Source organism: Carboxylicivirga litoralis (genome assembly GCF_025499605.1).
Taxonomy (GTDB): domain Bacteria; phylum Bacteroidota; class Bacteroidia; order Bacteroidales; family Marinilabiliaceae; genus Carboxylicivirga; species Carboxylicivirga litoralis.
In genome coordinates this window covers 1-57,671 of record NZ_JAFMVC010000016.1, presented here as the reverse complement: position 1 = coordinate 57,671, position 57,671 = coordinate 1, and the positions used below count along the sequence as shown (strand labels likewise).

General features: G+C 39.7%; 37 protein-coding genes (1 of these 37 running past the window's edge). 14 read left to right on the top strand and 23 right to left on the bottom strand.

Translation table 11 applies throughout. The features are described from left to right. Nucleotides 1–419, bottom strand: the 5' portion of a protein-coding gene (locus J1N10_RS14545) for a lipopolysaccharide kinase InaA family protein (protein WP_262327453.1). 346 nt of this gene lie to the left of the window's left edge; only the first 419 of its 765 coding nucleotides appear in the window; the start codon lies at nt 417–419; its stop codon lies beyond the left edge, outside the window. Nucleotides 420–790: 371 nt separating this feature from the next. On the opposite strand from J1N10_RS14545, the gene J1N10_RS14540 reads away from it, so the two are divergent. The 3 genes from J1N10_RS14540 to J1N10_RS14530 all read left to right on the top strand — a co-directional run bounded on the left by J1N10_RS14540 (nt 791) and on the right by J1N10_RS14530 (nt 3,239). Further along, nucleotides 791–2,365 (top strand): hypothetical protein, encoded by a 1,575-nt coding sequence (locus J1N10_RS14540; protein WP_262327452.1) that lies wholly within the window; start codon nt 791–793, stop codon nt 2,363–2,365. 112 nt (nt 2,366–2,477) lie between these two features. After that, nucleotides 2,478–2,804 carry an FtsB family cell division protein gene (locus J1N10_RS14535; RefSeq protein ID WP_262327451.1) on the top strand — a complete coding sequence of 109 codons (327 nt, stop codon included), beginning with the start codon at nt 2,478–2,480 and terminating at the stop codon, nt 2,802–2,804. A gap of 111 nt (nt 2,805–2,915) precedes the next feature. Next, nucleotides 2,916–3,239: a hypothetical protein gene (locus J1N10_RS14530; protein ID WP_262327450.1), complete on the top strand. Its 324-nt coding sequence runs from the start codon at nt 2,916–2,918 to the stop codon at nt 3,237–3,239. A gap of 9 nt (nt 3,240–3,248) precedes the next feature. Here J1N10_RS14530 and J1N10_RS14525 read toward each other — a convergent pair whose 3' ends face one another. The 7 genes from J1N10_RS14525 to J1N10_RS14495 all read right to left on the bottom strand — a co-directional run bounded on the left by J1N10_RS14525 (nt 3,249) and on the right by J1N10_RS14495 (nt 28,044). Next, nucleotides 3,249–4,496, bottom strand: a complete 1,248-nt coding sequence (locus tag J1N10_RS14525; protein WP_262327449.1) for a glycosyltransferase family 2 protein — start codon at nt 4,494–4,496, stop codon at nt 3,249–3,251. A gap of 61 nt (nt 4,497–4,557) precedes the next feature. Next, nucleotides 4,558–5,154, bottom strand: a complete 597-nt coding sequence (locus J1N10_RS14520; RefSeq protein WP_262327448.1) for an OmpH/Skp family outer membrane protein — start codon at nt 5,152–5,154, stop codon at nt 4,558–4,560. A gap of 171 nt (nt 5,155–5,325) precedes the next feature. After that, nucleotides 5,326–6,417, bottom strand: coding sequence for a PorP/SprF family type IX secretion system membrane protein (locus tag J1N10_RS14515; protein ID WP_262327447.1), 1,092 nt, complete (start codon nt 6,415–6,417; stop codon nt 5,326–5,328). Further along, entirely contained in the window at nt 6,417–25,169 is an 18,753-nt protein-coding gene (locus tag J1N10_RS14510) for a PKD domain-containing protein (RefSeq protein ID WP_262327446.1), read from the bottom strand. Before J1N10_RS14510 ends, J1N10_RS14515 begins: the two co-directional genes overlap by 1 nt. 136 nt (nt 25,170–25,305) lie before the next feature. Beyond that, nucleotides 25,306–26,415, bottom strand: coding sequence for a DNA-processing protein DprA (gene dprA, locus J1N10_RS14505; protein ID WP_262327445.1), 1,110 nt, complete (start codon nt 26,413–26,415; stop codon nt 25,306–25,308). Nucleotides 26,416–26,954: 539 nt separating this feature from the next. After that, complete coding sequence (locus J1N10_RS14500) at nt 26,955–27,566, bottom strand: hypothetical protein (RefSeq protein ID WP_262327444.1); 612 nt, start codon at nt 27,564–27,566, stop codon at nt 26,955–26,957. Between the two features lie 13 nt (nt 27,567–27,579). After that, complete coding sequence (locus tag J1N10_RS14495) at nt 27,580–28,044, bottom strand: hypothetical protein (RefSeq protein WP_262327443.1); 465 nt, start codon at nt 28,042–28,044, stop codon at nt 27,580–27,582. A 223-nt stretch (nt 28,045–28,267) separates the two neighbouring features. Here J1N10_RS14495 and aroB point away from each other — a divergent pair, with 223 nt between their 5' ends. Both aroB and J1N10_RS14485 read left to right on the top strand, forming a co-directional pair. After that, nucleotides 28,268–29,338, top strand: coding sequence for a 3-dehydroquinate synthase (gene aroB, locus J1N10_RS14490; RefSeq protein WP_262327442.1), 1,071 nt, complete (start codon nt 28,268–28,270; stop codon nt 29,336–29,338). Nucleotides 29,339–29,526: 188 nt separating this feature from the next. Further along, nucleotides 29,527–30,771: a 3-phosphoshikimate 1-carboxyvinyltransferase gene (locus J1N10_RS14485; RefSeq protein WP_262327441.1), complete on the top strand. Its 1,245-nt coding sequence runs from the start codon at nt 29,527–29,529 to the stop codon at nt 30,769–30,771. Here the strand turns inward: J1N10_RS14485 and J1N10_RS14480 are convergent. Together J1N10_RS14480 and J1N10_RS14475 are read right to left on the bottom strand one after the other, a co-directional pair. Continuing rightward, nucleotides 30,761–31,285, bottom strand: a complete 525-nt coding sequence (locus tag J1N10_RS14480; protein WP_262327440.1) for a hypothetical protein — start codon at nt 31,283–31,285, stop codon at nt 30,761–30,763. The two genes, J1N10_RS14485 and J1N10_RS14480, sit on opposite strands and share 11 nt — an antisense overlap. Nucleotides 31,286–31,371: 86 nt before the next feature. Continuing rightward, nucleotides 31,372–33,312, bottom strand: a complete 1,941-nt coding sequence (locus tag J1N10_RS14475) for a vWA domain-containing protein (RefSeq protein ID WP_262327439.1) — start codon at nt 33,310–33,312, stop codon at nt 31,372–31,374. Nucleotides 33,313–33,387: 75 nt separating this feature from the next. Here J1N10_RS14475 and J1N10_RS14470 point away from each other — a divergent pair, with 75 nt between their 5' ends. The 5 genes from J1N10_RS14470 to J1N10_RS14450 all read left to right on the top strand — a co-directional run bounded on the left by J1N10_RS14470 (nt 33,388) and on the right by J1N10_RS14450 (nt 37,306). Then, nucleotides 33,388–33,975 carry an RNA polymerase sigma factor gene (locus J1N10_RS14470; RefSeq protein WP_262327438.1) on the top strand — a complete coding sequence of 196 codons (588 nt, stop codon included), beginning with the start codon at nt 33,388–33,390 and terminating at the stop codon, nt 33,973–33,975. 58 nt (nt 33,976–34,033) lie between these two features. After that, nucleotides 34,034–35,248 carry a carboxypeptidase-like regulatory domain-containing protein gene (locus J1N10_RS14465; RefSeq protein WP_262327437.1) on the top strand — a complete coding sequence of 405 codons (1,215 nt, stop codon included), beginning with the start codon at nt 34,034–34,036 and terminating at the stop codon, nt 35,246–35,248. Between the two features lie 61 nt (nt 35,249–35,309). After that, the gene (locus J1N10_RS14460) at nt 35,310–35,756 is read left to right on the top strand and encodes a hypothetical protein (RefSeq protein WP_262327436.1); all 447 of its coding nucleotides are present in this window, start codon (nt 35,310–35,312) and stop codon (nt 35,754–35,756) included. A gap of 159 nt (nt 35,757–35,915) precedes the next feature. Beyond that, a complete protein-coding gene (locus tag J1N10_RS14455; protein WP_262327435.1) occupies nt 35,916–36,518 on the top strand; it encodes a porin family protein in 603 nt (200 codons plus the stop codon). A gap of 197 nt (nt 36,519–36,715) precedes the next feature. Next, nucleotides 36,716–37,306: a PorT family protein gene (locus tag J1N10_RS14450; protein WP_262327434.1), complete on the top strand. Its 591-nt coding sequence runs from the start codon at nt 36,716–36,718 to the stop codon at nt 37,304–37,306. 82 nt (nt 37,307–37,388) lie between these two features. On the opposite strand, the gene folE is transcribed toward J1N10_RS14450, so the two are convergent. The 5 genes from folE to J1N10_RS14425 form a co-directional block, all read right to left on the bottom strand. Continuing rightward, nucleotides 37,389–38,012, bottom strand: coding sequence for a GTP cyclohydrolase I FolE (gene folE, locus J1N10_RS14445; RefSeq protein WP_262327433.1), 624 nt, complete (start codon nt 38,010–38,012; stop codon nt 37,389–37,391). Between the two features lie 102 nt (nt 38,013–38,114). Further along, on the bottom strand, nt 38,115–38,837 hold the full coding sequence (locus J1N10_RS14440) for a peptidase associated/transthyretin-like domain-containing protein (RefSeq protein WP_262327432.1): 723 nt from the start codon (nt 38,835–38,837) through the stop codon (nt 38,115–38,117). Between the two features lie 137 nt (nt 38,838–38,974). Further along, nucleotides 38,975–39,538: a nitroreductase family protein gene (locus J1N10_RS14435; RefSeq protein WP_262327431.1), complete on the bottom strand. Its 564-nt coding sequence runs from the start codon at nt 39,536–39,538 to the stop codon at nt 38,975–38,977. A 100-nt stretch (nt 39,539–39,638) separates the two neighbouring features. Next, nucleotides 39,639–40,214 (bottom strand): superoxide dismutase, encoded by a 576-nt coding sequence (locus J1N10_RS14430; protein ID WP_262327430.1) that lies wholly within the window; start codon nt 40,212–40,214, stop codon nt 39,639–39,641. A gap of 163 nt (nt 40,215–40,377) precedes the next feature. Beyond that, entirely contained in the window at nt 40,378–40,980 is a 603-nt protein-coding gene (locus tag J1N10_RS14425) for a superoxide dismutase (RefSeq protein ID WP_262327429.1), read from the bottom strand. Nucleotides 40,981–41,184: 204 nt separating this feature from the next. On the opposite strand from J1N10_RS14425, the gene J1N10_RS14420 reads away from it, so the two are divergent. After that, the gene (locus J1N10_RS14420) at nt 41,185–42,480 is read left to right on the top strand and encodes an MATE family efflux transporter (RefSeq protein WP_262327428.1); all 1,296 of its coding nucleotides are present in this window, start codon (nt 41,185–41,187) and stop codon (nt 42,478–42,480) included. A 59-nt stretch (nt 42,481–42,539) separates the two neighbouring features. Here the strand turns inward: J1N10_RS14420 and J1N10_RS14415 are convergent, their stop codons facing one another. Further along, entirely contained in the window at nt 42,540–43,451 is a 912-nt protein-coding gene (locus tag J1N10_RS14415; protein ID WP_262327427.1) for a proline dehydrogenase family protein, read from the bottom strand. 311 nt (nt 43,452–43,762) lie between these two features. On the opposite strand from J1N10_RS14415, the gene J1N10_RS14410 reads away from it, so the two are divergent. Beyond that, nucleotides 43,763–48,148 (top strand): PKD domain-containing protein, encoded by a 4,386-nt coding sequence (locus J1N10_RS14410; RefSeq protein ID WP_262327426.1) that lies wholly within the window; start codon nt 43,763–43,765, stop codon nt 48,146–48,148. 101 nt (nt 48,149–48,249) lie between these two features. Then, on the top strand, nt 48,250–49,305 hold the full coding sequence (locus J1N10_RS14405) for a PorP/SprF family type IX secretion system membrane protein (RefSeq protein ID WP_262327425.1): 1,056 nt from the start codon (nt 48,250–48,252) through the stop codon (nt 49,303–49,305). A 205-nt stretch (nt 49,306–49,510) separates the two neighbouring features. On the opposite strand, the gene J1N10_RS14400 is transcribed toward J1N10_RS14405, so the two are convergent. From J1N10_RS14400 to J1N10_RS14385, 4 genes are all read right to left on the bottom strand, one after another. Further along, the gene (locus tag J1N10_RS14400; RefSeq protein ID WP_262327424.1) at nt 49,511–49,915 is read right to left on the bottom strand and encodes a hypothetical protein; all 405 of its coding nucleotides are present in this window, start codon (nt 49,913–49,915) and stop codon (nt 49,511–49,513) included. 129 nt (nt 49,916–50,044) lie between these two features. Continuing rightward, nucleotides 50,045–50,485, bottom strand: a complete 441-nt coding sequence (locus J1N10_RS14395) for an Hsp20/alpha crystallin family protein (protein WP_262327423.1) — start codon at nt 50,483–50,485, stop codon at nt 50,045–50,047. Between the two features lie 418 nt (nt 50,486–50,903). After that, nucleotides 50,904–51,503: an outer membrane beta-barrel protein gene (locus J1N10_RS14390; RefSeq protein WP_262327422.1), complete on the bottom strand. Its 600-nt coding sequence runs from the start codon at nt 51,501–51,503 to the stop codon at nt 50,904–50,906. A 29-nt stretch (nt 51,504–51,532) separates the two neighbouring features. Next, complete coding sequence (locus tag J1N10_RS14385) at nt 51,533–52,165, bottom strand: DUF4136 domain-containing protein (protein WP_262327421.1); 633 nt, start codon at nt 52,163–52,165, stop codon at nt 51,533–51,535. 172 nt (nt 52,166–52,337) lie between these two features. Between J1N10_RS14385 and J1N10_RS14380 the strand changes: the two genes are divergently transcribed. Continuing rightward, nucleotides 52,338–52,817 carry a hypothetical protein gene (locus J1N10_RS14380; RefSeq protein WP_262327420.1) on the top strand — a complete coding sequence of 160 codons (480 nt, stop codon included), beginning with the start codon at nt 52,338–52,340 and terminating at the stop codon, nt 52,815–52,817. Between the two features lie 40 nt (nt 52,818–52,857). On the opposite strand, the gene gdhA is transcribed toward J1N10_RS14380, so the two are convergent. Genes gdhA through J1N10_RS14365 form a run of 3 tightly spaced genes read right to left on the bottom strand, consistent with a single transcriptional unit; the run spans nt 52,858 to nt 57,558 of the window. Further along, a complete protein-coding gene (gdhA, locus tag J1N10_RS14375) occupies nt 52,858–54,195 on the bottom strand; it encodes an NADP-specific glutamate dehydrogenase (protein ID WP_262327419.1) in 1,338 nt (445 codons plus the stop codon). A 16-nt stretch (nt 54,196–54,211) separates the two neighbouring features. Beyond that, entirely contained in the window at nt 54,212–57,223 is a 3,012-nt protein-coding gene (locus J1N10_RS14370) for a PEP/pyruvate-binding domain-containing protein (RefSeq protein ID WP_262327418.1), read from the bottom strand. 32 nt (nt 57,224–57,255) lie between these two features. Further along, entirely contained in the window at nt 57,256–57,558 is a 303-nt protein-coding gene (locus tag J1N10_RS14365) for a hypothetical protein (protein ID WP_262327417.1), read from the bottom strand. Between the last annotated feature and the right edge of the window lie 113 nt (nt 57,559–57,671).

Genomic DNA, 57,671 nt, shown 5'->3' with positions numbered 1-57,671 from the left:
ACAAAACCACGCACGATTAGCTGTTTATCTTCCACATCGTTTTCCAACACCTCTGCCAAACGGAACTCCACATCTTCGAATTTGCTGATATAGTAAGCATGTGTAAGGACATGCCAGCGGTTATAAATTTCTACATATGCAATTGGTTCGGGTGTATTGATATTTTTTTCTAGCAAAGATTCCGCAATTTCAAAAGAACGCTGTGCCTTTGACTTGCGAATAAAAGAGTACATCAGTCGATTAAAAGGCGTTACTCGACGGAATGATTTAATACATAGGTCTGTTCCAGCATTCTCAATTCGTTTTATCTGATTGCGCGAATCACGAATCCACTCCCCATCCTTTTGAAAGCTCTCTTCCATATTTTCGATAAATGCCCGATGTTTCTCATGGCCTTTCGCTAAAATAATTCTCTTCATTGGTTAAGTTGTTAGTACCATACAAACATACTAGCATACAATCAAAACGAATAAGAATAGTGTATGAGTGATACATTTTCGGACATCAAGTATCAAAAAAGCAGTTCAAATCAAACTTAACCTTATAAACACAGTTCATCAAACATTCTCCCCTGAGGCCTTGTGAATATAAAAGTTATAAATACCAACCTTCTTTTGCGGTTGTTTTATAATAAAAAGTGATAGTTTTGCCGGCGCCTTATTATTATCATAAAAGAATGAAATTTACTGATTTCGATAAATAATTATCGATTACTCAATCGCATTTAGTTAATGCTTTCAAGCATTCATCACCACATATTCCGATTTTTCTCTAATACCAAAAATAAATTATGAATCTTAAACAAAACACATTAAAACTACTGACGTGCATGCTATTAGCGAGCAGCTGCGCTGTGCCTCTGCGGGCACAATCAGACACTAATAAGCTGTATGAGAACGTCTCAAAAGACAGCCTGATGTTCTTGACTTACTTTAACAAAGACAAGTTTTCGTCAGAATTATTCTCAGAAATATTAAGTGAATTTGCGTATAATATTAAAAATGAACTCATCCAATCCTCCAGGGAGATATGCCTCTACGGACATAAAAATGGGCCGTTCAACCATTATACAATGAAGTTCAAAGGCATTAAACAATTCCCACTAAATCAGGTCGATGAAATTTTAAAAAAGAACAATCTGACCATTGAAGAATTAAATCCGACTTATGCCATTATTAATGGTGGCAAATACCGCAAGGGCATCTTCTGGCTTAACAAGGAGCATTTTGAACTTAAGATATACGCCCAGGTTGAACCCATTGACGGTGAGCTAAAAAAAGAATACAATCGTCTGATAGAATTATTACATTCGGCCGACTATTATGAGAACAACATGGGTTATGACAATATGGCTTTTAAGCTGGATTCACTGGACAGACTGGATTCAGTTAACTCCGCCTTGAGTTTTAGAACACTTCTTGAAGCAGAAATAAATGGCAGCAACCGGCCCGTTAAACACGAAGTTGATTTTAGTAAAGTATTTAATGAAGATACGGATGATTGTGGGGCACTCCTTTATCTGAATCCTGTATATGCTGGTGCAATACCCTATCATGTTTATAATGTGCTTGGCAACGAAATCCCGGAGCTTTATGAGCATTCAACACTCAGTACGGGTATTATGCAGCATTATGAAGAAGTATGGGTTAAGCTAACGTCCGATGAGCATCACATTGCCGCAAGTAGCATAGCAGTTAATAAAACGTCGCAAGTGCCTATCAATCTGCCAATCGACAAGCATACGGCCCAATACCTGCCAGCCAACGCTAAAGCGCTATACATTTACAATGCTAACCTGGCTTCGTTCAAAAACAACCTGGTCAACTATCTTGATTATAAAGAATTTAACCGCGAAGAGCGCGCGATAGCCCGCCTAGCACTGCTGGCTTTTGATGATGAAGTGGCAAAGAATCTGGGAAATGGTTTTGTAGCCATAACCGACAGCTGCTTTAATGGGCAAGACATGCCCGACTTTAAAGCCGCCATTACAATGCCAAACAAGCAAAAAAGTGATGCATTGCTAAATATATTACAATACGATTTGGAACTTATTCGCAAAGTATCGGATCACGTCTATGCCTTTCAACCCAAGAAAATAGAGAGTAAAAAACCACTTTACCTTAATACGCGTCGCAACACATGGCTGCTTGGAACCGGCTCGCCAGAAGAGCTGGAGCAAACATTAAACTCAACAGAATTGAAACAATACTACCCGGAGCTTTTTACAGGGAAAACCTCCCAATTCCTCTTCTTTGATGCATCAACCTTAAGTTCATCAAAAATTGACTTTCAAAAGGTGCAGATAAAAACACAAATACTTAAAAAGAACCGCACTAAAACCAAGGTGTGGATTGATTTAAAATAAGCAACACTAGCCTGCTGGCACAATATTATAGGCTGACAGGCAGTTCTTTATTGCCCACTCTATTGAATAAATCACGATCAAGCTTTATTTGATGTTGCTTAAATCATTACATTTGCAGAAACAACAAGGTAAAATGAGTCTTACCAGCTTCAAAAAATACATTAAACCACTTATTAGCAATAAGTTCTTTTTGGCAACACTAGCTTTCATTGTGTGGATAACGGTTTTTGACCAAAACAGCCTTATCGATCGCTATCGTTTAGCAAAACGGATTTCACAGCTCGAAAAGCAAAAACAACATTACATTGACGAGATTGAGCAAAACAACCGCAAGATGGAGGAATTGCAAAGTAACCTCGATAATTTAGAAAAGTTTGCCCGCGAAGAATACCTGATGAAAAAGAAAGACGAAGTGATCTTTGTGGTCGAAGAAGAATAGGGGATGTGAGATGTTTAATGTACGATTGATAATGTGAGTAACTCTTAACAGAAAACTCAAAACAGGAAACCCCAAACTACTAACTACTTTCTACTGACTAATAACTAAGAAATGAATATATATAAAGTACTAAGTATTACTTATTACATTGGCATGGCGATGGTGTTTATTGGTGTTTTGATGCACATGAGCGAATTAGAATATGGTGCCTATGTTTTTGGGGGTGGTTCGCTTATTATGATTGGCATCCGACTTTACAACATGCTATTTGGAAAACCAATGAACAAGCGTGTGCACACTATCTTACTTTATAGTTCATTAATGCTGTTACCTGCAACCTGGGCTATGATTACCTATCGTAGATACTGGGTTATCTTCCTTGTGCTGACTGCCATTTTAGATACCTACGCCAGCTTTCGTCGTATTAAGAGATAAAAGATTCTATCAGGCTTTTTCAAGCTTACGGTAAATATCTAAGAGCTCTTTGGTTTCAAAAACATCAAGCGTCTCATTGTATTGTAATTCATACAAGTGAACAGATGCATCAAAAACGGGTGTTTTTTCAAGGAAATGAGCATGTACATAGTTGAGATACTTAACAACACGAAAAGCATTAAAAACTTCAAAAAAACGGCGTTTAAAGACCTCTAATGAGCTGCAATTATCTTTGATGGGTTTTAGCGCAATAAAAAAGTCAGAGTTCACCAGGTAACTTCTCATCCGTCCACTCAGTTGATGCGTAAAATCTTCTATTTCAGATTCAGTGACACAATACAGCTGGTCTTTAACTTCAAAAAAGGCTCTTAAATCGACAAATGCCTGCAGATTGTAGGTCTGGTATTCACCGCCGTCGCTAACCAAAGCATTTATCGACGGCCCTGTACCAAATGGTACTCTATCCGATGGCCGTGACGATGGCTTGACGGTCGTTTCATTAATTTCTACAAACTTTCCACCCGGAATCACCTTTTGGAGGAAATAAAAATCCTCACCGGCTTGTTTGCGAGGCATACCTCCTGCTTTTAAATACGCTTCAGCACTCACTGCAAAACACGAACCTACCGTGTGAAAAGCAAAGGGGAAATTAGCAAATCGCAAAGCCTGAGCATAATACCGTAAATGCAATTCATATTCTGCGATAGCTGTATAAATGGCATCTGAGAATTCACCTTCTAAGGGATGCTCAAAATAAATATTACAACCTTCAACATTATCGCGTTTAAAATAAGAAGTGATGGCCGAAAAATAGTTCTCTTCAACAACACAATCAGCATCTATCGATGTGATGATACCCTTTATATTATTCACTTTAGAAAATGAAAAGGCCGCATAGTCCATCCCAGCCTTACGCGCATGACCAACACCAGCATGTTTTCGGGCAACATTAAAGTCTTTAAGGAGCGTTATTTCAAAATTAGGGGTTTGCAGCACAGCAAGTCGTTGTTCTGTTAATTCCCAAAGGGCCATTTGCCTTTTAATGATGTCTTCAGTAGCCGTTTCGGCATAATTAAAAACCAAAATAACTTCTATCGTATCACTTGTTTGCCGACTGGCTTCTTTCAGGCTTTTTAGCATATCAAATAAGTCATCTTCTTCAAGATAAACAGGTACCACCACCTTTATGTCACTCTCTTTATATAAAGAATGATGCTGTGGATGCTTCTTAAAATATTTTGTAAATAACTTATCCATAGAAACTAAAAAAGGCAGAAGTCTGTTGACCTCTGCCCTCTTTTAATGCGTTTATTCTTTATTATTTTGAAGCTGCATGACGGGCATTTAACGCCTCTGTAACTTCAGCTGTAATATCTACTCCTTCAGCAGCATACAACACATTATCTCCAAGCGTGTTGCTTAAAATAATCTTATAAGGATGTGCTTTTGCATACTCATCCAAAAAGTTCATTAAAGTATCGCGCAACTGACGGTTTAACTTGTCTTGTTCTTGCATTAAAGCATTGGTCAACTGCTGGTTTAACTGTGCTAAATCCTGCTCTGCTTTAGCTAAACGTTGCTGCTCTTTTTGAGCACGCTCCATGCTTAAAAAACCATTGTTCTGAACTTTACGCTGAAACTCAACAGCATCCTGTTGGAAAACCTTCGCTTTTTCGTTGAAGTCAGCTCTTGAAGCTTCTTCCTGCCCCATCAACTGCTCATTAACTTCTTTAGCAAAAGTGTAATTTAATAATAGCGAATCGGTATTAATGTATGCAACAGGGAAAACCGCATCGGCCTGAGCATTGTTTGCTACACTGGCTTGTTGATTTCCTGTGTTAGTACAACTTGATAAAAATAATATATTAACAGCAACTAATAATACGCCATTCAACACTGTTGATAATTGTTTCATACTCTCCCTAGTGAAATTTAACCTTTTAATTTTACGGAGAACAAATATAAGTTATTACCACTCATATAAAAATATTTGCTCATTTTTTTTACCATTCTGTTAGCCCTTCAATTCAAGCAAAGCTTTACTTAATTCCCGTCATTAACCTTAAAGAGTTAATATCCATTAACATTAGAAAAACGAACGCGAACGACGACGGTATTTTGAACCAGAGCCACCATTTATACCCGGTGCACTGCATGGAATGGCTCCTCTGTTTTTCACCCGTTTAGTATTTTGATTGAAACGCCAGGTTAAAGTCAGCTCATTGGCTCCATTGCTATACCCCGAAAGCTCCGATAAAGTCCAGTCATAGCTATAGCCCAAACGTGCACTACCTATGTTTAGCCCGAGGATAAAGATAAGTCCGTCGTGGTTTTCAAGGCCTCCCGCCGAAGCAAATGGAATACCCCGATACCACAAGCCAATCTCCATCGGGTTAATATACCAATAGGTTCCAACATCGAGCTGGCTAAATTTAGCCTGCATTCGGTAATTAAAAGCCAGTGTCAAGCTCTGCTCATCATTTCTTCGCATCTTGTCTTTATAGCGGTATTTATATCCACCATATACCGAAGTTTTAAAAGCATTGAATGTTTCAATATCTGTTGTCGCTATATCGTTCTTAACCAAGTTATGAAATGCAAAACCAAACCAAAATTCATCGCTATAAATCATAGCTGATGCCGCTGCATCAAAATGCTTGTGATTATACTCTTCACCAGCATTCAAACCACTTGAAATGATGTCTCCATCAGCTCCCTGATCTGATGGGAATACCGCATCAATTAAGTTCAGATTACGTTCCTTGTAAGAAAATTCTATCCCCGGACGAACATAGATTTCACGGAATACCTCCAGCTCATATGAGTACAGTGCACTAATGTCCTGTCTTACCAACAAACCACCTCCATTATCATCACGTAATACCAACAAGCCTAAACCACTACTGTATTCATCGAAAAAATGGTCGACTGACAGCGCGTAAGATCGATAAGTGTTGGCAATTCCTGGCCATTGGTCTCGATAGGTTAAGCCCATTCGGGTACCCTGCGTTAAACCGGTAAACGACGGACTCAGGTACATGGGCGTGGCATACATCTGTGAAAAAGAAACATCTTGCGCTTGTGCTTGAAAGGATACCATACAATACGCTATCATCATGCTAACAAGCAGCAAATGTCCTTTTTCGTGTAGTTTATGGGTTATATCTATTTTCGTCATTATCTCACTAATAAAACACTTCCGGCTTTGTTAAATTCCCTTCCGTTTGTAAATCGAACAAAGGCTTTATAAACATATACCGCCTGAGGTACTAGTTGTCCTTTGTAGGTTCCATCCCATCCTTCAGTCACATCATTGGATTCATAAATAAGCTGTCCCCAACGGTTAAATATCTGAATATGGAATTCTTCAACATCTTTGTTTTTCGATTTGAAGATGGCATCCTTACGCTCTCCAATGGTACCTGAATTACCTGCACCTCCAGGTCGAGGTCTAAAGGCATTCGGGAATTCAATGTAACCACTGTTGATGGCTTCTATTGCATCTTCTTTGGTGAATGAATTCTCACAGCCATACTGGTTTGTTACGGTTAAGGTAATCGAATAGATTCCTTCTTTACTGTATGTGTACGATGGATTTTGTTCTTCCGATATTTGCCCATCGCCAAACTCCCAGAACCAACTCACCGCATCAACAGACATATCGTAACACCTGATTTCCTCTTGTGGCAGATAAACCGTCTCTGGTCCAACATTAAAATCAGCCACCGGATGATCATACACAGAAATGCGTTGTGTGAATACTGCGTCATTACCATCAGGACCAGCCACTGTTAATACGGCAGTGTATGTTCCTGGTGTTTGATAGGTATAGACAGGACTGCGTTCACCAGATGTGCCTCCATCACCAAAATCCCAGGCATAACCATCACCACCCACAGAGTAGTTCGTGAACTTGATTTCAAGTGGGAAACAGCCTGCTTCATCGCTTACTGTAAAGCCGGCATCTGGTACTTCCTTATATTCAATGGTTACTTCATCGTAGGCTTCACAACCATCAGTAGTAATCGTCCAGCGGAACGTACTCTTACCTGAAGGCAGATTACGCACAGTTGTATTGAAGAAGTTTGGATCATCAAATGTTCCTCCACCGGCTACAACTGTCCAAACACCGTTTAATGCTCCCGGATTTTGAGCTTGCATGGCATAATCAGGCTCATAGGTCACATCATCTTCACCTGCGTAAGGATTCGCCTTATTACTTACAACAATAACAACATCTTCAGTTGTACAATCACCGTAAGCAATGGTCCATTTATAAATATTCTCACCATATCCAACATCGGTTACCATGGTATTATGCTGATGCTGATTTTCAAATACTCCAGTACCGCTCACAACAGTCCAAGTTCCTGAACCATCAATCGGGTTATTGGCATTGAGAACAATATAATCTTCGCATGTTGTACGGTCATCACCCGCTGCCGACTGATCCGGTATTTTATTGAAAATAGTGACCTGGTCAGATGAGAAACATGAACCATTGGTAATTGTCCACATCAGTACGTTCTCACCAAACCCAAGATTACGAATCGTTGTTTTGGCACTTGTTAAGTCATCAAAATCACCTTTACCCGAAACAAGCGACCACTCACCTGTTCCTAATCCTGCTTGAGGAATATTAGCATCGAGCTGCGACCAGTCGTTACAGTCCTGAATATCTGGACCAGCCTGGGCCACATCGGCGGCGTTATTGGTAATAGTTATAGAATGGCTCAACTCACATTGCCCTTGTGTAATCGTCCACTTAAGCAGGTTATCGCCTGGATTCAAATTAGTAATTGTTGCCGTTGGACTTGTTGGATCATCAAAATTACCAGCTCCTTTTTCAATGGTCCATAACCCATTACCAAATAATGGTGCTTCAGCCTTCAGCTTAATAAAGGTATTACACGATTCCTCATCTATACCGGCATACGGAATAGACGGTTCGTTATTCACAATTCGTACTTCATCAGTCGATGTACAAATACCATTTGTCACTACCCAGCGGAAGACATTATCACCTTTCGACAAACTAGTCACTTCTGTTTTTGGATCGTTCGGATTGATAATCGAACCAGAACCCATCAATACTTCCCAGGAGCCAACACCAGGTGAAGGCATGGTAGCATCTAAGAAGGTATTATCGACACATAATTCCTGTAAGTTTCCAGCATAAGCTGCACTTGGTGAATTATTGGTCATCTTAACTTCCGACTTGGTTTCACAACCACGGTAATTAATGGTCCATCGAAGAACATTAACACCTTTGGCAAGGCTCGACACCTTCGAATTCGGATTATTAACATCTTCAAATATCGCCTGGCTGGTACCTCCTACAACGCTCCAGGTTCCTGTGCCCGGATTAGCAGTATTACCTTCCAGTTGAATTTCATCGGTACATAAGTCTTTATCGCTTCCTGCATTCGCATCAATTCGGTTAAAGCTGACCATGACATCGGAAACAGATTTACAAGCATTGTGCGTCACTGTCCAGCGGAAAATGTTATCGCCAAAGGCCAAGTCATTAACTACAGCATTATTATCGAGCATGCTGGATGCAAAAGAAGCAGAACCATTTTCGATTGTCCACTCACCAACACCACGAGCAGGATGGTTTGCTGTCAATATAGTTGAGTTGCTAACACAAAGTGATTGATTATCGCCGGCCCATGCCTCGCTTGGGCTATCATTGGTGATGGTCACCTCACTGGTGTGCGAACAACCGCCATAACTAATGGTCCAGGTTAGAATATTATCGCCCTCCTGAAGACCACGCACCTTGGTAAATGGATCGTTACGATCGTCAAACATTGCAGAACCTGAGCCTGCCACAATACCCCATCTTCCTGTTCCTGGATAAGCAGAGTTAGCTTTTAGCGTGGCTGTATCGGCACACAACACCTGGTCGTTACCCGCAGCGGCTTCAATATGGTTATTTGAAATATTGACTTCATCGGTTGAAATACATCCATTATTATCAACCACCCAACGGAATCGGTTTACACCTAATCCAAGACCTGTTACTTCCGACTTAGGATTAGCAGGTTCAGTAACCGAACCGGATCCTGCCACCAACTCCCATCGTCCAACACCTCTTCCGGACAGCACTGGCCCAGCATCAAGCAATGTGTGATCGACACATAAACCTTCGATAATATCTTCTCCGGCATTGGCTTGATCTGGTTGGTTATTGATGATTATTATTTCGTCGGATAAAGTACAATTATTATTATTGATGGTCCATAACAACTTGTTTTCTCCAGGTGCCAACTTCTTAGCCCAGTCGTTGTCTAAGGCATCAGGATCGGCATATCCACTTACCACACTCCATTCACCTGTTCCATAAGCTGGTGTGTTAGGTAATAACTGGATGGAATCAACACAAATGGTACGGTCTTCTCCGGCATCAGGTGTCGTTGGTGTATTGTTGGTGATCGTCACGTAAGCTTCACTCGTACAACCATCTAACGAAATAACGTATTTCAAGGTGTTTTCACCCTGACTTAGGCCTCTTATAAAGGTTGACGGCGCAGTATCGTCGTCGAATGATCCACTACCACTTACAACCGACCAATTTGCAGAACCACGACCAGCCACAGGAGCTATAGCACTCAATTCAAACTCATCTGTATTACATATTGATTTATTTAAACCAGCGTAAGCCTGAGCGACTACATTGTTGGTTATAATAACCGTATCTTTCGATTCAGTACTTCCATTGTACAAGGTCCAAACAAAGTGGTTTTCTCCTTCATCTAAGCCAGTAACATTTGTATTAAACTTGGTTTTATCTTCAAATGCGCCAGAACCTTCAATCACACTCCACTCTCCAAGTGCATTGATCGGTTCGTTTGCAGATAATTTTATTTCTGAATTACAGGTAGAGGCATCTCGTCCGGCATTGGCTTGCTCAATGGAACCATTGGTAATCGTCACATCTGAATAGTAACTACAAACACCATTGGTAACCGTCCATCGGAATACGCTCTCTCCCTTACGTAAATCAGTTATTAGCGTTCCGGCATTAGATGGATCAGTGATTACACCACCTCCAGAAACCAAGGTCCAGAAACCATCTCCTGCTAATGGGTCATCTGCCACCATTACAGCTGTTGAACCATTTACAAATATTGGGTCTCCGGCCGATACTTCACGTTTATCGCCAGCACTATCTTCGTAATAAGGATTATCGTTGGTCACAAATATTTCATCGGATGATGCACAACCATCGTGCATAATTGTCCAAACGAAACCATTTCTACCATAATCCAGTCCACCAATCAATATTTCAGGATTATTCTTATCTGTTGGTTTAAATGTGCCACCTCCAACACCGGAAATTAGTGTCCATTCGCCCACATCACCAGCATTTGGTGTATTAGCTGTTAAGGTCACTGTCTTACCACAAATAATCGTGTCTTTACCGGCATACACATCAACATGTCTGTTGTAAATTTCTAGATCAGCATGCGATGAACAGCCATTGTGAAGAATTGTCCATCTGAAGATGTTTAAGCCATGCGCTAAACCTGAAACTCTTGTGTCATGTTGTGTTTCATCATCAAAAGCACCTGAGCCCTGAATAACAGACCAAAAACCAGTTTCTCCAAAAGCGGCAGATGGAGCATTTCCTGTTAGTACGGTTTCATAAGCACATAATTCCTGACGAGTCCCTACAGCAGCAGCGCTTGACGCATTATTGGTAATAATAACATCATCAAAACTACTACAACCATTCTTCGTCATTGTCCAGCGTAAAGTATTCGCACCTCTGCTCAAATTACTTACTGTGGCAGTAGCTCTTGTACCATCGTTGAATACACCAGTTCCCAAACCTGCAGGTATCGACCATTGACCAGTAACACCTACACCAGGAACGCTGGCATCCAATGTATACGTATCTGAACATTGCGATACATCATCACCTGCATCTACATTAAGCTCGTTATTTCTTAGTACAACAGTAGCAACATCCGTACATGCGCCATTTTGTATGGTCCATGTTAATGTGGTTTCACCATGTGCAATATCATTAACTGTAATTGCTGTTGCATTAGGGTTAGCACCAAAATTGGCCGAACCTGAAACAATACGCCATGTACCTGTTTCGCCCGGTTGAACCGGAGCAGTCGCTGAAATATCAGTGAAGTCCTCATGACATACTAAATCAATCAAACTAGCAGCAATTCCATTTTTATCATAGATAACCGGCACTGTAGGTTGATTATTGACAACATCGATGGCGGCCTTGCTTTCACAACCGTTCTTCACAATCGTCCATTCAATGGTATTTAATCCATTGTTCAGATTGGTGATGCGGGTTGTAGCAGCTGATGGTGTTTCAACAAATCCACCTCCTGCTGTTATTGTCCAGTAACCATGGCTGGCATCAGCATAAATAGGTGTACCTGTAACTTCAACCTCTCCATTACAAACTGCATTATTATCAGCAGCAGCACTAATAACCACCTGATCGTTAAAGATGCTAACATCATCCGAACTTGTACACCCGGTCGCAGTGTTTGTAACCGTCCATACAAAGGTATTCTCTCCATGAGATATACCAGTAATATGTGCATTAAACAGATTCTCTTCACCAGCTACAATGCGCGCTGTTCCCTGAGTAACCGTCCATCTTCCCGTAAAGCCAACACCCGGGGCAGTCGCATTCAGTTGATGCGTTGAAGCACAAATTCCATATTCGTCAGTACCTGCATTAGCAACAGGTAGCGGAGAAACCGTTACTACGAGCGGATCAGACTCCTCTCCAGCTCCACATGCATTGTTAGCCGTTACTTTAATTTCTCCCACGAAATTATTGTACGCTGGTTTCACATTTAACTCTATTTCAGTACCGTTATTATCACCAACAAACTCTAATCCTTCAGGAATAGACCAGGTATAAGAGCTGGCATTTGCAACTGCAGTAATACTGTATCGTAATCCGGTTTCGCCTTCACAAATATTAATAGAACCACTTGGTGTAATTGGCTTCTCTGGTAATAAGCTGGCTGTAACACCTATTGATGAACTTCGTCCTGTAGAACAACCGTTGACACCACTTACTGTGATATTATCGCTTCCAGTAAATGACGTTAAGAAGTCAACAGTAATTGTTTTGGTTCCATTACCCGTCACAATGGTTCCCATGCTCGCCGGAACGTTCCACAGATATGAGGTGGCATCTGCAATATCAGCAATTGTATAACTTACCCCAGTTGCCCCCTGGCATACTATCATATCACCAGATATGGTACCAGCATCTGCCGGATTGTTCAATACAGTGATTGTAATAACAGAGGCCGATACAGCCACATCACATGCATTAGCATCTTTTACCGATACCAATTCATAATCAGTGGTTATAGATGGGGAAATAGTTAATGTATATTGATTACCAACCAATGGTGTTGCATTCACTGTTTTTACAACGCCACCTTCTTTATATGTCACTTCATAATCAGCCGTTCCTGTAGGGAAGGTAAATACTAACTCAGAATTATCACCTTCGCAAATACTCGTATTTGCAGGTAATACACTCATTGTTACAGAAGGTAATTCATTGACCGTAATATCTACCTGACCAGTTAATGTTGTTCCTGTGCAATTACCATCATTGACAGAAACCAAGTTATAGCTTGTATTTGAAACCGGTGTAACAGTAATTATAGTATCACGATTCATAATACTTAAGCTCGTACTTGTTGAACCGTCATTATAAACCACATTCCAAGGACGTGAACCTTCTAATAACTGTAAACGGAACTGTGTTGACTCGCCTAAACAAATCTCATCAGCACCTACTAATGAAATATGTGCGCTTGGCAATTCATTGACCACAACGGTCGCTGTACTACCATCACTTGAGCCTTTTGAGCAACCACCATCTTCAACAGCTGTAATACTATATGTGGTGGTAGCTACAGGCGTAACCGTTACATTAGTTGTGGCTGAAGTCATGGTATGAATTGTACCATCACTTAAGGTAATATCCAATGGATTAGCTGCACTAACCGGATAATCCACAACACTTATTTGTAATACAGCAGACTCACCTGCACAAATACTTGCATCATTAGCAATAGTTGCAACAGCTTCAGGCTGTGCTATTACTATACTGGTTTCGCTGTAACAGTTTTCACCAATATTATAGCTCTGTGTATCGCTTATATCATCAATTACAGTTAAATGATACTCACCTGCAGCTAACGCTGGAACAGGAACAGACACCCCTGCTGTAACCGTTGTGAATTCTTTATAATAAGAACCAGCACCAGTAACAATAACTTTGTAATAATTATTTGGAGCTTGAACAAGGCCACCTGAAACCTGGAAATCAAAACTACCCGTTGAAGCACCATTGCATGTTACATCTACTTTGCCAGATGTAGTAATCGTCAATACTGGTGGTTCATTTATGGTTACAGTTTGTGTTATAACCGTTGAATTATCATCTTCTATTTCTATCGTGTAAATGCCCTGTGTCAACGAACTTTCTATAAGCTGATCGGCATTAACCGAACTAACTACAACACCACCGGAAGTTTTTAAAGTAATCGTATAAGGTGCCATGCCTCCCAAGGCAGTGACTGATATTTCACCAAAGCCAGAACCATTACAAGGTTCGATGTCCTTCTTGGTAAACGACATGCTTAAGGCCATATTCGGCTCAGTCACTCTTATATCATCAAGTGTAACAGAACATCCATTGTCATCAGTTACGATAACCGTATATATACCAGCCACTAAATCCTGTGGATTTGTCGTATTCTGTTGAACTGGTGTTAAAGCTATTGGCGCTCCTCCAAAATCAAGACCTGACCAGGCAATCGTTTTACCACCTGTTCCGCCAAATACACTAATTTCAATTTCACCATCGTTACCACCATTAAGACTTACATTTGTAATGTTTTGCAAGCTGGCTGACAGTGCATTGACAGGTTCATTAATCGTAATATCAACAGTTGAACTACTACAGTTGTGTACATCGGTAACTGTAACTGTATAATCACCTGCCATCAAATTACTTTGAGTAGCCACATTCTGAACCAGGTTTGAAGCTGGTCCGGTCCATAAATAATTATAAGCTCCGGTTCCTCCTGTTGCAGAAATTGTGATACCTCCAGTTTGTGCACCTTTACACTCAACATCGACCACATTGTCAACACTGATAATAATTTCGGCAGGTTGCGTAATTGTATAGGTTTGTTCAACAGAACATCCTGTCGCTAAATCTTCTACAATCACTTTATAGTCTCCAGCAATTAATCCGTTTTGGCTGCGTTGTCCAGCCACCAGGTTACTACCAATCGGTCCAGACCATGTATAACCATAGGTACCATTACCACCAGTCACCTGAGAAAGAGTGATAACACCGTCATCTCCACCAAAGCAACTAATATTTGAAACATTGGCACTAATTGTGATATCGACATCAATACCAACAGTAATTGTTTCTGAAATTGAGCAGCTTCCTGTTCCTCTGGAGTCTGTAATTGTAACCTCGTATGTTCCAGCAGCTAATCCTGTTTGATTTTGATCAGTCGCCACCAATCCATTGCCATCAGTTGTGGTCCAGGCAAAACTATATGGTGCAACACCTCCCGAAACAGTCAGATTAATCTGTCCGTTTTCGGCACCTGCACAGCCTTGGTTGATAACCTGAATATCTGCAGTAATTGCTTTTGTTAAAACAATGTCTTTCTCGACAAAACATCCAGCGTTAGCTGCATCAGACACTTTAACAGTATATGTTCCACCCACTAAACCTGTTAAGTTTTGGTTATTCTTATCAGCAGTCGGTACATTTCCACCATCTGTAGCACTCCAATAATAATCATATGCACCACTACCTCCTGTCAGCAATGTAAGCGCGATTTCAGCATTTTCTCCACTACAGTCTGTATCAACTGGAACAGGGGTAAAATCAATCGCATCAAATTCATTAACTGTAAAATCCTGAGCTGCAGACACACATCCATTAGCATCTTCAACTACAATTGTATAGATTCCTCCAGATAATCCGATTTGGTTCTGATCCGTCGTCACCAGTCCACTACCATCTATTGTTGTCCAGTTATAGCTATAAGTTCCGGTTCCACCTGTTACATTGATGGCAATTTCACCATTATTATCACCATTACATAGCACATTGGTAACAGTACCTATAATCGTTAATGCATCTGGTGCAATAAGATCATAAGACCATGTATAAGTACAATTTGTACCATCACTCTCTATATTATCAGTTACTGTCAATTCGTATGTTCCAGGGGCTAAACCTGAAATACTAGGTACAGCACTATATGGCGCACCATCCTTAGTCCATTGATAACTAAAGTCTCCAGAACCACCAGCAACATTAATAGCGATGGCACCGTTGGTATCACTACTACAATCCAATGCAGTTATTGTTGGCGTAATAACAACTGGTTCAGGAACAACTATTGATTTTGTAACGCCACAATTATTATCAGCGACGGTAACAGTGTAGGTTCCTCCTTGTGTTAAACCACTTAAATTCTGAGTTGTGTAGACAACATTACCAGGACCTCGCCAGGTATAAGTATAATCAGTTGGTACTGTTGCATTACCTCCAGTTGGATTGACAACATTGATGCCTCTTGAGTATGGTTCACAATCTTCAATAACTAGTTGTAAATCAAAGGTTATCTCGGCAGGTTCATCAATTAACCATACTTCACTGGCACGACAACCATTATCTTTATCCTCAATTTCAAGTGTATATGTTCCTTGAATCAAATTCTCCTGAGCATCAATACGCGTATTATCGACAGCCCCGGCACCTGTCCAGTTGTAGGTATAGTTAGTTGTTCCTAAGATCGTTACTCCTGAAATCATACCGTCAGCAGCACCGAAACATGAAATTGGAACCGCAACACCTGTAATATCCAATACCTTAGATACGCCAACTGTGAAAGTTTTAGTAACAGTACAACCACGATCGGCATCAACAACTTCTAACACATAATCACCGGCTGGAAGATTTTCCTGATCCAGAGATGTATTATCTGTAACTAAATTACCTGCAACTTCATCCCAACGCCATGTGAAATTAGTTGATGTACCATTAATAGTTATATTACGAATAGCACCAACATTATTAACAGTATTGGCACAAGTATTATCAAACACCTGTGCTTCAATAGTTAACAACTCAAGTACAACCGTCGTTTCCGTTTGCGTACAAGCCGATTGTGTTGATGCTAATAAATCCTTAACTACAATCGTATATATTCCGCTATTAAGATTTGTATAAGCAACTGCACCTTCAGCACTTACATTTCGAGTTGCATGACCACTAACAGTTATTTCATAAGACGGATTACCTGAACTATCTTTATTACCTCCCGTTACGTTAAACTCAATCGTTCCTGTTCCTTCTGTTTCACAGTCCATTCGAGTGGCGGCATTATCAACTGCTACCATTAACGGTACAGGTTCATTAATGGTAACATCCTGAATTACAGGATTAGTTACACACCCATTTGAATCACTTAATCGTAATTGGTAAGTTGCTGCAGTTAAATTCTCAACCCTGAACAAACCATCGTTTGATACTAAATCTGTCACATTATCGCCCGTGTAATCCAAGTTATAAACACCTGAACCACCAGTTACTGCAATCTCAATAGAACCACTGGCATCTCCTGAACATGTACTTACGTCAACATTATTGATACTAACATAGCTGAGCTCAACCGGCTGATTAATAATAATATCACTTGATGTAACAGAACATGGGTAATTAACAGCATCTACCGCGCTTACAGTAACCCGATACGTACCTGAAGTTATACCAATTATAGAGGCGTCTGTAACTGGAGTGCCTGTAGCATTCCAAACACCTGCATTGTATACTTCCCAATTATAAACAAACTGTCTGTTGGCCGGACCGCCCAATATGCTTACTTCAATAGCGCCATCGCTTAAGCCGAAACAACTAACATCTTGTTGATTAGTAACAACAATCGTCATTACACCTTCAACAGATATTGACTTCGTTAAGCTACAAAGTCCTGCTTCATCAGTAACCGTTACGGTGTAAATACCTTCTTCACTAACATCAATATTATCAGCAACATCTGGTAATAAACTACCATCGGGTGCCATCCATTGGTATGAATAGTTTCCTGTATTTCCATTACCTCCCGTTAAGCCACTAACAGCAATGTTCTGACTAAATGGCCCACAGCTTAATGTACTTACCAAGTTATAATGCAGATTATCAGGCTGTTTTACCTCAAATATTTCACTGGCAGAACAACCAGTTCCTGGTTCAGTAATCGTTAACTGATAGAAACCAATCGATAAGTTGGTTTGCTCTGTTAAGTTTTCATTTCCAACTGCAACACCACTCCAGTTATAAGCCGGTGGCACTGCTGCATTATGAACGATATTTGTTATCGAACCATTGGACTCATTATAACAATCTACATCTTTAATATCCCAGTTTGTAATCTGAACTTCACGTTCATAATCAACGGTATAAGTAATTGGAGGTAAAGAACATCCTTTATCAACGTCAGTAACAACAAGCGTATAATCACCAGTTGCTAAATTGTATTGATTAATAACACCTGTATTCACAACAGATAAATCAGGATAAGTCCACTCCCATGAATAATTACCTGAACCAGAAACAACTACTTCGATGGAACCATTATCAGTTCCACCCGGACAAGTTTTGTTAACAATGGTTTCAACAACCTCCAGGTGCGATAAGGTTACTTGCGTTTCAAAAGCAGGCTCCGGACATCCACTTGTTGGATCTACTGTTGCCAGATTATCCCAGACCCGAATAGTATAAGTACCTGGCGCTAATGTATTAACAGAAGTAAATGTATAATCAGGTATCGCAACATCGTTTATTTGTGTTGCAAAATTATAACCATTATCTCCTGTTATAATTATGTCATAAATATTTTTCCAAGTACCGGCATCATTGTATTGAACACCTCCACTGATGTCAAATGAGATAACTCCATCATTGGCTCCGAAACATGAAATTGTACCGTCCACATTAGTTACCGAAACAACTTCTGGGGCCGTGACTATAAACGCTTTAGTAACAGGTGCACAAGCATTTGCATCTACGACTGTCGCAGTATAAGTATTTCCTTCTGGTAAATCAGTAAACGTAAACGCTGCAACAGTTTGTGTTTTTGTTTCTATGAATACTCCATTCGTAACCGTTACAGTATATGGAGCAGTTCCTCCGCTTACTGAAAGATCAACCTGTCCATTGTCGTGAGTGGAACACGTTGTAATATTTTTGACAACGGGATCGGTCATTGTTAGAATAGTCGGTTCGGTGATGAACATACCTCGTAAATCGAAAGTACAGTTATCACTTGAAACAACCGTAACCTGCCACTCACCAGCATCGACTGCATCAGTTGATCCGATGGACGGTGTGTTACCTGTATCGATTGGACCTGTTCCCGTATCTAAATTCTGCCAAACATAATTAAAGACGTGTCCAGACTCTCTTCCGGTTACCTCGACTGCCAGGTAACCATTATCGGCACCATTACAAAGTAAATCCTTATGTTGCGTAATATCCTCAACAACAGTTATTTTAGGTTCGCGTAAAGTGATTAACTCAGATTGTGTACAACCCGTTGTTTTATTTTCAACAGTAACAATATAATCACCAACAAAGGTTAATCCACTCGCAGTAAACGAATTACCAGCAGTAACATCAGGTGTAGTAATGGCGGGTGCTCCGGCAGGGACCACCCAACTTACTGAATAGTTATCAGCTACAGAAATTGTTACTTCAATTGTTGCTTCACAATTGTCGTAATCCGGCAGTGCAGAAAGGGTAAACGCATTGGGTTCATCAACGATTATTCCTGTTTTTGTAACGATGCCTCCATTTGCGTCCCGCACTGTAACCGAATAAGTTCCTGCTACAACAGCAATCGTATGCGAATTACTACCTGTTCCTGAAATGGTCTGTACAGGATCGGCATTGCGTTGGTAATCAATATCATAATTGGGTGTGCCTCCGGTAATTGACACTTGCAACGATCCTAATTCTCCATTACAAGGTGCATCTGATGGAAGAACATCAAATGTTAATGGCACCGTTGTATCACCAATAATAAAATCTTCACGGTGTGCACATGTTGCTGCACTACCAGTGACCACTACATAATAATTTCCTGGATCAAGGTTTGAAACAGAATTTGTTCCAACTGCAATCGAAGTGTTCGAACTGTCGAACCACTCGTAAGTATAAGTGGCAGGATCACTACCTCCACTTACAGGATTTAAAATAGCCGTTCCATCACCAATAATTAGAGGATCGCTAGCTGCGTTCGTAATTGTATTTGGTGTAGTTGTAACCGACACATTCCATGGTGAAGGTTCGGTAATAATTTGTTCAAATATAAATTGACAACCATTCGCATCTTCAACTACCACTTCGTATGTTCCACCATAGATTCGTTGACCAACTCCAATTGTTCCAGCATTCAGATCTTGATTGGTTCCAAAATTTTCGTTGGTATCTTTATTTCGCCACTGATAAGTATAAACTCCCCATCCACCATTTACGGTTATATCAATTTCACCAGTGTTATCGCCAATGCAAGATAAATCAGTTTTGCTAACCAAACTTACAGCCAATGGTGTTGGCGGGTTGGTGATAATGGCATAATCAGATTGGTAAACTTCACAAAGTGTACCTTTATTGCGAATCCAAATATCATAAGTACCTGCCGATAAACCAGTAAAAATTGGTGAATCCTGGTAAATTGGATTTCCTCCTACATCCGTTGCAATGGCATATTCGAAGGAACCACTTGGTTGACCTCCACTTGCAGAAGCTGTAAATGATCCATTGGCTTCGCCATCGCACACAACATGATTATTAATTGTAGATGCATTAATAACAATTGCCGGATTATCATCAACAATAACATTATTAAGAACTGCTGTACAACCCTTTACATTATCCTTAACCTCAAAGTTATATATATCTGCATCTAATAAATCAAATGTTGGTGACGATTGCCAGTTAGCACCGGCATCGATAGAGTAAACATAATTAACATTGGCAGGATTGGCTGTAAGTTCAACCTTACCATCGGCATTGCCATCACACGTTGCATTGGTGACTAAACCTGTTAGGTTGATGACAGGTGCTTTATCGATTGTAAACACCTCAGTAACAACACAATCATTCGCATCTAAAATTGTAATTGTATGAGCACCATCAGCAATCGGTGAAATAACCAATGTTCCAGGAACAGCTAAGATTGTTCCGCTTCCATCTAACTCATAGCGATACGGAGCAGTTCCTCCGGTGATATTCAATGCGATAGAACCATCGTCATCTCCGGCGCACGTTTCTCCGGTTGGAGTCACTGTAAGACCAAGTCCTGACGCCGGGCCAATAATAGTTACTGTAAAACCGGTTTCACAATGTACATGGTTAGCATCTCTCACTAGAATATCATGATTACCAGTTGATAACACACCGGTAGTATAGTTTGTGCTTGCCGTTGGCAATGTCCAGTTAACTCCTCCATCATATGAAAACTGGTATTGTCCCGAACCACCAGCGGCAGTTACCTGAGCTGTTGCAACATTAACACCGAAACATTCATTATCAGTCTGGCTGTTTAATACTAAGCTAATATCCGCTTCGCGATCAATCGTAACAATGATAGAGCTTGTACAACCATTGGCATCAGTAACATTAACAGTGTAAGTACCATCAGACAATTGTGTTGCAGTTAATTTATCAGCACTTAAGTTGGTCACTGTTGAAGGCCAATCTACCTGATAACCACTTGGATAAGTTGCTAAATCAGTAAACTTGGTTCCTCCGTTAATGGTTAAAATTGCAGAACCATCACAGTTAGCAGGCGTTGCCGCACAATCGCATCCGTTCTTAGTCAATTGAGTGAAATTAACTGATAAAGCTGCTGTTGGTGAATTGATCGTTACATTCACTTCACGACCAGCAGGTAATGCACATGCTGCACTCACATCTTGATCTGTAATTCTGAATTCATAATCACCAGGAACAAGATCTATAAAATGGTTTGGTGTTGTATTTGGATTAACTGTCCATGCACCACCATTTAAGCTATATTCAAAAGTATAATTTCCACTTCCTCCCGATGCCAGCAATTTAACTTCTCCATCGTTGGCTCCGAAACATGAAATATCTTTTACGGCATTGGCTCCATCGAGCTGAAGCAATAAGTCATACACCTCAACTGTCACATTGCCAGACATGGGCGCTTCGCAAGTTCCAAGTATAGCCCATACACTATAAGTACCTACTTCAGTAACCAGTGCGTCAAAATTCATTGGACCACCGGCAGCAGGACCAACTTTGGTTTGCTTAAGCGTTCCTCCTAATCGTAATTCATAGGTTACGCCAGCTGTGGAACCATCGATACCAATTGTAACCCCCTTAACAGCAGCATCTACACAGTAGGCTCCGCCACCAACAACCTGATAGACATCAACCGGACCTTCAACAATTGTAAATGTCTTTTCGCTGTAATTGGTACAGCCTGCAGCATTGGTATACTCATATAATAACGTATAATTACCCGGTGTTAGGAGGCGCGTATCAAAACTTGCTTCTCCATCTAATAAACCAGAATTGATAACACCTGTATTTTTATCAGGATCGGCTGTTGGATCCGGCGTTGGATCTGCAGGATTTTGCGTTGGGAAGCGTCCGGTACCACCGTTTGGTAATAAACCATAAAGATTTACAATACCTGTTCCCTGGCAAAGTACTGCTCCATTGTCAATACCATTGAAGTTGGCACCATCAGACTGGAATATTTCAATGTTCTCGGTATATTCGTATATACATCCATTACCCGGGTTAGTATATATATACGTAACATCGTAATTACCAGGGCCAACAGCTGGATCAAGCCAGCCTTTACCATCGTCATCAACAATGCTTTCAGGTGCATAAATATTTTGAACCAGAGGATTGCCAGATGGGTTCGTAGCACTTGTGAAATCTCCCGAAAGACTTGTTGAACCATCTACTAATCCCTCGATAACAACACCTCCATCATTATCGCAATAGGCCAATGATGGATCAAGCTGAATATCCAACACAGGTGAATTTACCACCTCAACATCCATTGTTTTAGTTGAACGACAACCAAGACTATCGGTTGTAAAGGTGATGGTGTGCGTACCAACACCTGCTAAATCAGGATTGAAATAGTAAGCATTACTCTCTTCGGTAACGCCCGTTCCTGTGAATACACCCGGATTTGATGTTACTTTAGTCAACTTTACTCGTGCCCCTTGCTCACAATACTTGCCTGTTCCATCAATTGAAAAATCAGGATATGGCGCTTTCTTAATCTCAACCGGATAGGTTTGTGAGGTTAAACAACCACCTCCATTATCGTAATTATAGGTAATGAGGTAAATACCGGGCATACGCGTCGATGGATCGAACCAAGTGGTATTACCATTGGCAATAGGCGCATGGATAGTACCATCTGGCGCTTCGATAGAGAATGAACCACCAGCTGGTGTTGCCGTTAGTGTCTGCAATGGATCACCCTGACAGAATGTTAGTCCATCTAAGTTAAAGACCAAAGTTGCACCAACAGTAGTGGAATACGTTCTTCGTCCAGTACATCCATTGGCATCGGTGTATTCGTATGTAATATCGTAATTACCTCCTCCAGCTCGGTTGGGGTAGAAGGTAGCAGTGCCATCTGTATTATCAACAAAAGCAGGTGTAGCTCCTGCTGCCGCCGATGCCGGGTTAATGGTAAAGGTGCCATTCCCAGGGGCATTACCTGTTAACGTAATTACTTGGGTAGGATCATCTCCGCAATAGAATGCCGCCAAACCAGTAAAGTTGACGGTGGCATTCATGTCAGGATTAACAGTTGTGGTATGCGTTGCCGTGGCATCACAACCTAATGAGTTGGCAACAGTATAAGAGAAAATATAGTTACCCGGTCCCTGATCAATTACAGCCGCAACTGTATTAAAGTTTGCTGTTCCATCCCCATTATCTGAAAAATAACCACCATTGGGGAAGCATGAGAAAGAACCAAAAGCCACTGCCCCACCACCGGAAGGATTACCTTGAATGGTGACAATGCCCTCATCTGCACAATAAGAATTACTAGCTCCTGTGATTGATACATTAGGCACTGGATTAACCGTAAATGTCTTTGTGTCGCTGTTTGTACAGCCTGTTGCTACATCAGTATAAGTATAGGTAACACTTTGTGAACCAACTGGCATAATGGATGGGTCAAACGTTGCTGAACCTATATTATAACTTCCACCTGCAGCTGGTACACTGGTTAGAACCTCAGGCGCATCATCCTGGCAAAAAGTATATTTAGGCGAAGAAAATGAGACAACTGGTAATGAGTTGACCGTTATATTTTTTGCTGCTGTTCCGGTACATCCTTTATCAGAAGTTACTGTCACATCATAAGTATGTATTGGCTGAATATTTGGAAGTACAGTTATATTATCAAGAGCCGGTCCTCTTACACCAGTACTCCAGTCGTAATCAACAATAGTAATACCTACCGGGGCAACAGTAGTAGCCAGGTTAATTGAATTTCCTAAACACACATTATCCGGACTAACCAAGGTAACAGCTGGCTTAGGATTAACAGTAATAAGAGCCGAACCATTATTAACCGTGTTTATACAACCATTTCTGTCTTCAATGGATTTAACTGTATAAGTTGTGGTAGCCTGCAAATCCGGAGTTCTCCACGTATCATCAAACGTATTAGCAACAAAAGCATAATCATTAACACCGTCAGTCATAACGACATTCCATGGGCCTTGATCTGTTGGACTGATGTTTAGCGTAATATCAAATTGCTCTGTACCACCAAAACACTTTTCGAAATTATTACCTGCTGGTATAGTGGCAGTAGGAGCATTTGACAAGTTAACAGTCATATTCCCCATTGTGGCATTACATCCCGATACATGAGTAGCTTCCACATAATAAGTAGTTGTTCCTATTGTATTAACAGTACCGAGAAATAATGGTGTTCCTGTTGTATTTCCAGGAACTGGACCAAGCACAACAGTAGCTCCAGAATAAACACGGTAACTAACCTGATCTTCACTATTCGACAGGTATAAATCGACACCAGAACTCGCACATCCAGTCACACTGGTATTCCCCACAGCATCCTGTAATACAAAAGGCTGCGGTGTTACGTTTGTAAATGTAATAGATGAAACATCTGTAATATCAGCTACACAACCGCCACCTCCAGTAACTGTTATAATCGAGTAGGTTTTATCTGTAGACTCACTTCCTAAATTAATAATTTGAAACGAATTTATAGGAAAAGCATTATTAGTATACTTTATAGCCCCCGTTTCATCCTCAATAGTGACATCATAATCTCCAGAACCTCCACTAATTTCTAGCCGAGCTTGTGGACTAAAAGGAATTCCGCAAGAAGAAGGATTAACTTCAGTAAAGTCAATGATAGTTGGTGCCGTAAAACCAACTCTGGTTTTTAAAAGTACATCATATTTTATAAAATTACCTGACCCAACTGGTCGTTCAACGGTCCAGTCTAGATGGTAATTATTGTTTCCACTTGTTGTTTTAGTAATAATTGCATTTTCGTCTAAAGTAGAAAAGGTGAGACCTCCTAAGTCTGTCCACGTACCTCCTGTTCTATCTGCAACTGGAATATTTAAACCTCCACCTCCAGTTGTTGTGGCATTTGCCAATAAATCTGAAGCTGATATTGCACCTCCTGCACAATCGGTATCATATTGATAAATAGCAGCTAGTGCTTCAGAATTGACTCCTACTAACAAACTAAGGATCAACATCCAAGATGCAATCCTCCCATTAATTTTAAAAAAATCTAACGCTCGGGTATTTACGCCCATATCCCCTAACTTATATTAAAAATTTACTTTCCTAGTGCTCTCAAGAAAATTGTACGCAAAATAGTCATTTTTGTTGTCTCATCTATTGACTTTTTAGATTAAATAATTCGAAATTCGATATAAACTCTGCTTTTTATTACCGTAATAATTTAAATGCATTACCCGGCAAGCACTTAACCAAACCCGCAAACTCCAACGACAACATACTTGCACTCACTTTACTAACTGGCAATCCGGTTTTAACACACAGCTCATTGGCTGTTAACTCCTTATTCTCTACAATCACATTGTAGAGTAATTCCTCCTCTGGGTTATTAAATGTTTGAAATAAGGATGGTTGCGTTGCTAACTGTGCTTCACTACTTTCCCACCCCAATGCATACTCCAAATCCTCAATATTTTCAATTAAGGCGGCTATATTTTTCTTAATTAAATAATTGCCTCCTTGCGATAATTCATCACCAACCCGGCCAGGAAACGCCATCACATCACGATTGTATGACTCTGCTATGCGCGAGGTAATAATGGCACCGCCTTTAATAGCTGACTCAACCATTACCAATGCATCTGCCAAACCAGCTACAATACGATTACGCCTTACAAAATTTGGCTTATCAGGCTTGGTGCCTGAAGTAAATTCGGTGATAACACCTCCATCAACAGTCATCTCTTTGGCGATATTTCGATGCAAAGAAGGGTAAATCCTATCCAAGCCATGTGCCAGGACGCCATATGTTGGCAAACCAAATTTTAAAGCTGCCTTATGCGCACAAACATCAATTCCATAGGCTAAGCCACTAACAATTATTGTGCCCGGATGCCTCTGCGCAATACCTTCAATTAGCTTTTCGCAATTAATGCGGGCATCATCAGAAGCTTTGCGTGTTCCAACAACCGCTAAAACCTTATTTACATCCAGGTTAAAATCACCTTTAGCATATAAAATGATTGGCGCATCATCGCAATACGACAGGCGCTTGGGATAATTATCATCGGTAAAATAAATAGCTTGAATATCGTGCTTCTGCACGAACTCCACCTCCTCTTCGGCACGGTTAAGTACATCAGCTGATTTAATAATGCTTGCCAATCCTTGTCCAATTCCGGGAATCGCAGATAGAGCTCTTAAACTTTGGGAGAAAACGGCCTGCTCATCGCCAACATAAGCAACAAGGTTACGCGCCAATTTAGGTCCAATACCTTTAATCAGGCTTATACCAATTTGATATTTTAAGCGGTCTAACAAATTAAGGTCTGATTATTAACTACTAAAGTAGAAAAAAATACGACTTAGACTGATGAATTCGGAGAATAGTTATTAACAATAAATAAAAAAGCTAAAGCAACTCCTTACGCTTGATTGATATCGCTCCTTAGGCTTACCTCCTGTCGTCTATTATGCGAACTTGTGCTATTCCTCATGCTTGACAAGTAATTTTCAACATAAGGAACACAGATAATAATTCGGCTCGGGTTATGCACGTACCTGACAGTTATCCGACTCGGAGCTAAGCCATTTTGTAATTAAATATTACTCATACAATAGTCAATGTTTATTCAATCATGATTGAACAAACATTGAAGAAACATTGAAGCAACTTTGAAGCAACTATGTGCTAAATGCGAGTCAGGCACCTGCATGGTACGAACCGGATACCTTGTTGAGCGTACATGACTGACTAATCCCCCTTGACCTTTAAAACACCTGTGGTAAAAACAATAGGAAACTTATCAATTTGGCAGTTCGACAAATCAATAATTGTGCAATTAGACAGTTAAATAAACCTAATAATCATCTCGAGGTATCCGGAAAGTAATACCAGTAGTCACCACTCCCATGTTGCCATTGCCTATTTCGAGTAGCATACAAAAATTGTCGCTTACAAAATACCGAACACCTATAGTGGGGCGCACTTTCATATCAAACGAACTGCGTTTGGAACTTTCAAAAACCGACAACTCCTCATTCCAAACATCATTATCTTCACGACTCTTCCATTTAAATAGCAGACTAAGTCCGGCATAAAAATCCCAATCGCCCAGAAAAACTTTATAGTTGGTCCACTCTTCAATCCAGCCTGCAAAATGCACATTGGCCAAACCGCCCATGACAAAATCAGAATAAATATGGGTATTAGAAGAAAGTGTATCGTTAACGTATCTGTCCCGATTATAGCCCATCATTGCTCCCACACTAACAAAATCCTCAAGGCCCTTTTCAACGGCTAATGATATAGGAGGCACTTTACGAATACTATAACCATCCCAATCGTGACGATCACTATAATCGGCAAACGAAATCTTAGGACTTATATAGATATCTCTGTTACTGAATTGGGCTTTCACTCCAAAACAAAAAACCAATAAAAAAACAACTAACAGGGTTTTGCGCATCATAGCGATATTTAGATTAAGCTTTAGTAACAACTGCCGCATATTTCCTGAGTTCTTCTACATTTATTTTATCAACTGCACTTAATCCAACCCTTGGAAATACGGCTAGCCTACCTTTAATTCTTCCACAAATTAATAAACCCACGCCTAGAATACCAATTCCTTTCCGCACTTTTACATATTTTATACGTTCAACTGGGATAACAATGCGTTTGTATTCGCGCCAAAAAGGGAACAAATTATAGTACTTCACATCTAATTTCAACTCATTTGCCTCTACTTCAACATAACAAAAACCACCGATGTAGTAGAGTACAATAATTACAATCAAAAATAGCCACAAAGCCATCTCAATCATTTTGTTATTTGTTTCAATCCATAGATAATTAACGGCAATTGGCACAATGGCCAGCATAACAATAATGCGCAAAAATGTACTTACTTTTTTAGCCTTATTCTTATTATCAAATTTAAGTGTCATTCTGTAATTTTTTAGAGAACAAACCAAATCTTTACTTTCAATATGACAATTATCAATTAAATAAACTGACAATTTGCAACTTTTTCACATTGACAAATAAAAACATCGTTACAATTGTTAAAAATAACTATTTTTGCTGGCATCAAAACAAAGCACAATACTGATTTGATACCCAACATCGTTATTTTTACAAATAGCTTGTTTTAATCAATAAATTTTAAGAATGTTTCCTTTACTATCCAAAGAGTCGAATGTTTTTATTGCGGAAGATTTAACGAAAGACATTGAGCATTTCATCAATAACTTTCCTCACGATAAAGTCTTTTTATTGTCTGATGAAACAGCTTTTGAAATGTGTTATCCGAAAATAAAAGATGTTGTAGGTTTATCGCCAGAACGTACTGTTATTATTCCATCGGGCGACAACAACAAAGGCATTGAGACTTTAGCTAAAGTATGGCACTTACTGAGTCATGGCGGCGCCGATCGTAAATCGCTCCTAATCACCCTCGGAGGTGGTATGCCTTGCGATTTAGGAGGCTTTGCGGCGTCAACTTTTAAACGGGGCATTCAGTTTATTAATATTCCAACCACCCTATTGGCGCAAGTGGATGCCTCTATTGGCGGAAAAACTGGCATTAACTTCGAAGGGTTTAAAAATGAAGTAGGTGTTTTCAACCAGGCCACAGCTGTTTTGATCGAAACCAGTTTTTTAGATACACTCGATCAGGAAAACATTATTTCGGGCTTTGCCGAGATGATTAAACATGCCTTCATCTATTCCAACGAACGCTGGGAACAACTGAAAGCTTTTGATATTATAAATCCGGATTATGCAGAACTAAAGGATTTGGTAGCCGACTCTATTCGTATCAAGGACTATTTTGTGCAAAACGATCCTTTAGAAAACCATATTCGCAAGGCGCTTAATTTTGGACATACTTTTGGGCATGCTTTTGAAAGTTTGGCCATGCACGAAAATCGCCCCATGCTGCACGGTTATGCCGTAGCCTTTGGAATGATTTGCGAACTATATTTATCGCATATTCGCTTAGGTTTCCCGATGCCTTTGGTGATGGAGATAGCTAACCAATTGGAAGCTGTTTTTGGGCATTTCGATTTCACCAAAGAGCATTTTGATGAATTGTACCAATTAATGACCCACGACAAAAAGAATGAATCGAACCAGATAAACTTTACTTTACTGGAAGAAATTGGTAAGATTCAGATTAATTGTCAGGCATCGAAAGAAGAAGTGTTTGACGCACTGCATTTCTATTGTAACATTAAGTAAAGACGGAAGACAGAGGACAGAAGATAGAAGATTAGAGATGAGAACAGAGAGGTGAGATGATAAGTATTACTTTTAATTCCTACACCCTCAAAAAGTGAACCTTCGTTGCCTGACAGAAGACATAAGCGCACCCAAACATATACTAATTACCACTAAATTATTTCATTATTCACAATCAGCACATAACCATGCAATATAAATTAGCTCACAATCCGGCAAAAGGGAACATAAAAATCCAGTTACCATCATCAAAAAGCATTAGTAACCGATTATTGCTTTTAAATGCTTTGAGTTACAGTCCGTATGAAATCAAAAACCTATCGGACAGCGATGATACTAAAGCAATGCTAGGTGTTTTAAACTCAAACAGCACCACCTTTGATGTAGGTGCAGCAGGTACTTCGATGCGCTTTTTAACTGCCTTTTTATCAAAGATTGTTGGCGAATGGGAGATTACCGGTTCTTCCCGTATGAAAGAGCGACCTATCAAAACATTGGTGGATGCCCTTAACCAGTTGGGAGGAAAGATAGAATACATGGAAAAAGAAGGCTATCCACCTTTGCGCATCTTTGGTAGTAATCTTGAAGGTGGCGAGCTTGAACTACCTGGCAATGTGAGCAGCCAGTATATTTCAGCATTATTAATGATTGCACCAACCATTGAAAAAGGCCTGAGATTAACCTTAACCGGAGAAATCATATCGAAGCCCTACCTGGAGATGACCTTAGCTTTAATGAAAGATTTTGGTGTTGAAAGCCATTGGAAAGGCCATGTCATTACCGTACCCGAAGGACGCTACCAACCAAAGGTTGTAACAGCCGAATCGGACTGGAGCGCTGCCAGCTACTGGTACGAAATAGCGGCTTTAAATCCTGAATTAAATATCAACCTGCAAGGATTGAAAAAAATTAGTCTGCAGGGAGATTCCAATGTTCAAAAGATGTTTGAGCACCTGGGTGTTAAAACCAAATTTTCGCAAAAGGGAACACAGCTTAGTCATATTGGCACGAAAACCAAGAAGTTTAAATACAACTTTATCAACGAACCTGATTTGGCACAAACACTGGCTGTTACTTGCTGTCTGATGAATATACCTTTTCACTTCACCGGTTTGCAAACACTTAAAATAAAAGAAACGGATCGTATTACGGCCTTAATGAATGAGCTTAATAAACTAGGCTTTGTCCTTGAGAGCAACAATGTAGACGATTTGAGCTGGGATGGTGAAACATGCGAATACTCAAGCTCTGAGCCTATTATCATTGACACATACAAAGATCACCGCATGGCCATGGCTTTTGCTCCGGCAGTGCTTAAATTTCCTAATATTGTGATTAACGACCCAATGGTGATTACCAAATCGTACCCTAATTATTGGCACGATGTGGCAATGGCTGGGATCGAATCAAAGGAGTATAAGTTTATAAGGTAACAGTAAAACCGGCTCGAAAATAGATGGTAAATAACCAGACAGCGACAATTAAATAGCTCATCCACACTTTACGCACAATTGCAACAACCAAAACAAGAGCTATACCAACAATGCGACTAATGATTGTATAACTACTTTCGCCAAAATCATAAAAGAAATGTGTGGCCATAAAAGCCGCTAACATAATCATAAAATTGCGCATCTGGCTTATGAAGTAGGCTTTGGTATCATCTCCCTTTTCTGGTGTAAATGCATTGACGGTAAGCATAAATAAGAATGGCGGCACCAGCTTAATCAAATAGTCGTAGTATTGCAAGCCCTTTAAATTACTGACCAGTTCAGCATAAGCGAACACATTATAAACGGCTGTTTCTGTCAATATTATTGTAAACAAAATATAAGGAACAAAAACACCTTTAGGTTCCAATAAGCGCTTCCATTCGCCAAACAAATCGGCCAGGGCAATACCATAAATTAACAAAGGCAAAAATGCCAGATATTCTGTTGCATCCATTTTATTTAGGAATGAGGTTGAAGTACAAAAATAACGAAGGCTTCTGTTTATGCAAACAGAAGCCTTCGTTTCAATTAAATATCTGATTAATCTTTACTTACAAACCTCGCATTTAACGACTCTGCAATCTCAATCAAACGTACCATTTCAGCCTTAAAGCCATCTGCATCATTTCCCCGTCCTTTCGTAGCCATCTCTTTCACTTCATCATAATCAACACTGCCTTTATACTCCGAATCACTCAACAACATACCAAAGGCGGCCACCGATGCTGCAAACTTAAAGTCATCATCAGCTTTTGCAAACTGTTGTACTTTGCCACTAAGCGCCTGCTCCATTAAAATACTTTTTGATGAATCGGGCTGTTTATAGCGAAGTTTTATGGTCAACCATTCTTCTGATGCAACAATTTTTCGGGATTCCTTATCTTTCTGATACTTTAGTTCATCAACCGTCTTCACCCATTGTTGACTGTCTTTTGCTCCTACCGGAATAATTTCATAAAGGGCCGTTACCGTATGACCTGCTCCTATTTCACCGGCATCTTTTTTATCATCATTAAAGTCTTCATCGTTTAATAAGCGGTTCTCATAACCAATTAAACGATAGGCCATAATTTTAGCAGGATTAAACTCAATCTGAAATTTCACATCTTTAGCTATCGTAAACAATGTACCACCAAACTCACTAACTAAAGTCTTTTGAGCTTCCTGCAGATTATCAATATAAGCATAGTTACCATTACCTTTATCGGCGATAATCTCCATACGATCATCTTTATAATTGCCCATTCCAAAGCCAAGCACAGTCATAAAAATACCGCTCTCACGTTCTTTGGCTACCAAATCTTCCATGGCCTCGTTGGAGCTGATGCCTACATTAAAATCGCCATCGGTTGCCAAGATAATACGGTTATTGGCATGCTTTTGATAGTTTTCCTTAGCCAATTTATAAGCTAGCTTCAAACCGGCTCCACCAGCTGTTGAACCACCTGCTTCCAAATTATCAAGTGCTTCCAATATTTCTTTTTTATCCTTGCCCGATGTCGGCTCCAACACCACACCAGCCGCTCCTGCATACACTACTATTGACACATAATCTTCGTCACGCAATTCATTCACCAACAATCGGAATGATGATTTTAATAAAGGTAGTTTATTGGAGCTACTCATCGAACCAGATACATCAATCAAAAATACCATGTTGGAAGGTGGCAGGTTCTCTTTTTCTATCTCTCGTCCTTTTAAGCCTACTTTTAATAGATAATGCTCACCATTCCACGGACATTCGGCCAATTGAGGTTTCACAGAAAACGGATGTTCACCTTCTGGTTGCGCATAATCGTAGTTAAAATAGTTAATCATCTCCTCAACCCGCACTGCATCCTGAGGGGGCAATTGTCCATTGTTTAAAAAACGACGAATATTGGTGTATGATGCCCGATCGACATCAACAGAAAAAGTTGATAAGGGATTTTTAGTCGTTTGCTTATAACCATTCTCACTAAGCGATGCATAGGCTTCTGTATTGAAGTCTGCATCGTAACAATCGGACACAAAATAAGCGGCCTGATGCTTTGGAGCACGTTTATCCCTACTTGCTCTTCCAACACCACGTATCTTTATTCCCGAAACAGCACCACAAAGCACACTCTTTTTCTGCGTCCCATATCCAACAACGACAACTTCTTCCATTTCGCACACATCTGCTTTGAGGACAACATTAATGACGGTTTGGTTCTTCACTTCAATTTCTTGCGACTCCATTCCAATAAAAGCAAATCGTAAAATATCGTTCTCGGTAACTTCTATCGAATAGTTACCATCCACATCGCTAATAGCGGATTGATTGGTCATTTTACTAATAATTGACACACCCGGAATGGCTGCTCCTTGTTCATCGCTAACGATTCCATTAACTATTCTTCCAACAGCATGAATATTAACAGTAACCAGAGCTAATACTGCAACTAATAATAAAGCTTTCTTTTTCATCATCATCAATTTTTGAGTTAAACACTTTGCCATTAGGATGCAGCTAAAACAATAATTCCATAAATCTTTTTAAGTTTTTTTCTACTTTTAAATTCTACACATCAGCATATGGCATTTAAGTGGCTTAAAAACAAAGAGAAGAGTGACGAGCAATTATTACTAGCTTTTCAAAACACGGGCAACATCGACCTGTTAGGGATGTTGTTTGAACGTTATATGCATTTAATTTATGGTGTATGCCTTAAATATTTAAAAAATAAAGATGATGCACAGGATGCCGTCATAGAGATTTATGAAAAGCTAGGTAAAGAATTACTGGAGAAACAGGTTGAAAACTTTAAGCCATGGCTGTATGTTGTCGCCAAAAACCATTGTTTGATGCAACTCCGTCAGCAACAATCGCAACTTAAAAAAGCCAGAGAATACGAAAAAAGTGAACTGGCTTTTATGGAATCAGCTCAAGATATGCATCTTAATAATGATAGCTGGGAGCCCGAGGAAATGGACAAGCGCCTGCAGGAGTGTTTAAGCAAGCTCAGAGAGCATCAACGTGCCTGCATAGAACTATTTTATTTCAAAGCACTTTGCTACCAGGAAATAAGTGATAATTTGAAGATTGACTTAAAAAAAGTGAAGAGTTATATTCAGAATGGTAAACGAAATTTAAAAATCTGTATCGAATCATTCAGTGAGTAAAAAAGAACAACATAAAAACAGCGAGGCATCTGAATTTCAAAGGTATTTAAACAATGAAATGTCAGGTCAGGAAGCGAATGCTTTTGAACGCCAGTTGTTAAACGATTCGTTTGAGGCTGATGCGCTCGAAGGCTTATCCATGCTCGAAACTTCAACTATTGATGCCGATTTAAAACGCCTCAAATCAAAAATCAACCAACCAACTGTTTTCTGGAGACGTCCTGCCTTCTACGCGGCAGCATCCATCATTTTACTAGTTGGTATCCTTTCCTCTCTATGGCTGTTGGTGCCTGACGACGCGATTTTGGTATCTGACAACCAACTAAAAACGACTAAAAAAGAACTAATCGTTGATAAGAAGGAGGCAAGTACCCAAACTGTAAATAAGCCAACTGAAGAAAGAAGAAGCAGGCAAGCTAAAGCTGAACCTCTTAACCCAAAAACACAAAAGGCTACACCTAAGCAAGGTCAGGAAACTGCTAAAAAAGCAGCACCGCAAGCCACAAAACTACAAGCTACAAGCGACTTCGAGATGAGTGATTTAGAAGAGTTTAATATTAAAGCACCACAAAGCGACTCTCCTGTCAGCAGAATTGAAGAAGAAGTAATGACAGTTGATTACGGCACACTCGAAGGTAAAAGTTTTGAAGCACAGAGTGGTGCCGAAGATGATGAACTAAAGATTGTGAAAGGAAAAGTGGTGGATCGCAACAGAGAACCATTGCCCGGTGCTACAATCAATGTTCGCGGAACACAAATAGCAACTGTAGCTAACATGGATGGCACTTACCAAATAAAAGTACCGGTCAAAGATACGTCCAAGCCACTTGATGCTTTTTACGTTGGCTTTGTAGCTCAGGAATCGAATTACCCCAAAGCCGATTCAGTTAATTTTGTACTTCAGGAAGATTACATGGCCTTGAGTGAAGTGGTGACTATTGAATCAGACGAAGAACAAGAACGTCGCATTAAAGAATTTATTAACGCTGAACCAATCGGCGGACTTGACCAATATATTGAAGACATTGAGGCCTCCTTACGCTATCCTAAAAATAGTTCAGGCAAAAAAGAGCAGGTAATTGCTCTGGTAACCATTAGCCTGCGTGGCGATATAAAAAACATCGAGCTAAAACGAAGCCCGGGAGAAGCCTATTCTGTTGAAACCATCAGAGCCATACGCAATGGAGCCCGATGGAAACCTGCCAGTAAAAAAGGCTTTCCGGTTGATGACACAGTGAAAATTAAATTGCGCTTTGCACCTAAAAGAAAATAGGTCTTTACATTTCAAAAGCAACCTTTTATATTTGCGCTTGTCTTTAAAGGAAAAACCTAATATGCTTACGCACCTAACCAAATTCTCAATTCTAATCGGCATCCTTATTATCTCTGGCTGTGACCCCAATAGCTACGTGACCCAAAAATTTTATTTTAAGGATGAATTTACCTTAAGTGAGGTACATGCACCTAGCTACAAATTCACTAAAAAACAGAACACTCATCCCATAAAAATCACATTCCCTAAACAAGAAGAATTTAAATTGCAACTATCCGACAATTCCTGTAGCGGTCAATACGAAGCTACTACAAAAGGTAAGGTTACTTTTCATAGCACCAACTGCTCACCTGATTGCTGCGAAACAGACTGGGATCTATACATCTACACATTAATCAGAAAAATCACCAGATATGAAGGTGGAAATGATGACGAACTGGTTTTATTTATTGATGATAACAACTACCTGATATTAAAAGTAGCTTCTAACACAAACGCTTCAGTTTAATCACTTTTTTATTTCTTTCCAACATTCTGATTGATTCGTGTTTAAAGCATGTCCACTTCTGATGTACCAAATCAGCCTATCATTTTTCGATAAGTGTTGGAATAGCACTGTATGTCTTATCTTTGTATGAGAAAAGATTATAAATTAAAAACCTTGAATATGAAAAAGCTATTGATAATTGCTGTACTGGCAATTGCAACCACCTCATCGTTTGCGCAAGATCGAATTGCCTTTGGTTTAAAAACCGGTTTTAACTCGACAAAAATAAAACTTAGCGATATTCCTGACAACGAAACAATCAAAAACGAAGCAAATAATGGCTTCTTATTTGGAGCCTATGGCCGGTTAAGATTATTTGGAAATTTAACTTTTCAACCGGAATTATACTATGCTAAAAAACAAAGTGATATTAGCGTAGTGTTGGTAGAAGGACAACCAAAAGAATCATTTGATGTAACTTTCCACACCTGGGACATCCCTTTATTAGTCAATATTAGGCTACTCGACTTAAAAGTAGCTAGTGTATATGGCGTAGCTGGTCCAGTTGCATCATTTAATGCCAATACAAAAACAGACCTTCCTGGTTACGAAGATGTCGATAGTGCCAACTGGACATTTCAAGCTGGAGCAGGTGTTGAATTCTGGCGTTTAACAGCTGATGTACGCTATGAGTGGGGGATGAAAGATATTTCTAAAGTTGACATCGGTCAGAAAACGAATGTACTCACCTTTGCAGTTGGTTTTAAACTATTTGGGATATAACTATGAGGATATTCTAATTCTATCAAATACTCAAATCTATGATGGCCGGATTCGCACTGAATCCGGCTATTTTTATGCTCTATAACCACCTGGCACCACCACCAGACAGTTGTGTAAATGTTGAAAACTAGCCCTTTACATTATACATATGTTTACCTACATTAGTATAATATTTTTATCAACTTAATTTTTTAACTATGAGAAGAGTAATGATGATAGGTCTTGTAATTGCAATGCTAGGCTTTGTTTCAAATGTAAATGCTAAAGATGATGGTCCAGATGGTCGTGGCATCCGAGCAGGTTATCAAAAAAGCTTTCTATCTGTTGATGGGGAAAAACTGACAGACAAATCTGACGGTTTTTACGTTGGCTTTTTTAAAAATAATAAAATAGCACCAATGCTAAGATGGCAAAGCGGTTTTGAGTATTATCAAGTTAAAGGAGCTAACGATTTTGCTGAACTTAAAGTACACTACCTTAGCATCCCTTTATCACTTCGACTTAAGCTAGGTCCTGTTTATGCATTAGGAGGACTCAATGGTGCTGTTCGTATTGCTGATAGTTACGACTCAAACATCGCAGGAACGCTACCTGAAATCCCTGGAATTGAAATTCCTAGTCTCACTGGCGAACCTGACCTTTCTCGCTGGGATGCTGGTGCTCACTTGGGTGTAGGTTTTAAGTTTTTAATGTTAGGAGTAGAAGCTCGATATAATTGGGGATTTGTTGACGTAATCGATGGCATGAACACCGAATATCTTCAAGTTGGCGCTTGCTTATTCTTCTAATTCAGATGCTGCGATAATATAACAAAGCCCGTTTTGAATTATCAAAACGGGCTTTTATTTTTTTTCTTTAAAGAAGCGGGCTTTAATGCAATTTGGAACTAATAATTTTCATAAACTCCTCACGGGTTGCCAGATTCTTCTGGAAAGCACCGGTAAAATCCGACGTCGTTGTTACTGAATGCTGCTTTTGAACACCTCGCATCTGCATACACATATGCTGCGCTTCAATCACCACAGCTACACCAAGTGGATTAAGCGTATTTTGAATACAATCTTTAATTTGTGTTGTTAGGCGCTCCTGCACCTGCAAACGACGCGCAAAAGCTTCTACCACACGAGCCAACTTACTGAGTCCGGTAATATGATGACGAGGAATGTAAGCGACGTGTGCTTTACCAAAAAATGGCAACATATGATGCTCGCACATAGAGTATAACTCAATATCTTTCACCACTACCATTTGCTGATAGTCTTCGCGAAACATAGCTGACTTAATAATCTCTTCCGGATCCATATGGTAGCCTTGCGTTAAAAACTGCATAGCCTTGGCCACTCGCAATGGTGTTTTTTCAAGGCCCTCGCGTGAAGGATCTTCACCTAATACTCCTAATATTTTATGATAATGTCCGGATAATTGTTCAGTTGTTTCATCATCAAACGATTCAACTTTTGTATATCCTTTATTTCCGTTTAATGTAAATTCCATTGTTTTGCTTTTGATAGTTCAATCTGTTGCAAGTCACAAAAGTGCTTATTTTCTTTTAATTTATTACTGATATTTATCTGATTTTGCCAACTATGAGTCGATTTAAGGCTCTTCTGTAACCTGATTATGCTGTTGTTCATAAATTCGTAATATTAAATCCAGTTCATTTCGATTTAGCGGTTGAACACTTACAGCTTTAACTTTTTGTTCGTTTGGTGGCACAAACAGGCGCATTAATGCCATATTATCTGAAGTAACACCCACTGTTTTTCCCGGTGGAATCTGCGTTTTATAAACAGTACTCCATGTTCGTTCCTGCAGTACCATACGATGGTTCATTTCCGCATCCATTCGAAGGGGTGTTTGCGTTAAAGCCTGGTATGTTGACGAACGGACATTATTGGTGGCATAAGCTTGCTCAGGCGTAATAATCAATGGCATCGTCTTGGCTTTGAGCGATAAATTTTCATAACGTGGCATAACTATCACCTCACTGATCAACACCGTGTCGCGGGTCAGAAACACACCCAGCATATAGTTATTGTGTTTTAACGAATCATTAACCTGAATGTAAGTATCCTTAAATCCTATATGTGAAAATTGGACTATTTCACCCTGTTGTGCCCAAAAAGAAAACTGTCCTTTCTCATCAGATGAAAAATTTTTAGCATTCAGGTTAAACCTCGAATAAGGTAAAACATTCAAACTATCTTGTTCAAAAACCACACCTGTAATACGAACTGAATCCTGATTATTGATTTGGGCAAACAAATACTGAGGCAAGCAACAAAGAATGAAGGTAATTATTAAATGGCATCGTGTCATAGCATTGAAAATTAGGGTGGATAATTACAATACTTTAATACAACAAACCAATACTACTTTTAGTTGAAATAAAAGATAGAGGATAAAAACAAAAAGCCCGGCTCATGATGACCGGGCTGCAAAACATACTAAAAGGCTCAAACAATAATATCTTTTAAATCGCGCTTTGGCACGTGATGCACCTGCTGTACATCGCGCCAATATTTGATACTTTCTTCTTTCATTTCTTCAAGCTTCACCTCTTCCTTGGGTTTTCCCAAAGCTATAACATGCACAATTTTAAGGTTATCCGACAAACGCAATTCACGTTGAAGCTGTAAACGGTTTAATGAGCCAATGATACATCCACCCAAACCTTTTTCAACAGCTCCTAACAAAATGCTTTGCGAGGCGATGCCATCATCACAAAAATAATTGGCCGATATTTCGGTATCATTCAGCATTACAATGTAGGCTGAAGGCTGCTCACCTTTCTCAGGCCCTGGCCAATCTTTTAAATATCCGGCCCACGACAGGTGTGGAAAGATCTTATCATTAAGTTCGGGTGAATTAGATAAGAAATATTTTAGAGGCTGGGCATTACGTGCAGACGGCGACAAACGCGCTAAATCAACTAATTCATGTAAAGTCTCAAGCTCCACCGGCTCATCATGGTGGAAACGTCTGTAGCTGCGATTTTTAAGAATTAAATCTTTAAGCATAAAAACGATTTTTAGTTATTGTTTATAGGGTAAAAAAGCGAGACTTAAGATACAAAAAATGTCATCAAGTCTCGCTTAAAATCGTTATTATTTCAATGTTTTAGTAGCGTGCCGAAATGACTTCCCAATCTAAGATGCTAAAGAATTCTTCGATGTACTTAGGGCGAAGATTTTGCTTATCTAAATAGTAAGCATGTTCCCAAACGTCACAAGTCAAAATTGGCGTTAACCCATTACGAAGAGGATTACCGGCATTGCTTTCTTTAACAATTTCCAATGAGCCATCTCCTTTTTTCACCAACCAGGCCCAGCCCGAACCAAATAAAGTAGCTGCGGCTGCAGAGAACGCTTCCTTAAATTTATCAAATGAACCAAACGAGGTTTTGATAGCATCGGCTAAAGCACCTGTTGGCTCCCCTCCTCCCTTAGGTTTAAAGGACATAAAGTAGAAAGTATGGTTCCACACCTGTGCACCATTATTGAAAATGCCTCCCTCCGACTTTTTAACGATTGTCTCTAAATCGGCATTTTCAAATTCAGTTCCTTTAACCAGGTTGTTTAAGTTATTCACATAAGCCTGATGGTGCTTCCCATAGTGAAACTCCATAGTGGTTTTAGAAATAACAGGCTCAAGCGCATCCAGCGCATACGGTAATTTTGGTAATTCAAAGTTCATATTTGTTCGTTTTAGATATTTGTCTTGGGATTAAACAAACATAGCAATTTTATGTTTTCAACATTCCAATAATATTTTGAGAAAGCGTAAAAACAGCAAGTTGATAACAAATAAAAAGGGAACTCACGTTTGAGTTCCCTTTTTCCCAGACAAAATGAACAAACTAAACTTTAAAACGTCTTGTTACTTCGTCCCAATTGATAACGTTCCAAAACGCACCAATATAATCAGGACGTCTATTTTGATAGTGTAAGTAATAAGCATGTTCCCAAACATCCAATCCTAAAATTGGTGTTCCTTTAACATCAGCAATATCCATTAATGGATTATCCTGGTTGGCAGTTGAAGTAACCGCCAATGAACCATCAGCTTGCTTGACCAACCATGCCCAGCCAGAGCCAAAGCGTGTTGCTGCCGCCTTATTGAATGATTCTTTAAAGGCATCAAACGTGCCAAATGCTTTATCAATAGCAGCTGCCAACTCGCCGTCAGGCTGTCCGCCTCCATTAGGAGACATTACTGTCCAGAATAAATTGTGGTTATAAAAACCACCACCATTATTACGAACAGCCACAGAATGTTGAGATACATTGGCTAAAATATCTTCGACACTTTTCCCAGCCAATTCGGTACCATCAACAGCAGCATTTAGGTTATTTGTATAACCTGCATGATGTTTTGAATGATGTATTTCCATTGTACGCGCATCAATATGTGGTTCTAATGCGTCGTAAGCATATTCTAATTTTGGTAATTCAAAAGCCATAATTCTTATTGTTTATTTGATTAAAATCAGATTAACGATTCAAAACTAAAAACTATTTGGAATTAGTCCAAATAAAATAAAGACTATTTTGTCTTTATTTTTAATTTCCTTCTTAAACAATCCTAAAACACTTAATTATTAGCCCTTTATTTAAAGAGTATTTTTAAACAAATAACTTATCTTCGTCGTCAGATTTCGCACAGCATGAATAAAGACATCCTCAAACTCGCCATTCCTAACATCTTAACCAACCTTACAGTTCCCCTGCTTGGCATGGTTGATATGCACCTGATGGGCTATCAGGATTCATCAGTTTTTATGGGTGCTGTGGCGCTGGGCGGTGTCATTTTCAATTTCGTATACTGGGGATTTGCTTTTCTTCGCATGAGCCTTAGCGGAATGGCTGCCCAGGCTTTTGGCCGTAATAACACCACCGAAATGGCCATGATGTTGTTCAGAGGCCTGTTTTTAGCCCTAAGTGCCGGCTTGCTGCTATTACTACTTCAAAAGGGCGTAGTCGGCCTAAGTTTGCAAATATTGGAAGGCAGCCCAGAGGTTAAAAAGCTAGCAGCGGATTATTTCTATGTTCGCATCTGGGCCGCTCCACTGGCTATATCCTTAATGGTTATTAATGGTTGGTTTCTGGGTATGCAAAATGCCATATACCCCATGATTATTTCCATCACCATTAATATTGTAAATATTCTATCCTCCTTCTTTTTTGTTAAGGTGATGAATATGAAAGTAGAAGGGGTAGCACTAGGCTCGGTTGTTGCTAACGGCATCGGTTTTAGCTTGTCCATTATCCTATTTATGAGAAAATATCGCCACATATTGCGAGAGTTTAACATTAAGGAAGTCCTTAACAAGAGTGGTCTGCTTGGTTTTTTAGATGTGAGTGGAGATATTTTTCTACGCACACTATGCATCATTGTTGTATTCACCTTCTTCACCTCAAAGTCGGCCGGAACAAGTGACTTAATACTGGCAGCCAACAGTGCTTTGTTGCAATTTCTATTCTTATTCTCTTATTTCTTAGATGGTTTTGCTTATGCGGCCGAGGCCTTGGTCGGTAAATTTACAGGTGGCAAAAATATTACTGAAATCAAACGAACCGTTCGCTATCTGTTTGGCTGGGGCATAGCATTTGCGTTAATTTTTGTTGCTATTTACGGAGGCTTTGGCAAAAATATCCTGTTCTTGTTTACTAACCAGCCAGAAGTCATTAAGGAGGCCAGCATCTATTTACCTTGGCTCATCCTGTTACCTGTCACAGGTTTCTCTTCATATATATGGGATGGCATATACATTGGAGCCACCGCTTCGCGCCTCATGCGCAATACAATGCTATTAGCAACTATTGTTTTTTTCTCAATTTTCTATTCCCTGAAATCAAGTCTTGCCAACCATGCTTTATGGCTGTCTATGAATTGCTTTATGCTTGGACGAGGTTTATTCCAAACTTTCTTTTATAGCAAGCTAAACATCTTTAAGCAATAAAAAAATGGCACTTCACCCAAAATGAAATGCCACTTAACTATTCTATAACAATTCTTAATCTATCCTTTAATAAACAACGACTTGATTATATGGTTCGCCATTTTGGGGTTTTCCTTCAAACGACGTGTACTGTATCCAAACCAATCTTTTCCATATGGCACATACACGCGCATCTTATAACCTTTATCCAAAATTTCTTTACGCAATTCAGGCGTTACACCATACAACATCTGGAACTCAAATTGCTCATTGGGAATATTATTCTCTTCAATAATCTTAATAGCACCATCAACCAATTTACGATCGTGGGTTGCAATACCAACATATACCTTATTCTTTAATAAATATTCCAGGTCCTTCAGGTAATTCTCATTCACCACGTGGTAATCTTTATAAGCAATCTCCTTAGGCTCCACATAAATACCCTTGCACAGACGATAGTTGATCGGGGTTTCTTCTGTATGAATATCCATTAAACCCTCTAAATCCGGTAGAGTTCGTTTCAGATAAGCCTGAAATACCAAACCAACATTTTTAGGAAACTCTGCTTTTAACTTACGGAACAATTCAATTTCTAAGTCCACACATTTTGAATCTTCCATATCAACACGTACAAAATTACCATACGAAGCCGCTTTCTCAACAATCTCTCGAATGTACTGATAGCAAACAGCCTCATCAATCAACAAGCCAAAACTAGTTGGTTTCAAGGAATAATTTCCATCAATTTTATCTTGTTCAAAGCGCTCAATAATTTGCAGGTATTCATCTTTGTTTTGCTTAGCCTGATCGAGATTTGTAATAAATTCTCCCAACAGGTCAACCGTAATCATCATACCTTTATCATTCAACTGCTTTGAAGCTATAATTGCTTCATCAATTGTTTCGCCTGCTATGTACTTCTTCGAAAAAATCCAGACGAATTTCTTTGGGAAGTAAGGTAATGTTCTTGCAATTAATTTATTCACCATTGTAGATTTCCTTTTAGTTAGTTTTTGAAAAAGTTGCTATTTATCGGAACATAACACGCACAATTGCGTAACACCGACAGAAAGTCAATAGCAATATTTTGATTTCCCAGGAAGTAATTCTTGAATTCAGACAGGTAAATTTTAGAACACTTTTGAAGATAAAAAATGACTAAACTCACCTTTTAGCCAAAACCACCAGAAACATGATATAAATCAGTGTATTGAAAATCAATAAAAGTCGTATAAAAACGATATTATAACATACTCCTGTTAGTTAAATTGATAACAGGCCAATCTTATTAAAAATGCTTATGGACGGTAAAATAAAAGCAATTTTAATAGTATTAGGCATACTATATCCTTTTCTAAACGGGCATTCCCAAGATTGCAATGTGAATGTTCAAACCAGAGGAGGCCTTTTCACGCCTTTAAACCGGTGTGCACCAGTCACAGTAGAATGGACGCCTTTTTATACTCTACTTGAAGATATTAGTGGACAGAACGTTGAGTTCCTGTTCGATTGGAACGATGGCAATGTTGAGTTTGTCACAGCAACACTTGAAGATGCTGCTACCCGAAAATGGTCTATCCCTACTATCACTCACGATTACGATAGCGACCAGTGCCACTACAACCCCGAGTTATTTATTGTGGTTGATGGTGTTATTTGCGAAAACTCATTACGCTCCGAAACCGTCATTGTATGGGATACTGATGATCGAAATGGTGGTGAAATTTCAATTGAACCACGCGTATTCCCTATTTGTGTTGGCAACAGTGGCAGTGTGACATTTATGGACAATAGTCAATGGAACTGTGTCCCACCAGATGAAGACGATTCGCCCAACAACTATAAACGTTGGATACAATGGATATACGGAACCAACAATGGCGCGGCTAACTTCATTGATAATGCACAAGTTAATGGCGTAGTAAGAACGTATCCCTATACCGGTTCAATTGATGTTACATCAGAGCCTATTTTGGCTCCAACAGCTCCCTGGAATGAAGCATTACCTATTTTTGTTCCGGCAGGCAGAGCTGTCGGCGATGAATTTGAAATCACCCTTAACAACTGGAACTATTGTAATCCCTACGACCAAGGTTATCCTCCTGTAACAACAACAGCCATTGTTTTAATTGTTGATGATCCAGATGGCAGCATCGTGCCTGTCGGTCCGTTTTGTGAAAATGATAACCCTATTATACTAACTCCTGCCACTGAAGGCGGCCAATGGTCGGGTAATGGTATTACTGATGAGTGGACCGGTGAATTTGACCCTTCTGCTGCAGGTCCTGGCGATCATACAATTACTTATTATGTAGAAGATGGCAATAGTTGTAGTGCTACAGGAACAACAACAATCACCGTTCTGGATTCGCCACTGGCTAACATTTCAACAGGGCCCGAAGCGCATTTATGCCCGGGAACACAGCTACAGGTTAATGGCAATCCCACAGAAGGACAATTACCATATACTCATTTATGGACAGGCGACATTGCACCATTAAACAATGTTAATATCGACAATCCGGTATTTGAAACGATTAATGAAGGAACCTATAATCTAACATACCGTGTTACCGACAATAATGGCTGCTTTGACGAACAAACGGTCAGCATAGGCGTCGATTCAGTAAGCATCCACTTTCTGAACACGGAACTTATTCTTTGCTCCGGACTAACACAAACATTGGAACCAAATCCATCTGGCGGTTCAGGCACCTTTGTATTTCATGAGTGGAGCGGCGATCGCACCGATTTACTTTCGGCAACTGATATAGAAAACCCCATATTTAACTCAACAACACCTGGACTTTACAAATACCAATACATCGTTCGCGATTCATATGGTTGCGAAGATGTAGACAGTATTTATGTCAATGTATTCGAGCAACCTGCCAGCCAGGCTGGGGCTAACGATAATGCTTGTGGTTTGACCTACCAACTGCAGGCGGTTCCTTATGTTGGGATTGGCCAATGGAGTTTAACATCGGGACCCGGAGCCATTAATTTCTCCAACATCAACGACCCAAATTCAACGGTGACCATTGACCAATACGGCGATTATGTGTTTGCCTGGACTGAAGATAATAATGGCTGTAGTGATGTAGATGAAGTGACCATTACCTTTATTGAGATACCAAATCCTACCGTGATGAACGATGCGGACACATGCGGGCTAAACTACCTGCTTATAGCTCAGGAAGACATCGGAGTTGGGATATGGGAGCAAATTTCGGGTGGTGGTTCGGCATCTTTTGCCGATGCTGATTTCGCATCTACAGTTGTTACAGTTTCTTCGCCCGACACTTATCAATTTGCCTGGATTGAAGACAATGATGGCTGCCTGGCGGGCGACACTGTCAGCATTGAATTTTATCCGGTACCTGTGGCCAGTGTTGCTCCTTTCGATGATGAATCGTGCAGCCCAACGGAGGTTGCTTTTACCAACACCTCAACCGATGCTGACACCTACTTTTGGGACTTTGGTGATGGCTTCATCTCAAACCAGAGCAACCCAAGCCACTCGTTTACCAACAGTGCATTCACACCTGTTGACTACACCATTGAATTAAGAGCTTCCAACAGCTATGGTTGTGCCGACACCAGCGAGTATACAATAAAAGTTCTACCTACACCTATCGCTAAGTTTGATAACGATGAAGAACCAGCTTGCAGTCCTTTAGAGTTAGAATTTACAAACCAATCAGAAGGCGCTACAAATTATGAATGGTTGTTTGGCGATGGCGAATCCAGCACGATTGAGCATGCCACTCACACCTATATTAACGCCGAGCATTATGTGCAGTCGTTTAATATTGAACTAATTGCCAGTAACAGTTATGGCTGCCGTGATACTCTTGATAAATACATTACCGTATATCCTTTAGTCGAATATGGCTTTGACGTGTCACCCCTGGAGGGTTGTCATCCGTTAAAAGTTGATATGTTAGCAGAACCGGGTGCCTATTCATATAAATGGGAATTTGGAGATGGACAATCAATTGATGGTGCTAATATAGCTACGCACATTTTTGAGAATACTGAAGCTAATCCTAAAGAGTTTAGCATTAAGCTGCACACCAGCTCTGTTTTTGGCTGTCGCGACTCGTCAGAAGCGACGGTGCGGGTTCTTCCTTCTCCCAAAAGCCAGTTTGAATTATCAGATAATGAAGGTTGCTCACCTTTTATTGTTCAATTCAACAACCAGTCAACCGGAGCCAACACAAGCAATTGGTTTTTCGATGATGATACAAACACTGAAACAAGTGGAAATGCAAATACTTCACACCAATACATTAACCCAGAGTTAGCCCCCATCTCATTTCAGCCCAAATTAGTGGTTGAAAACGATTATGGTTGTAAGGATTCCACCACGCACTTTTTAAATGTATTTCCTAAAGTTACAGCGTCAATATCAGATGGTGGAGCTGGTTGTACACCGTATTTCGAAAGCTTACTGAATAATTCAGTTGGTGCCAACCTATTTACATGGAACTTTGGCGATGGCAATACCTCAAACAGCTTCAATGGTCATAATGAGTACATCAACAACACACTTGAAGATCAGAATTACCAGGTAGAGATGATTGCCGAATCACCTTACGGTTGTAGCGACACAACATATACATACGTTACTGTTTATCGTCGACCAGCGCCTAATTATACTCTTTCACCAACTGAACTACAAATGCCTGAATCAACCATTAACATTAGTAATCAAACACAAGGCAATGGATGGGATTACCGATGGCTATTTGGTGATTCGCAAACCAGTGTTGAAAAAAATCCGGTAACGCATACTTATGCTGCATCCGGAGAATACGAAGTTTGGTTGCGGGTTAATGGCGAACACTGTGCCGACTCATTAATGCAACTTGTTACTATTTACCCAACCCTACCCGCTATTGATTATGGGCCTGATACTGAAGGTTGCCCGCCTCTTGACGTGCAGTTTTACAATAACACAATTGATGCTCACACCTATTTCTGGGACTTTGGCGATGGCAATGTATCATCAGAAAAGGAACCCAAGCACACATTTCATACACCAGGCAAATACAACGTAAAACTAATGGCTGAAGGACCAGGCGGCCTGGCTGAAGCAGATAATGTAGAAATCTGGGTTTATGACAAGCCACTGGCCAACTTTGAGGTTCGGCCAACCTTGGTCAAACTACCTGAGACGGTTTCGTTTATTAATCTTTCAGAAGGTGCAGTGAGCTATTTATGGGATTTTGGCGATGGAAAAAAATCAACCGATCATTCGGTACAATATCAATATGAAGAAGCGGGCGTTTACGATGTAACACTACAAGCTATCAGCGAACAAGGCTGTATTGACGAATACATAATGCGCGAGGCTGTTATTGCCGAAGAAGCTGGCAGCATCAGTTTCCCAAATGCCTTTACACCTAATCCGGCGGGTTCTTCAGGAGGAAGTTACAAACCAGGTTCGTCCGAAAACTTTGTCTTCTATCCATTTGTTCACGAAGGCATTGTTGAATATGAGTTAAGAATCTATACACGTTGGGGCGAACTTATTTTTGAAAGCCAGGATATCAACGTTGGTTGGGATGGTTATCATCATGATAAAATATGTCCGGGAGGCGTATACATCTGGAAAGTCAGGTGTCGCTTTTCAAACGGCAATATTGAAGTAAAAACAGGAGATGTAACACTATTTAGGTAATGAAACGAGCATTTAAATTTTAATTATCCAAATTTCATCCCAAAGGATGATTAGAATTTATTGTGAGTTCCATGTGACAATTGAAAGATAAACCTGAACACATGAAAAAAGCTCTATACATACTATTGTTCCTTACAACGATGATGGCCAAGGCACAGGATCCGCATTTTTCGCAGTTCTATGCCAATCCGTTATACCTCAGCCCCTCGCTGGCAGGCTCAACTGATGGTGGACGCCTGATTGTGAATTACCGTAACCAATGGCCTGAGATATCAAAAGCATTCTCAACCTATGCCATATCATTCGATAACTTCTTTCCTTCGTTTAATAGTGGTATCGGGTTTTACCTGATGCAAGACAGGGCTGGTAGTGCGGGATTAACCACCACAAATGCAGCCTTTCAATATTCGTATAACCTGATCATATCTGATTACTGGCAGGTTGTCCCTGCTATTCAGTTTGAATATGGGAATAAAGCTGTTGATTTCACAAAAGCTATTTTCCCAGATCAGCCACCTATGTCGGGCGGTTCAACAGGTGCCTACAATCGTCTTTCAAATGATCAGATTCATTACATCGATTTAGCTAGTTCGGTATTTCTATATTCTCCAAAATATTGGATGGGTGTTACCGTTGACCATTTGGCTAAACCCAACTATACCTTTTTAAATGAAGAATCGAAAGCTGAATTAAAATACACCGTTTTTGGTGGTATGAACATTTGGAGTGAACGTCGAAGAAACAAAGCGCAAAGGGCATTTTCAACCAGTTTCAGATACCAGCGACAGGCCGAATTTGAACAATTGGATTTAGGTGTTTACTGGCATAACTCTCCACTTGAAGTAGGTGTGTGGTATCGTGGTATTCCTTTAATCAAAAAAGCTGAAGGCAGCGCTGCTGTTAACCAAGATGCTATCATTGCTTTATTGGCTTATGATTTAGGACCAATCAGGGTTGGATACAGTTACGACATTACCATTGGCAGCCTTGGCTGGTCAACAGCCGGCGCTCATGAACTATCGCTTATTTTTGAGTTTAACCAACGGACCCGTTTACGCTCGGGCGGTCGTCGTCCTGCTGTTCCCTGCAGTGAAAGCGCTAATCCACTTAATAGTATTGGAGGAAAGTATACACGCAAAAAACGGAGATTATATTAAGAAACTGTTTAAGTTTTATACTTTGGTTTATTTTGACGACTTAAGCCCTCATATTTCTGCAAAACTTCTTTAAATAGCGATGCTATTCGCATCAGTTTTGCTTCATCTGAGAGCATAATTCATTCAAAATAATTCACAAAAACAAAATTTAAACAGTTTCTAATAACCGGAGTTTTAAAATTTAAATCGAACTCGGATTAATACTTTACCATTCATCATCATTGTAATCATCACGCTCAACTTCATCGTACCAGAGATCTACATCTACTGAATCGTATTCGGAGCCATAAATGACTTTATAAAAGGTGATGGTGACTGTTGTCGACTTCTTTGATGAAAGGTATCCGATATAAGCACTTTGTTGCTCAATCTCTTTGCCGTCTTTTATTAGCGACGCATATACTGTAAGATCACAGGCATCTAGCTGCCCTTTATTTTTTACCTTTACTTCCAATATAGCTCTACCTTCAGTGATTTTATTGATGGATGACTTTTCCACCACCTCGCATCTGGCTTCCTGATGACCATAAAGCGCTTCATCGAGTATCTGTTCGCACGATGATACGATTAACACTAAAAGAAGAAAAAATAGAGTTCTAACAGGTTTCATAATAGATTAGGTTGATTACATATACATGACAATCAGATAGGCCATAACACTTAAGTCCTTTTAATACAAAAAGGCCACCTTTCGGCAGCCTTCAAATCACATCCATTATGAAAAAGTATTCTTGAAAAATTAAAAAATATCAATCAAACGCTTTGGTTTTGGCTTCGCCTCCTCCTTTTTAGGAAGTGCAATGTTTAAAATACCATTTTCGTATTTCGCTTCAATTTTCGATTCTTTTAGCTTATCCTTTGGTAAGGTAAACGACCGCTTGAAAGAACCATAGTTAAACTCATAATGCGAATATTGCTTTTCTTCTTTCTTAGTCTCTTTCGCTGCCTCAATAGTCAGAATATTGTTATCTAATTCAATATTAAAATCTTTTTTGTCAAAACCAGGAGCAGCCACTTCAATTGCAAAAGCTTCATCCGTTTCTTTGATGTTTACCTTCGGCGTGTTAAAATATTGACCGCCTTTTAAAAAATTTGAATCATTTAAGAATTCATTTCCAAAAAAGTGATTTAATAAACTTCCTGATTGTGGATACCTGTTGTTAAATCTTACTAGTGTCATGATAAAATCTCCTATTATTTAAATTTTTAATTGTTTTCTGTTCTGACTGCTTTAGTTCAATGATAGTGCCATTCGAACATATAAGTCAGATTGTCAGAATCTTAACAGATATCGGTGTCATTTTGACTGCCATCGCCAAGAAAACACGCCATTATGTCATTAACATTTAAATAACACTTGGTAATCTTTATTTAAACTATAAATAACAAAGAGGTAACCGGTAGCTGATGCTAAAAGAAGACATTTGTCACCGTTATGAGAGTTATTTTCCTCCCAACAATTCCTGTGTGTATAGAGGTTGCCTAGTGCAACCTCTTTTTTAGGAAACAAAAAAGCGAGCTGCAATTCGCAACCCGCCTTATGTTCATTCCTAATATTTAACGCATCAAATATCAGGCATTAGATAATCTTACTTTCCCTAATAATCCCAGCTAAAACCAACATTAATACCCAACCAGTTTTGTTGAGGCAGATCCGAAGATTTAAACGAGGTACTGTAATCAACACTTATCGCTAAACTAGTACGGTAATTAAAAGGGATTAAAAAGCCTGCTTTTGGTGCCACCGACCAGGTCCATCCTTTATCACTTGATGAAAAGAGTCCGTTATCACGTCTTTGCTCCATATAATAGGTACCAGCTGCTAAACCAACAAAAGGTCTAATAACTGCATCGTCTCCAGCAAAATAGAACTTACCTGTCGCTTGAATTGGTATGGCATTCAGGTATCTATATTCGTTACTTGTAATGGCTCCATTAACATCCGACAGAGGTTGTGTACCTCTATCTTTTGCTTCATAAAAGGTATTCCATCCAATTAAAAAGCCAAGGCCTAAATTAGGGTTCACCAATTGTTCAAATTCAATATTTGCACCACGAAAACTGGCCGGATTAATATAATCTTTGGTATCACCCATTGGCAAAGCCATTCCGTAATAAGCATTTGTTTTAGTTTGTGCACTTACCCCAATACTTATTATTGCAAGCGCCACTATTATAAAGGACTTTATTCGTTTCATTTCATTCTAATTAGTAGGTTAGGTATATGTTAGTTAAAAGGTGCCTGATTAAAAAGCTCATCTATTCCTCGCTCAATACGATCACCTATGTACTTATCACTTCCTTGCAACAGACCATCTAATACCCCGTCATATACCAAAGGCACCGTTTCTTCAGCTTCATTTTTATTTTCATAATCAGCCATTTCAATGACCACAGAACCTGTTTTGTAACTATAGTACACAGGGTACCAAGGATAATATCCACCCCATCCCCAATCAGGATACCAGGGGTAGTAACCACCCCACCAGCCACCACCAGGAATCCAGGCAGCACCCGAGTTATTTTGTTCAATAATAGAAATAGCCACAATAACAGAAGTGTCGGCAGCAATAGTTTTTGCCTCCGTCATACCTAATGCACCTAATTCACTTCGCATTTGTCCTAAAATATCAGCATCATGGATTCGTTGCGGATCATCTACTTCCTCACCATTTTTTACATATAGAATTTCTTCTGGTAAAGAGTACGTTTTTCCATCCAGGTTCTTCCAATTGTAACTATCATCAAATATTGAAATAGATGTATCTAACTCATCCACATACTCAGCCCCTCCCGGATAGCAGGCATACACTGCAAAAATAAGTACTATGGGCATTAAAAATCTCAGTCTTGTTTTCATTATAGATTATTCGTTTAAGGTTAGATGAATTAACTTTTAACAGCTTGATTCACCAAATAATTTTAAAAATTCACTCTCTAAATATTGCTTAATAAAAATACTGGTTAAAAAACAAATATATGATCATTTTGGTTTATTTTAGTATATACATATTTTTAACCAATACATAATAATGATGAAAAAACTTCTTTACGTATTTATTTTATGCTCATTTGCTATTCTTCCTGCAAATGCACAAAACACGGATCAGGAAATAGGATTGATAGGTTCCATATTGAAATCAGAGATTAAAGTGTTTTTCGCACAGAATATTGAATTAAAAACCAACGAATCAGAAACGTTCTGGTCAATATATGACCAATATGAATCAGACTTAAGAACAACTAGTAATCAAAGAATTGATTTACTTAAGCGAATAATTGAAAAAGGCGACGAGTTAACAGAAAAAGACCTGGATTCAAAAATTTCTGAGCTCAACAAAATCAGTAAAAAGCGGATTGATTTAAGATACAAGTACTATAAATTATATAAGAAAAAAATAAATGTAAAGGTGGCCTCTCAGTTTTACCAAATTGACTCTTACATATTCACACACATATCTGCTGCCTTAAACGAAGGTATTCCTTTGATCATTCCCAAAACTGATGAGTAATACCGTTTACTAATACAAAGGCCAGTACAGCTGGCCTTTTTCACACCACCCCCTGATCTATCATAGCTTCTGTTACACGTTGAAAAGAAGCCACATTTGCCCCTTTTAAATAATCAATTTGTCCATTGGGCTGCAAACCAAATTTTCGACATAAATCATAGGTATGCTCCATAATATCCTGCAACCGCTTGTCAACCTCTAACTCCGACCAATTGACTTTCATATTATTTTGCGCCAACTCCAATGACGAAATAGCTACGCCTCCAACATTAGTTGCTTTACTGGGCACATAAACAAGACCTTTTGCAGCAAATAGCTCAACAGCCTCCTCAGAACATGACTGATCAGCTCCTTCGATTAAGTAGGTGCATTTATTCTCTATTAAACTATTTGCCTCATCAATACCAATCTCGTTTTGAATAGCACATGGAATGGCAATATCACATTCCACTTCCCAGGGTTTTTTGCCCTCATGATAGAGCGTACCTGGATATTCGATGGAGTAAGGCCGTATCAGATCCTGTGAAGTAGCACGTAACTCAAGGAGATACTCCAGCTTACCTTCATCTATACCATTTGGATCGTATACATATCCATCAGGACCCGAAACAGTAACAACTTTAGCACCTAAGGCATTTGCCTTTTTTATGACACCATAAGCCATATTCCCGAATCCGGAAATAGCAATCCGTTTCCCCGCCAACGAGTCTTCGTATCCACTTAGTAATGACTTAAGGAAATAAACTACCCCAAAGCCATGCGACTCAGCCTTAAGTTTGGTACCACCCCAATCAGGTGATTTGCCTGTAAAAGTGCCATTATGTTTATGGCTAAGCTTTTTAAACATACCAAACATATAGCCAATTTCGCGACTGCCAACACCAATATCACCTCCTAAAATATCAATATCGTCACCCAGAACATCCCACAATTGCAACAAGTAGCTTTGACAGAAGCGCATGATTTCAGCTTCAGATTTTCCTTTGGGGTCAAAATTTGCTCCGCCCATCGCTCCGCCTAATGGCAATGAGGTCAGGCTGTTTTTAAATACTTGCTCAAAAGCCAGCATTTTTACGGTTCCTAATGTCAGGGCCGGATGAAAGCGCAAACCGCCTTTATATGGCCCCAATGTATTATTATATTGAACACGATATCCTCTGTTAACAATGACCTTCCCCTCATCGTTTAGCCAAGGTACCTTAAACATCAACACTCTATCCGGCTCCGTTAATCGTTCTAAGACAGCAGCATTTTTTAACCGATAATCATCACTAATCCATTCCTGAACAGATGACAGAAATATTCTGACACTCTGAATAAACTCCTGTTCGTTGGAATTAAATCGTTGCAGCTTGATTAAAAACTTATCTAAATTCATAACACCACTATTTTAATTAATGCAAACTATAGTCAGACGAATCATCCGTTTCGGTCTGCTTATCTTTTAAAGGAGGCATAACCACACCAATACCCTTTTGGCCGTCTATCTTTATACAACAAGAATCTGCTAACTGCACATGTCGAATAAATTCATCCTCATACACTGCTGGCAAACTATCAAGAAACTGTACATCAATAAAGCCATCGCCAATTGAAGGTGTTACCGTGAAATAACCTACGCGCAGACTGGTTAAATTTTGGAAGAAGTGAGTCCCCTGGCTTGGGTCGACCCGATAATTCTCCAACCCGGTTTCTACAATTAATCGTGCCGCTGATATTTGCGTCCACTTAACGGGCACTCCCAGCCAAGGATCCTGCGAGCCCCATCGCCCTGGACCAATTAATATATATGGCTTGTTATTAGCATGAAATGGTGCATTTAACTTTTCAATAATCGGCACTAACTTGGTATTATTGGCAGGGTTAAAATTAGCCGATTTAATATAGATGATGTCCTGAATATCGTCGATAACACCATTACCCAATGCCGATTTCGAATGCACCAGTGTTTCTTCGGGTTTTATCTCTTCTAATTTTTCTGTAATCGACTCTTTTGAATCGACAATTGGACGAATCTGAAGCAAATAAAAGACAGGTGGCTGTCCTGATGGCACCTGTAGGTCAACAGCAAATTCAACTTCAACGGGTTGATTCATCTCTTTTTGACCAATTTCTAATACCTTTTCAATGATTGGCGCCAATGGAAAGGCATCGTATTTTAACACATTAGCAAAAGTGACCAGGCGCAGTCCTTTAGCCATTAATCCATCACGAATCATATGATTATTATAATCGTATACCGAACCCACCCATCGTAGCGTCCCATGGGCTTCCGCAGTTTTTAAGTCTAATTTCACAATATTCACCGAATCATTGACTGAGGGTCGAAAGCTCGATGACTTCATATCCAAAGCAAAGAAGCTCTTTTGTGTTTCGCGAACCGCCATATCGGTGCTGGACAATTGCAATATTTTTTGAGGATACTTAGGTGAAAAACGTAATGAAGCACTTCCTTCCACAATATGTTTCCCCAATCCCATAGCCACATTGACCGTACCATGCTCTGCTTTTTCAGGCTCAATTGGGTAAAAGTTAACCGAACGACCAACACCAGAAAAAGTAGGATAAAAAACATCGCCATGCCGCTGTCCAACCACCTCTTGCAACACAATGCCCATACGTTCTTCATCAATCACGTTCATCGTGGCTTCCATGTAGCGCTTGCTCGAGCTATAAAAGGCCGATGCGTAGACACATTTGATTGCGTCACATAGCTGAGACAAAACAATATTCTCTTCATCACTATTAGCAATCATATATGTTGAGTAGATACCCGCGAATGGCTGATAATGACTATCCTCCAATACACTTGATGAACGAACTGCAACGGGTCCTTTGGCGATGGATATCAATTTGAATAAATCACCATGGATGCGCTCTGGTAAAGGCGATTTAACAAAAGCACTTAATATCTCCTCATCGCTTGCTTCTGACAATGCTATGGGGTATAATTCATTTACTTCCATAAATTCCTCAAACACATCTGTACTCAATACAACCGTTCGGGGAATGGTCACTATCACATTATCTAAGGCATGAAACTCATTATACTTTTTAATCAGTAGATTAAGAAAGGCCAGCCCACGAGCCTTTCCTCCGATGGTTCCATCTCCAATGCGTGTAAATGTCAGATACTCATCAAATTTATCGCGATAAAACTTGGCAATCACACCACGTGCTTTACTGTATCGAAAATTAGCAATGGTATCGAACAAAAAGCGCTTGGTGGCATCCAGATTGGCAAAATCCTCTACTTTCAAATATTTAATCACTTCTGCTACCGCAAACAGGGCACGGGCATTTAACCATTTCGAAACATGGTCGCGCTGAAAATGATAGAACAACGATTCATCAGGTATTTGAAACAGTTTTTCTTGTAATTCTTTCAGGTTACTCACGCGACCAACTTCCTGTCCTGTTTTCGGGTCAACAAAAACAAAATCGCCAAAAGCCAGGTATTTATTAATAAAAAGCTTGAGGCGGCGTAATAATGACGAGGAGTGCTTAAATAGAAATCCTACTTTAAGCTCTTTTGCCACCGACTCCAGGCTTCTGTTAGATGACTGCAACAAAAACGGCATGTATTTATTGCGTTGCTTCACATGCCGGGCCAGTTTAATACCCGCCTCGGTATCTTTAATACCACCTTTATTGTACGACACATCGGAGATGATACCTAACAAATTGTCTTCATACTTTTCATAAAGCTCAACAGCTTCTTCGTAGGTACGTGCCAGCAAAATTTTAGGGCGCCCGCGCATGCGCATCATTTTTTGATGCTCATTCAAGCCTTCATCCATAAACTTCTTGGCCTGTTTAAGGATAATCCGATAAATCAGCGGCAGATAACTCGAGTAAAAACGAACGGAATCTTCCACCAGAAGTATGGTTTGCACCCCAACTTCCTCAACATCATGTTCCACATTCATCTCATCCTCAATCAACTTAATGATGGCCAGCATGATATCGGCATTACCCAGCCAACAAAATACATAATCAATTGCACTGGTATCTTCACGACTCATGCGCACCGATACCTCGCGCGAAAAGGGCGTTAGCACAACAATGGGGATAGACTCGTAAGATTCCTTTACTTTTTTAGCCATTGAAAAAGGGTCCATACCGCCAATACTCAGCATGGTAATAACCAAATCAATCTGATCGTATTTCAACACTTCTAATGCCTCCTCCGACGTTTCCACATGAATAAATTGAGGTGGATAACGCAGGTTGAGTGAGACGTATTCATTAAAAATCTGTTCGTCAATCCGACCATCTTCATCCAGCATAAAGGCATCATAACCGCTACAAATAAGCAGTACTTTGTGGATACGTTTTTGCATCAGGTGACCAAATGGTGTGTCGGAAAAATAGCTTGCTTGCTGAATATTAATTGGTTTAGTCATTATTTATCTTTTCAGACCTTAAGGTCTACAAATTATAATTTTATTAGAGCCTCAATATCTTGATAATCGATATTGTCATGATGATACGAAATAAAACCTTTAACCCCATCAAAACACCCTACAAGCTTATCTCTTTGTAGTTTCGTTTCCTTCAAACTAATAATGCTTTGATATGAGCTCCAACAATATTCAATCATGTGATCACAAAAACCATGGTGAACAGTATTATTATGAAAATAGTCATAATTATCTGACTCTTTGAAGAGGTTTTCTCCATTACGGGCCTTAAAAATATGATAATATCTCCCGTGTTCCAGGTTCAGGTTTTTATTCATATCTAATTTCATTTTAAGGAGGGTGTCCAAAAATCAAAAAAGGAATACGGTCACTGAGCGGAGTCGAAGTGATTATGCATTGAAAATCAACTTTATTTAAATTTCATCTCGAC

Bases quoted from the DNA above. Each gene is read 5' to 3' on its own strand.
- aroB (WP_262327442.1), top strand. From the start codon at position 28,268: ATGTTTCCTTTACTATCCAAAGAGTCGAATGTTTTTATTGCGGAAGAT.
- J1N10_RS14525 (WP_262327449.1), bottom strand. From the start codon at position 4,496: ATGGATAAGTTATTTACAAAATATTTTAAGAAGCATCCACAGCATCAT.
- J1N10_RS14515 (WP_262327447.1), bottom strand. From the start codon at position 6,417: ATGACGAAAATAGATATAACCCATAAACTACACGAAAAAGGACATTTG.
- J1N10_RS14500 (WP_262327444.1), bottom strand. From the start codon at position 27,566: ATGATGCGCAAAACCCTGTTAGTTGTTTTTTTATTGGTTTTTTGTTTT.
- J1N10_RS14390 (WP_262327422.1), bottom strand. From the start codon at position 51,503: ATGAAACGAATAAAGTCCTTTATAATAGTGGCGCTTGCAATAATAAGT.
- J1N10_RS14435 (WP_262327431.1), bottom strand. From the start codon at position 39,538: ATGCTTAAAGATTTAATTCTTAAAAATCGCAGCTACAGACGTTTCCAC.
- J1N10_RS14465 (WP_262327437.1), top strand. From the start codon at position 34,034: ATGTCAGGTCAGGAAGCGAATGCTTTTGAACGCCAGTTGTTAAACGAT.
- J1N10_RS14540 (WP_262327452.1), top strand. From the start codon at position 791: ATGAATCTTAAACAAAACACATTAAAACTACTGACGTGCATGCTATTA.
- J1N10_RS14380 (WP_262327420.1), top strand. From the start codon at position 52,338: ATGATGAAAAAACTTCTTTACGTATTTATTTTATGCTCATTTGCTATT.
- gdhA (WP_262327419.1), bottom strand. From the start codon at position 54,195: ATGAATTTAGATAAGTTTTTAATCAAGCTGCAACGATTTAATTCCAAC.
- J1N10_RS14520 (WP_262327448.1), bottom strand. From the start codon at position 5,154: ATGAAACAATTATCAACAGTGTTGAATGGCGTATTATTAGTTGCTGTT.
- J1N10_RS14400 (WP_262327424.1), bottom strand. From the start codon at position 49,915: ATGAAACCTGTTAGAACTCTATTTTTTCTTCTTTTAGTGTTAATCGTA.
- J1N10_RS14495 (WP_262327443.1), bottom strand. From the start codon at position 28,044: ATGACACTTAAATTTGATAATAAGAATAAGGCTAAAAAAGTAAGTACA.
- J1N10_RS14440 (WP_262327432.1), bottom strand. From the start codon at position 38,837: ATGACACGATGCCATTTAATAATTACCTTCATTCTTTGTTGCTTGCCT.
- J1N10_RS14415 (WP_262327427.1), bottom strand. From the start codon at position 43,451: ATGGTGAATAAATTAATTGCAAGAACATTACCTTACTTCCCAAAGAAA.
- J1N10_RS14420 (WP_262327428.1), top strand. From the start codon at position 41,185: ATGAATAAAGACATCCTCAAACTCGCCATTCCTAACATCTTAACCAAC.
- J1N10_RS14470 (WP_262327438.1), top strand. From the start codon at position 33,388: ATGGCATTTAAGTGGCTTAAAAACAAAGAGAAGAGTGACGAGCAATTA.
- J1N10_RS14530 (WP_262327450.1), top strand. From the start codon at position 2,916: ATGAATATATATAAAGTACTAAGTATTACTTATTACATTGGCATGGCG.
- J1N10_RS14475 (WP_262327439.1), bottom strand. From the start codon at position 33,312: ATGGCAAAGTGTTTAACTCAAAAATTGATGATGATGAAAAAGAAAGCT.
- J1N10_RS14485 (WP_262327441.1), top strand. From the start codon at position 29,527: ATGCAATATAAATTAGCTCACAATCCGGCAAAAGGGAACATAAAAATC.
- J1N10_RS14450 (WP_262327434.1), top strand. From the start codon at position 36,716: ATGAGAAGAGTAATGATGATAGGTCTTGTAATTGCAATGCTAGGCTTT.
- J1N10_RS14405 (WP_262327425.1), top strand. From the start codon at position 48,250: ATGAAAAAAGCTCTATACATACTATTGTTCCTTACAACGATGATGGCC.
- folE (WP_262327433.1), bottom strand. From the start codon at position 38,012: ATGGAATTTACATTAAACGGAAATAAAGGATATACAAAAGTTGAATCG.
- J1N10_RS14425 (WP_262327429.1), bottom strand. From the start codon at position 40,980: ATGGCTTTTGAATTACCAAAATTAGAATATGCTTACGACGCATTAGAA.
- J1N10_RS14510 (WP_262327446.1), bottom strand. From the start codon at position 25,169: ATGGGCGTAAATACCCGAGCGTTAGATTTTTTTAAAATTAATGGGAGG.
- J1N10_RS14395 (WP_262327423.1), bottom strand. From the start codon at position 50,485: ATGACACTAGTAAGATTTAACAACAGGTATCCACAATCAGGAAGTTTA.
- J1N10_RS14370 (WP_262327418.1), bottom strand. From the start codon at position 57,223: ATGACTAAACCAATTAATATTCAGCAAGCAAGCTATTTTTCCGACACA.
- J1N10_RS14460 (WP_262327436.1), top strand. From the start codon at position 35,310: ATGCTTACGCACCTAACCAAATTCTCAATTCTAATCGGCATCCTTATT.
- J1N10_RS14365 (WP_262327417.1), bottom strand. From the start codon at position 57,558: ATGAATAAAAACCTGAACCTGGAACACGGGAGATATTATCATATTTTT.
- J1N10_RS14410 (WP_262327426.1), top strand. From the start codon at position 43,763: ATGGACGGTAAAATAAAAGCAATTTTAATAGTATTAGGCATACTATAT.
- J1N10_RS14430 (WP_262327430.1), bottom strand. From the start codon at position 40,214: ATGAACTTTGAATTACCAAAATTACCGTATGCGCTGGATGCGCTTGAG.
- J1N10_RS14480 (WP_262327440.1), bottom strand. From the start codon at position 31,285: ATGGATGCAACAGAATATCTGGCATTTTTGCCTTTGTTAATTTATGGT.
- J1N10_RS14455 (WP_262327435.1), top strand. From the start codon at position 35,916: ATGAAAAAGCTATTGATAATTGCTGTACTGGCAATTGCAACCACCTCA.
- J1N10_RS14385 (WP_262327421.1), bottom strand. From the start codon at position 52,165: ATGAAAACAAGACTGAGATTTTTAATGCCCATAGTACTTATTTTTGCA.